The sequence below is a fragment of the Streptomyces sp. NPDC057002 genome (assembly GCF_042673825.1).
GTDB lineage: Bacteria > Actinomycetota > Actinomycetes > Streptomycetales > Streptomycetaceae > Streptomyces.
Genome location: NZ_JBHURZ010000009.1, coordinates 119,058 through 176,433, shown reverse-complemented (window position 1 = coordinate 176,433; position 57,376 = coordinate 119,058). Strand labels below are relative to the sequence as shown.

The 57,376-nt window shown below is 70.7% G+C and carries 53 protein-coding genes and 1 tRNA gene (1 of these 54 running past the window's edge); 44 read left to right on the top strand and 10 right to left on the bottom strand.

What is annotated here, in order from left to right:
• From ACFT32_RS36145 to ACFT32_RS36130, 4 genes are all read left to right on the top strand, one after another.
• Positions 1–143, top strand: the 3' portion of a protein-coding gene (locus ACFT32_RS36145; RefSeq protein ID WP_382497666.1) for a carbohydrate ABC transporter permease. 862 nt of this gene lie to the left of the window's left edge; 143 of the gene's 1,005 nt are visible here — the last part of the coding sequence; its start codon lies beyond the left edge, outside the window; its stop codon occupies positions 141–143.
• The gene (locus ACFT32_RS36140) at positions 143–1,006 is read left to right on the top strand and encodes a carbohydrate ABC transporter permease (protein WP_382497664.1); all 864 of its coding nucleotides are present in this window, start codon (positions 143–145) and stop codon (positions 1,004–1,006) included. Before ACFT32_RS36145 ends, ACFT32_RS36140 begins: the two co-directional genes overlap by 1 nt.
• A gap of 6 nt (positions 1,007–1,012) precedes the next feature.
• Positions 1,013–1,603, top strand: coding sequence for a hypothetical protein (locus ACFT32_RS36135; protein ID WP_382497662.1), 591 nt, complete (start codon positions 1,013–1,015; stop codon positions 1,601–1,603).
• Between the two features lie 125 nt (positions 1,604–1,728).
• Positions 1,729–4,470 (top strand): Tat pathway signal sequence domain protein, encoded by a 2,742-nt coding sequence (locus tag ACFT32_RS36130; RefSeq protein ID WP_382497661.1) that lies wholly within the window; start codon positions 1,729–1,731, stop codon positions 4,468–4,470.
• 7 nt (positions 4,471–4,477) lie between these two features.
• Here the strand turns inward: ACFT32_RS36130 and ACFT32_RS36125 are convergent, their stop codons facing one another.
• Complete coding sequence (locus ACFT32_RS36125; protein ID WP_382497659.1) at positions 4,478–6,886, bottom strand: SCO7613 C-terminal domain-containing membrane protein; 2,409 nt, start codon at positions 6,884–6,886, stop codon at positions 4,478–4,480.
• Positions 6,887–6,948: 62 nt separating this feature from the next.
• Here ACFT32_RS36125 and ACFT32_RS36120 point away from each other — a divergent pair, with 62 nt between their 5' ends.
• The gene (locus tag ACFT32_RS36120; protein ID WP_382497657.1) at positions 6,949–7,395 is read left to right on the top strand and encodes an SRPBCC family protein; all 447 of its coding nucleotides are present in this window, start codon (positions 6,949–6,951) and stop codon (positions 7,393–7,395) included.
• 39 nt (positions 7,396–7,434) lie between these two features.
• Positions 7,435–7,506: transfer RNA gene (locus ACFT32_RS36115), tRNA-Val, on the top strand.
• Positions 7,507–7,572: 66 nt separating this feature from the next.
• Here the strand turns inward: ACFT32_RS36115 and ACFT32_RS36110 are convergent.
• Positions 7,573–8,301, bottom strand: coding sequence for a 3'-5' exonuclease (locus tag ACFT32_RS36110; protein ID WP_215122594.1), 729 nt, complete (start codon positions 8,299–8,301; stop codon positions 7,573–7,575).
• A 169-nt stretch (positions 8,302–8,470) separates the two neighbouring features.
• On the opposite strand from ACFT32_RS36110, the gene ACFT32_RS36105 reads away from it, so the two are divergent.
• The 4 genes from ACFT32_RS36105 to ACFT32_RS36090 all read left to right on the top strand — a co-directional run bounded on the left by ACFT32_RS36105 (position 8,471) and on the right by ACFT32_RS36090 (position 12,970).
• A complete protein-coding gene (locus ACFT32_RS36105; RefSeq protein WP_382497656.1) occupies positions 8,471–9,037 on the top strand; it encodes a DUF4365 domain-containing protein in 567 nt (188 codons plus the stop codon).
• Entirely contained in the window at positions 9,034–10,275 is a 1,242-nt protein-coding gene (locus ACFT32_RS36100) for a hypothetical protein (RefSeq protein ID WP_382497654.1), read from the top strand. The genes ACFT32_RS36105 and ACFT32_RS36100 overlap by 4 nt, the downstream gene beginning before the upstream one ends.
• Positions 10,276–10,366: 91 nt before the next feature.
• Positions 10,367–12,343, top strand: a complete 1,977-nt coding sequence (gene thrS, locus ACFT32_RS36095; protein ID WP_382497652.1) for a threonine--tRNA ligase — start codon at positions 10,367–10,369, stop codon at positions 12,341–12,343.
• Between the two features lie 66 nt (positions 12,344–12,409).
• A complete protein-coding gene (locus tag ACFT32_RS36090) occupies positions 12,410–12,970 on the top strand; it encodes an HIT family protein (RefSeq protein ID WP_382497650.1) in 561 nt (186 codons plus the stop codon).
• A 57-nt stretch (positions 12,971–13,027) separates the two neighbouring features.
• Here the strand turns inward: ACFT32_RS36090 and ACFT32_RS36085 are convergent, their stop codons facing one another.
• Both ACFT32_RS36085 and ACFT32_RS36080 read right to left on the bottom strand, forming a co-directional pair.
• Positions 13,028–14,695: a hypothetical protein gene (locus ACFT32_RS36085; protein ID WP_382497649.1), complete on the bottom strand. Its 1,668-nt coding sequence runs from the start codon at positions 14,693–14,695 to the stop codon at positions 13,028–13,030.
• Positions 14,696–14,866: 171 nt separating this feature from the next.
• The gene (locus tag ACFT32_RS36080) at positions 14,867–17,065 is read right to left on the bottom strand and encodes an elongation factor G-like protein EF-G2 (RefSeq protein WP_382497647.1); all 2,199 of its coding nucleotides are present in this window, start codon (positions 17,063–17,065) and stop codon (positions 14,867–14,869) included.
• Between the two features lie 216 nt (positions 17,066–17,281).
• Between ACFT32_RS36080 and pgsA the strand changes: the two genes are divergently transcribed.
• The 15 genes from pgsA (at position 17,282) to relA (ending at position 32,633) form a co-directional block, all read left to right on the top strand.
• Positions 17,282–18,031, top strand: a complete 750-nt coding sequence (gene pgsA, locus ACFT32_RS36075; RefSeq protein WP_382498120.1) for a phosphatidylinositol phosphate synthase — start codon at positions 17,282–17,284, stop codon at positions 18,029–18,031.
• Complete coding sequence (locus tag ACFT32_RS36070; protein ID WP_382497645.1) at positions 18,028–18,936, top strand: phosphatidylinositol mannoside acyltransferase; 909 nt, start codon at positions 18,028–18,030, stop codon at positions 18,934–18,936. Before pgsA ends, ACFT32_RS36070 begins: the two co-directional genes overlap by 4 nt.
• A complete protein-coding gene (locus ACFT32_RS36065) occupies positions 18,933–20,096 on the top strand; it encodes a glycosyltransferase family 4 protein (RefSeq protein WP_382497643.1) in 1,164 nt (387 codons plus the stop codon). The genes ACFT32_RS36070 and ACFT32_RS36065 overlap by 4 nt, the downstream gene beginning before the upstream one ends.
• Before the next feature lie 232 nt (positions 20,097–20,328).
• On the top strand, positions 20,329–20,874 hold the full coding sequence (locus tag ACFT32_RS36060; protein ID WP_382497642.1) for a hypothetical protein: 546 nt from the start codon (positions 20,329–20,331) through the stop codon (positions 20,872–20,874).
• 131 nt (positions 20,875–21,005) lie between these two features.
• Positions 21,006–21,911, top strand: coding sequence for a pyridoxal 5'-phosphate synthase lyase subunit PdxS (pdxS, locus tag ACFT32_RS36055; RefSeq protein WP_184597240.1), 906 nt, complete (start codon positions 21,006–21,008; stop codon positions 21,909–21,911).
• 13 nt (positions 21,912–21,924) lie between these two features.
• A complete protein-coding gene (gene pdxT, locus ACFT32_RS36050; RefSeq protein ID WP_193480226.1) occupies positions 21,925–22,533 on the top strand; it encodes a pyridoxal 5'-phosphate synthase glutaminase subunit PdxT in 609 nt (202 codons plus the stop codon).
• A gap of 48 nt (positions 22,534–22,581) precedes the next feature.
• Entirely contained in the window at positions 22,582–23,334 is a 753-nt protein-coding gene (locus ACFT32_RS36045; RefSeq protein WP_382497640.1) for a YebC/PmpR family DNA-binding transcriptional regulator, read from the top strand.
• Between the two features lie 118 nt (positions 23,335–23,452).
• Positions 23,453–23,983, top strand: coding sequence for a crossover junction endodeoxyribonuclease RuvC (gene ruvC, locus ACFT32_RS36040; RefSeq protein ID WP_382497639.1), 531 nt, complete (start codon positions 23,453–23,455; stop codon positions 23,981–23,983).
• Entirely contained in the window at positions 23,980–24,588 is a 609-nt protein-coding gene (gene ruvA / locus ACFT32_RS36035) for a Holliday junction branch migration protein RuvA (protein WP_382497637.1), read from the top strand. The genes ruvC and ruvA overlap by 4 nt, the downstream gene beginning before the upstream one ends.
• Before the next feature lie 23 nt (positions 24,589–24,611).
• On the top strand, positions 24,612–25,682 hold the full coding sequence (gene ruvB, locus ACFT32_RS36030) for a Holliday junction branch migration DNA helicase RuvB (RefSeq protein ID WP_382497635.1): 1,071 nt from the start codon (positions 24,612–24,614) through the stop codon (positions 25,680–25,682).
• 184 nt (positions 25,683–25,866) lie between these two features.
• Positions 25,867–26,382 (top strand): preprotein translocase subunit YajC, encoded by a 516-nt coding sequence (gene yajC / locus ACFT32_RS36025; RefSeq protein ID WP_382497634.1) that lies wholly within the window; start codon positions 25,867–25,869, stop codon positions 26,380–26,382.
• A 132-nt stretch (positions 26,383–26,514) separates the two neighbouring features.
• Positions 26,515–28,278, top strand: coding sequence for a protein translocase subunit SecD (gene secD, locus ACFT32_RS36020; protein WP_382497632.1), 1,764 nt, complete (start codon positions 26,515–26,517; stop codon positions 28,276–28,278).
• A gap of 1 nt (position 28,279) precedes the next feature.
• Entirely contained in the window at positions 28,280–29,389 is a 1,110-nt protein-coding gene (gene secF / locus ACFT32_RS36015; RefSeq protein WP_382497631.1) for a protein translocase subunit SecF, read from the top strand.
• Complete coding sequence (locus ACFT32_RS36010) at positions 29,386–29,925, top strand: adenine phosphoribosyltransferase (RefSeq protein WP_382497629.1); 540 nt, start codon at positions 29,386–29,388, stop codon at positions 29,923–29,925. The genes secF and ACFT32_RS36010 overlap by 4 nt, the downstream gene beginning before the upstream one ends.
• Before the next feature lie 194 nt (positions 29,926–30,119).
• Positions 30,120–32,633 (top strand): GTP pyrophosphokinase, encoded by a 2,514-nt coding sequence (gene relA / locus ACFT32_RS36005; protein ID WP_382497628.1) that lies wholly within the window; start codon positions 30,120–30,122, stop codon positions 32,631–32,633.
• A 72-nt stretch (positions 32,634–32,705) separates the two neighbouring features.
• Here the strand turns inward: relA and ACFT32_RS36000 are convergent, their stop codons facing one another.
• Both ACFT32_RS36000 and ACFT32_RS35995 read right to left on the bottom strand, forming a co-directional pair.
• Positions 32,706–33,935, bottom strand: a complete 1,230-nt coding sequence (locus ACFT32_RS36000; RefSeq protein ID WP_382497626.1) for a DUF349 domain-containing protein — start codon at positions 33,933–33,935, stop codon at positions 32,706–32,708.
• A gap of 135 nt (positions 33,936–34,070) precedes the next feature.
• A complete protein-coding gene (locus ACFT32_RS35995; protein WP_382497624.1) occupies positions 34,071–34,916 on the bottom strand; it encodes a peptidylprolyl isomerase in 846 nt (281 codons plus the stop codon).
• A gap of 167 nt (positions 34,917–35,083) precedes the next feature.
• On the opposite strand from ACFT32_RS35995, the gene ACFT32_RS35990 reads away from it, so the two are divergent.
• Positions 35,084–35,791, top strand: coding sequence for an MBL fold metallo-hydrolase (locus tag ACFT32_RS35990; protein ID WP_359896489.1), 708 nt, complete (start codon positions 35,084–35,086; stop codon positions 35,789–35,791).
• An 11-nt stretch (positions 35,792–35,802) separates the two neighbouring features.
• Positions 35,803–37,065, top strand: coding sequence for a histidine--tRNA ligase (gene hisS / locus ACFT32_RS35985; protein ID WP_382497622.1), 1,263 nt, complete (start codon positions 35,803–35,805; stop codon positions 37,063–37,065).
• Positions 37,066–37,103: 38 nt separating this feature from the next.
• On the opposite strand, the gene ACFT32_RS35980 is transcribed toward hisS, so the two are convergent.
• The 4 genes from ACFT32_RS35980 to ACFT32_RS35965 are packed head-to-tail and all read right to left on the bottom strand — an operon-like array spanning position 37,104 to position 40,628.
• A complete protein-coding gene (locus ACFT32_RS35980; protein WP_382497620.1) occupies positions 37,104–37,730 on the bottom strand; it encodes a response regulator in 627 nt (208 codons plus the stop codon).
• Entirely contained in the window at positions 37,727–38,923 is a 1,197-nt protein-coding gene (locus ACFT32_RS35975; protein ID WP_382497619.1) for a sensor histidine kinase, read from the bottom strand. The genes ACFT32_RS35980 and ACFT32_RS35975 overlap by 4 nt, the downstream gene beginning before the upstream one ends.
• A complete protein-coding gene (locus tag ACFT32_RS35970) occupies positions 38,920–39,765 on the bottom strand; it encodes an ABC transporter permease (protein ID WP_382497617.1) in 846 nt (281 codons plus the stop codon). Before ACFT32_RS35970 ends, ACFT32_RS35975 begins: the two co-directional genes overlap by 4 nt.
• Complete coding sequence (locus ACFT32_RS35965) at positions 39,762–40,628, bottom strand: ABC transporter ATP-binding protein (RefSeq protein ID WP_382497616.1); 867 nt, start codon at positions 40,626–40,628, stop codon at positions 39,762–39,764. Before ACFT32_RS35965 ends, ACFT32_RS35970 begins: the two co-directional genes overlap by 4 nt.
• A gap of 142 nt (positions 40,629–40,770) precedes the next feature.
• Here ACFT32_RS35965 and ACFT32_RS35960 point away from each other — a divergent pair, with 142 nt between their 5' ends.
• The 17 genes from ACFT32_RS35960 (at position 40,771) to nusB (ending at position 57,191) form a co-directional block, all read left to right on the top strand.
• Positions 40,771–41,427 (top strand): vitamin K epoxide reductase family protein, encoded by a 657-nt coding sequence (locus ACFT32_RS35960; RefSeq protein WP_382497614.1) that lies wholly within the window; start codon positions 40,771–40,773, stop codon positions 41,425–41,427.
• Between the two features lie 56 nt (positions 41,428–41,483).
• Positions 41,484–42,836 (top strand): replication-associated recombination protein A, encoded by a 1,353-nt coding sequence (locus tag ACFT32_RS35955; RefSeq protein WP_382497612.1) that lies wholly within the window; start codon positions 41,484–41,486, stop codon positions 42,834–42,836.
• A gap of 295 nt (positions 42,837–43,131) precedes the next feature.
• Complete coding sequence (gene rpsD / locus ACFT32_RS35950; protein WP_053668303.1) at positions 43,132–43,746, top strand: 30S ribosomal protein S4; 615 nt, start codon at positions 43,132–43,134, stop codon at positions 43,744–43,746.
• A 189-nt stretch (positions 43,747–43,935) separates the two neighbouring features.
• The gene (locus ACFT32_RS35945) at positions 43,936–44,376 is read left to right on the top strand and encodes a DUF948 domain-containing protein (protein ID WP_382497610.1); all 441 of its coding nucleotides are present in this window, start codon (positions 43,936–43,938) and stop codon (positions 44,374–44,376) included.
• 9 nt (positions 44,377–44,385) lie between these two features.
• Entirely contained in the window at positions 44,386–44,736 is a 351-nt protein-coding gene (locus ACFT32_RS35940; RefSeq protein WP_382497608.1) for a hypothetical protein, read from the top strand.
• Positions 44,736–47,408: an alanine--tRNA ligase gene (gene alaS / locus ACFT32_RS35935; RefSeq protein WP_382497606.1), complete on the top strand. Its 2,673-nt coding sequence runs from the start codon at positions 44,736–44,738 to the stop codon at positions 47,406–47,408. Before ACFT32_RS35940 ends, alaS begins: the two co-directional genes overlap by 1 nt.
• A 17-nt stretch (positions 47,409–47,425) precedes the next feature.
• Positions 47,426–47,890 (top strand): Holliday junction resolvase RuvX, encoded by a 465-nt coding sequence (ruvX, locus tag ACFT32_RS35930; protein ID WP_382497604.1) that lies wholly within the window; start codon positions 47,426–47,428, stop codon positions 47,888–47,890.
• 121 nt (positions 47,891–48,011) lie between these two features.
• Positions 48,012–49,724 carry an endolytic transglycosylase MltG gene (gene mltG / locus ACFT32_RS35925; RefSeq protein WP_382497602.1) on the top strand — a complete coding sequence of 571 codons (1,713 nt, stop codon included), beginning with the start codon at positions 48,012–48,014 and terminating at the stop codon, positions 49,722–49,724.
• Between the two features lie 10 nt (positions 49,725–49,734).
• Complete coding sequence (locus tag ACFT32_RS35920) at positions 49,735–50,562, top strand: shikimate dehydrogenase (protein ID WP_382497600.1); 828 nt, start codon at positions 49,735–49,737, stop codon at positions 50,560–50,562.
• Between the two features lie 50 nt (positions 50,563–50,612).
• A complete protein-coding gene (locus ACFT32_RS35915; protein WP_382497598.1) occupies positions 50,613–51,008 on the top strand; it encodes a hypothetical protein in 396 nt (131 codons plus the stop codon).
• A 139-nt stretch (positions 51,009–51,147) separates the two neighbouring features.
• A complete protein-coding gene (gene aroC, locus ACFT32_RS35910; protein WP_189726439.1) occupies positions 51,148–52,332 on the top strand; it encodes a chorismate synthase in 1,185 nt (394 codons plus the stop codon).
• 26 nt (positions 52,333–52,358) lie between these two features.
• A complete protein-coding gene (locus ACFT32_RS35905; RefSeq protein ID WP_382498118.1) occupies positions 52,359–52,841 on the top strand; it encodes a shikimate kinase in 483 nt (160 codons plus the stop codon).
• Positions 52,838–53,929 carry a 3-dehydroquinate synthase gene (aroB, locus tag ACFT32_RS35900; RefSeq protein WP_382497596.1) on the top strand — a complete coding sequence of 364 codons (1,092 nt, stop codon included), beginning with the start codon at positions 52,838–52,840 and terminating at the stop codon, positions 53,927–53,929. Before ACFT32_RS35905 ends, aroB begins: the two co-directional genes overlap by 4 nt.
• Before the next feature lie 164 nt (positions 53,930–54,093).
• The gene (locus tag ACFT32_RS35895) at positions 54,094–54,957 is read left to right on the top strand and encodes a Pro-rich N-terminal domain-containing protein (protein WP_382497594.1); all 864 of its coding nucleotides are present in this window, start codon (positions 54,094–54,096) and stop codon (positions 54,955–54,957) included.
• A 67-nt stretch (positions 54,958–55,024) separates the two neighbouring features.
• The gene (locus ACFT32_RS35890) at positions 55,025–56,134 is read left to right on the top strand and encodes a M24 family metallopeptidase (RefSeq protein WP_382497592.1); all 1,110 of its coding nucleotides are present in this window, start codon (positions 55,025–55,027) and stop codon (positions 56,132–56,134) included.
• Between the two features lie 53 nt (positions 56,135–56,187).
• On the top strand, positions 56,188–56,754 hold the full coding sequence (gene efp, locus ACFT32_RS35885) for an elongation factor P (protein WP_189726434.1): 567 nt from the start codon (positions 56,188–56,190) through the stop codon (positions 56,752–56,754).
• Between the two features lie 2 nt (positions 56,755–56,756).
• Positions 56,757–57,191, top strand: coding sequence for a transcription antitermination factor NusB (nusB, locus tag ACFT32_RS35880; protein WP_184597187.1), 435 nt, complete (start codon positions 56,757–56,759; stop codon positions 57,189–57,191).
• Positions 57,192–57,376 lie beyond the last annotated feature (185 nt).

Sequence of the window (57,376 nt, the reverse complement as noted above, 5' to 3'; positions counted from 1 at the left end):
ACCTCTACGTCCAGGGCTTCGAGAACAGCCGGATGGGCCTGGCCTCCGCCATGGCCTGGATGCTGCTCGTCGCGGTCGCCCTGGTGACGGCGGTGCTGTTCTGGTCCCAGAAGCGCTGGGTGCACTACGAGGAGGGCGCGTGATGAGCTCCACCGGACTCTCGGCTTCGCGTCACAAACTGCCCGGTTCCCTCGCCTGGCACCTGGGCTCCCTGGTGATCCTCGCGGTGATCCTCTACCCGGTGATCTGGGTCGTCGGCGGTTCGTTCAAGAAGAGCGAGGACGTCGTCGGCAGCCTGGATCTCTTCCCGGGCGATCCGGTCCTCTCCAACTACACCAGCCTCGCCGACGGCATCGCCGACATCCCGATCTCCACGTTCTTCTTCAACTCACTGTTCCTTGCCGTCGGTTCGGTGGTCGGGATCGTGGTGTCCTGCTCGCTGACGGCGTACGCCTTCGCGAGGATCAGGTTCGCGGGCCGCAATCTGCTGTTCGCGCTGATGATCGGCACGCTTCTGTTGCCGTACCACGTGCTGCTGATCCCGCAGTACGTGCTGTTCCGCAACATGGAGATGATCAACACCTACACCCCGCTGCTGCTCGGGAAGTACCTGGCCACCGAGGCGTTCTTCGTCTTCCTGATGGTGCAGTTCATGCGCAATCTGCCCAAGGAGCTCGACGAGGCGGCCAGGCTCGACGGCTGCGGGCATCTGCGGATCTACTGGTCGATCATGCTGCCGCTGTGCCGCCCGGCCCTGATCACCAGTGCGATCTTCACGTTCATCAACGCCTGGAACGACTTCATGGGGCCGCTGATCTACCTGAACGAGCCCGACAAGTACACGGTCTCGCTCGGCCTCAAGATGTTCGTCGACCAGGAAGGGCTGGCCAACTACGGAGGCATGATCGCCATGTCGCTCGTCGCGCTGCTGCCGGTTCTCGCCTTCTTCCTGGCCTTCCAGCGGTATCTGATCGACGGTATGGCCACGTCGGGTCTGAAGGGCTGACTGGGCATGGCCGGGACCCGAGTGAAGGCGCGGGGTGAGTCGGTGCTCGCCGAGCGGTTCGCGGTGTTCGCCGAGTGTCTGCTGACCGGGGTGTGGATCGCGGTGGCCTCGCTGGGGGTCGTGACCTATCCGGCCGCGTTCGCCGCGGGTGCGCGGCATCTGCGGCGCCGTACCGCGCACGAGGGCGGTGGGTGGCGGGAGTTCGTCGCCGACTTCCGGACGGCTCTGCGCGGCGGGTGGCTCGCCGGACTCGCCGGGTGGGCGGCGGTGGCCGCGGTCTGGGTGGACGTCCAGGCGGCCCGGGCGGGGATTCCCGGCGGGCCGCTCGTCGGAGCGGTCGGGGTCGTCGCACTGATCGCCTTCGTAGTGGCAGGGCTGCGTGCGGCGGCGGTCTGGGAGCCGGAGGGCCGGTGGCGGACGCTGCTCGCGCATTCCTGGCGGCGGACGGTTCTCGACCCGGCCGGGTCCTTTCTGATCATCGCCGGGCTGGCCGTGGTGGCTCTGTCCGCCTGGTTCGTCGCGCCGCTGGCGGTCCCGGTCCTCGGGGCCGTCGCGGCGGCGGCCGTCGCCGTGGAGGAGCGGTACCGGCACCGCTGACCGGCGGTGCCCTCAACCTCAGGTCGGCGCCCCGGGCGCCGCACCTCTCACTGTCATGCCCCTGACCAGCGCACGGAATTGCTTCCCGCACGGACAAGGAACGGACTAGGAAAGGCAGCATCTCAATGTCTCCCATCCCTCGCAGGTCCCTCCTCAAGGCGGCAGCCGTCGCCGGAGCCGCCGCCCAGTTCAGCTGGGCATTGGGGGTTCAGGACGCGCAGGCCGCACCCAGAGCCGAGCCCGCCGACGCCGACCCGGTCACCCTCGACTGGCTGGAGGACGGCGGACTCGGCGCGGCCCCCGGCTCCACCGTCGGCGTCCCCTGGCCGAAGGGCGCCTACGAGAAGGGGCAGACCTTCGCGCTGACGGACGCGGACGGCAAGGGCGTTCCCGTGCAGTCCTGGCCGATCGCCTACTGGCCCGACGGCTCCCTCAAGTGGACCGCGCACGCGGTCGGTTCGGGCAACGGCAAGCTCACCCTCGCCGCCGGCACCCCCGCCGCCCCCGAGAAGAAGGTCACCGTCGACAAGAGCGGCGGCACCATCGACATATCGACCGGCGTCATCACCGCCAAGATCGGCAAGTCCGGGTCCACCCTCGTCAAGTCGGTCACCCGCGGCTCGACGGAGATCGCGAAGAACGGCCGGCTCGTGCTGATCCGCCAGCCCGAGATCGAGGACGAGGACCAGGGCGCGGTCAAGACCGAGCGCTTCGACGGCGCCATATCCAAGGTCGAGGTCGAGCAGGAGGGCCCGGTCCGCGCGGTCGTCCGTATCGACGGCAAGCACCGCAAGGGCGGCCGCAGCTGGCTGCCCTTCTCGATCCGGCTCTACTTCTACGCGGGCGCCGACTCCTTCCGCATGGTCCACACCCTCACCTTCGACGGCACCCAGGAGCCCGCGAAGGCGAGCGGCGACTTCATCCGCGGACTCGGCGTGCGCTTCCAGGTGCCGATGCGGGACCAGGCCTACGACCGTCACATCCGCATCGGCGGCGACGGCACCGGCCTGCTCCGCGAGGCCGTCAAGGGCATCACCGGACTGCGCCGCGACCCCGGGGCGGCCGTCCGCACGGCCCAGTTCGAGGGCAAGAAGCTTCCCGACCCCGCCACCTGGGACCAGCGGGTCACCACCCGCCTCCAGTACATCCCCGAGTGGGGCGACTACACCCTCTCCCAGCTCTCCGCCGACGGCTTCACGGTCCGCAAGCGCACCAAGAAGGGCCACGGCTGGATCGGCGCGGGCGGCGGCCGGCGCGCCAGCGGCTTCGGGTACGTCGGCGGCGCGAGCGGCGGGTTCGCCTTCGGCCTCAGGGATTTCTGGGAGAAGTTCCCCGCCCAGCTCGACATCCGCGACGCCCAGACCGACACGGCCGAGGTCACCCTCTGGCTCTGGTCACCCGAGGCGCAGCCCATGGACCTGCGCTTTTACCACGACGGCATGGGCCAGGACACCTATCCGGAGCAGCTCGAAGGCCTCAACATCACCTATGAGGATTACGAACCGGAGTTCGGCACCCCCTACGGCATCGCCCGCACCAGCGAACTGCTCTTCTGGGCCCACGACTCCACCCCGAGCGCCGAGGCGACGGCCCGGCAGGTCGAGGCCGTACGCACTCCGCCACAGCTCGCCGCCCCGCCGAAGCAGCTCATCAAGGCGGGTGTCTTCGGCAAGCTGTTCTCCGCGCCGGACCGCTCCACCAGTGCCAAGGCGAAGATCGAGGACCACCTCGACTTCCTCTTCACCTACTACAAGGACCAGGTGGAGCAGCGCCGCTGGTACGGCTTCTGGGACTACGGCGACATCATGCACAGCTACGACCCGAGCCGTCACCAGTGGTGCTACGACGTCGGCGGCTACGCCTGGGACAACTCCGAGTTGTCGCCCGACCTGTGGCTCTGGTTCGCCTACATGCGCTCCGGCCGCGCCGACATCTTCCGCTTCGCCGAGGCCATGACCCGGCACACCGGCGAGGTCGACGTCTACCACCTGGGCAAATGGGCGGGCCTCGGCACCCGGCACGGTGTCCAGCACTACGCCGACAGCGCCAAGCAGCAGCGCATCGCCAACACCACCTATCGCCGCTACTACTACTTCCTCACGGCGGACGAACGCGTCGGCGACCTCATGCACGCCAACGTCGACTCCGACGAGACGTTCCTCGTGCTCGACCCCATCCGCAAGATCCGCACCGAGCCGTACACCCCCGACCGCAACGCCCTGTCCATCGGCTTCGGCACCGACTGGAGCGGACTGGTCTCGGCCTGGCTCACCGAGTGGGAGCGGCGTGGACCCAAGTGGGAGAAGGCCAAGGCCAGGGTCCTGTCCACGATGGAGACCATCGCCGCCCAGCCCAATGGCTTCGTCCAGGGCAACGCGCTCTACGACCTGGACACCGGGAAGTTCGCCATCGCGGCGGAGCCCAGGGTGGGAGTCTCGCATCTGTCGGCCATGTTCGGCCTGGTCGAGCTGTGCGCCGAGCTGATCGACCAGATCGACATGCCGAAGTTCAAGGAGGCATGGCTCGACTACTGCCGCTACTTCAACGCCACCAAGGCCGAGCAGAAGGCCCGCTACGGCTCCGACTTCGGTTCCCTGCTGCTCTTCCAGGGCCACTCCCGGCAGGACGCCTACGCCGCCGTCCAGGCGGGCGACGACAAGCTGGCCGCCCGGGCGTGGCGGCAGTTCTACAACAGCGCCGACACCTGGGACTACAAGGAGTCCACCGACTGGTCCACGAAGAAGATCGACGGCCCGACCGGCCTGGTCCCCGGCAGCGAGGCGGCCTGGGTGTCCACCAATGCCACGGCGCTGTACGGCCTGGCGGCGATCCAGAACCTGGCCTTGGTGGGCGACAAGATGCCTTGATCGGGGGCTAGTTCATCCTGCCCAGCACCTCCCGCACCCGTCGGACGTCCCTGATCCGCTGCTCGTACGTCGCCCCGAGTGCGAGCAGCAGGAGTCCGGCGAGGGCGGGGGGCGCCCAGCGGGGGAGCGCGCCCGTCACCTGCACGACGTACGGGGCGAGTTCGTGCAGCGTGACCAGGGCCAGCACGGAGCCGCCGAGCACCAGCGGCGCCTGGAGGTGGTGCCGCGCTCCCAGCAGAGTGATGAGCAGTGCCGCCGCACCCAGCAGCAGCGGTCGCGTCCAGTGCGGGTCGGCCCAGGCCGCGACGAGGCTCGGCAGAAGGGTGGCGGCGAGTCCGGGGCCGTACGCCGTCCAGGAGGACGCCCGCGGATCGCGGCGCCGGCGCAGCGCGCCGACGAGCAGCGCGGGCACGGTCACCGGGAGCGTGTAGGCCTCGGGTGTGCCGACGTCCCAGGCGGCCAGTCGTACCCAGGCGGCCAGCACGAACAGGGCCGTGGCCGCGTAGCCGACGGCACGGCGGCCGGGACGCAGCGCCGTGCCCGCGGCGATCACTCCGCACAGGGCCAGCACCAGGGCGAGCAGCGGCGGATCGGTGGCGGCGAGGCCCACGGCGAGCAGGCCGGTGACGGCTCCCACGATCTCGACCGGCAGAGTCGCCCGGTGCTCACCGAGCCGCGCCGCGAGCAGCGCTGCGGCCACGGGGACGGCCAGGACCAGCAGGGCGGTTCCGGCCGGCGGCCAGTCCGCGGCGGCACCGGTGGCCGAGGCCAGCGCGGCGGCGTACACGAGGGCGGCCGGAGCCGTGACGGGGGCGACGCCCGTCTGCCATGAGGCCGCGGCGAACACCGCCACCAGCAAGGACAGCACCACGAGGGTCGCGGTCTGGGAGGCGAGAGCGGCCAGGGCGAGGCTGACGGATGTGACCAGGGCGAGGACGAGAGCCGTGAGTCGCGCGGCCGGCACCGTGGCCCGGCACATGTACAGCGCGGTCGCCGTCATGACCCCCAGGACCGACATCCCAGCGATGTACGGAATCCCGAGGACCGCCGGAAGCATCAGCGCTGTCGCCCAGAGCAGGCCCAGCGCACCGAGCCGCGCCCGCGCACGCCAGGGCTCCGTACGGAGCGCCAGGGCGAGAACGGCCGCGACGGCGACCGACACGACGGGAGTCGCCGCCGAGTCCGCAGGCCAGGGCGCCTCGAGGGTCACCGCGGCGCGGGCGTCCGAAGGAGCACCGCTCCACACGCGGCCCACCCAGCCGGCCGGACCCAGCAGCACCACGGTGACGACGGGCAGCGTCCACAGCAGCGCCAGCGCCTGTACGACGCCGGAGGCCCAGGCGAACCCCCGCCGCAGCGCGTCGGGCAGCGGCCCGGCCCATACCGCCGCCAACAGGGCGATTCCGCAAACCAGATGGGCCGGAACCGCCCACTCCGACGGCAGTCCGGAGCGGGCGACCCCACCGAACGCACCCACGGTGAGCAGCCCCGAGGCGATGGCGAGACCGAGGGGGTGCCGTGTACCCGGGACTCGCCAGGCCGCGCCCAGCGCGATCGCCGCCGCGAGCAGGAGAAGCCCCCCGGCTCGCGCGGCGGCGCCCGGACCGTCCGCCGCCGCCGACAGCCAGCCCCCGGCCAGGACGCCCCAGCCGCCCATGCCGTACGCACCGACGACAGCGGCGATCCGCACCGCCCCGGCCGTCACCCGCAGCGCCGCCACCGTGTCGAGCCCGGCCGTCACCAGCAGCGCGGCCGTGATCATGTACGCACCCGCATCGGCGGCCAGGGCCCACAGCAGCAGCGGGAACTGGGCCGCGGCCAGGGCGGAGGGCAGGGGCAGCCGCAGGGCGGCCGTCGCCGGAAGCAGGCCGTACGCCGACCAGATCACCGCGAGCACCGCTGACGCGGCCGCGGCGTACCCGGTCCCGTCCGTACCGGTGAGGGCGGCCTCGTGCAGCGCGTACGCGTCCAGGACGGTCAGGGCGAGCCCGAGCCCCGCCACCGACTCGGCCGTCGACCGCAGCCCCCGCTTCAGCAGGAGCACGGGCCCGGCGAGCGCGGCCAGCGTGACCGCGCCGAGCACCAGCGCCCGCCCGGCGATCCCCATATGGCCCCAGCTGACCAGCGTGAACACCGCGGCCGCGAGCGTGAGCAGCACACCGCCGAGGACCAGGAGGACGTTCTGCACGTTGGGCGCGGCGGTCTCCGGGCGGGGCGGTGCCGTGGGTGACCAGGCCACCGGGAGCGGCTGCTGGGTCCGTTGCAGGGCCGCGACCAGCCAGGCGCGACGTGTCAGCAACTGGGCCCGGCGGGCGTCCAGTTGCCGGAGTTCGGCATCGAGGAGCCGCAACTCCTCGGCCGGGGGCGGAAGGTACGTCATGCCTGGCAGTGTGGTCCGCGTCACCTCGCACGGCATGAGTGCGGATACTCAGGCGCGTACTCAGACAAGCCCCCACCAGGAGTGGGCAGACTGCGGGCATGGACTGGAACCACTATCGCTTCCGCAGCCTGTGGCCCCTGACCGCGCCGCCCGTCACCGTGTACGAGGCGCTGGAACGGGCCGAGGACTACCCCCGCTGGTGGCGCCAGGTCCGGCAGGTGACCCGGCTCGACGAGACCACCGGCGTGATCCGGATCCGTTCCGTCCTGCCGTACGACATGACCTTCACGGCACGGGAGGTGCGGCGCGACCCCGCGGCCGGTGTGCTGGAGACCGCCCTGTCCGGGGACATCGAGGGCTGGGCACGCTGGACGGTCACGCCGCTCGGGCCGGGCAGTCTCGCGCGGTACGACCAGGTCGTGAGCGTGACCAAGCCGCTGCTGAGGAGGCTCGCCGTACCAGGGCGGCCCGTCTTCCGCGCCAACCACGCGCTGATGATGCGGTCCGGGCGGCGCGGACTCGTCAGGCACCTCGAAGCGGTTTGAAGGAAACGTGCCGGGGCCTGTATTGTTCAGTCCGTTCCCGGGCGATTAGCTCAGTGGGAGAGCGCTTCGTTCACACCGAAGAGGTCACTGGTTCGAACCCAGTATCGCCCACCGGAAACAGCCGGTCCGTCTCAGACGGACCGGTTTTTTCATGCCCGGATGCCCCGGACCAGATGCTCAGGCCGCCGCCGGCAGGTCCGGACGCAAGGGCCAGGCCGGGTCGACCGACTCCTCGACACCGCTGCGCGCGAACCACGCCTGGAGGCCCCGGGCCTGCGCCGCGTGCCACACCGCCTGCAAGGTGTGCAGCTCACCGGGGGCGAGCCGCTCCAGCCGGGACGCGAACCGGCGGCCCACCGCCCGGGTGACCTCCAGCGCCGCCACGGCATCGGCCGCCGCGTCGTGCGCGCCCTCCAGCGTGACGCCGTAGTGCGCGCACAGATCGGTCAGCGTGCGGCGGCCCTTGCGGTACCGGTCCAGGTGCTTGTCCAGGACCCTCGGGTCGAGCACGAGCAGCGGCGCCGGCTCGAACCAGCGGTCCAGGGCCGACGCGCGATGGCGGCGCAACTCCCGGTCCAGCAGGGTCAGATCGAACGGCGCGTTCATCACCACGACCGGGCGGCCGGCATGGGCCTGCTCGGCCAGCACCTCCGCTATCTCGTACATCACCGGCGCCGGCCACCGGCCGTTGCGCTGCAGGTGCTCCTCCGTCAGCCCGTGCACCGCCGTCGCCTCGGCGGGCACCGGCACACCCGGGTTCACCAGCCAGCGGCTGACCCGCGGCCGGACGCCCGGGGCGTCCTGGACGACGACGGCGGCCGACACGATCCGGTCGGTCTCGACGTCCACGCCCGTCGTCTCCGTGTCGAAGGCGGCCAGCGCCCCCTCGTACCAGCACGTCGTCATAGCCACACAACCCCTCGTTCACCTTCGGCAGTTGACGCACCGTCCGCTGCCCGATTCGGTGATACCCGGGCTGTTTGCGTACTACGCCGGAAGGAGACAACAGGAGTACGGGTCGTTGCAGTTCAGCGGCCCGCCACGGGGACTCACATGTTCTGGAAGGCTGTTGGCCATGGCCATTGCGCAGCCCGAACGGGGCGGGCTGCTGCCCGAGCGCACGGCTCCCTCCCGCGGCACCCTCGCCACCACCGCCTGCATGGAGACACTGCAGGTCGGCTATCTGCACGCCGTCGCGGCGGCCGCCGGCTGCTCGCTGTCCCAGCCGTTTCCCGACAACGGCATCGACTGGCACGTCAGCCACAGCGCCCCCGGGCACACGGTCGACGACGAGGTCACCATCAAGGTGCAGCTCAAGGCCACCTACCAGGTGCCGCCCAACCCGCCGGGCCGCACCTTCTCCTTCACGCTCGACAACGCCCACCTGGCGAAACTCGCCCGCACACCCGTCTCGGTGCACAAGATCCTGGTGGTGATGCTGGTGCCGCGCTCCCAGGACGACTGGCTGCGCGCCGGCCACGACCGGCTCGACCTCAGGCACTGCTGCTACTGGACCAACCTCGCCGGCCAGCCCATCACCGGCCGCACCCGCACCACCGTGCGCATACCGACCGCACGCATCTTCGACGACCGGGCCCTGTGCGAGATCATGACGCGGGTCGGGACGGGAGGGAAACCGTGACGCACCGCCCGACCGAGGAGCCACTGAGGGCCGTGCGGCCCCACCCCGTCGACTCCTGGAGCGGCCCCCCGCCCGAGCCCCGCGAGGTCGACCCGGCCGTGCTGAGCGCCCTGCTGCGCCGGCACGGCTGGCTGCGGCGCGGCGGCGCCCCCGGACGCTACGGCCGCTGGACCCCGCCCGGCCCCGGCGGCAGCGGCACGAGCCTGCTGGTGCCGGAGAGCCGCGCCTTCCCCGACAGCGACGACCTCCTCGGCGAGGCCCTGCTCGCCCTGTCCCGCAGCGGCTCGCCCTCCGCCCGCGAGGTCCTCGTCTCCCTCGCCGTGCCCAGTGACGAGATCCGCTGGTGGCACGACGTCCCCGCCGGGCCCGCCGGTGCGGCGCCCTGGATCGTCGAGGACCGGCTGCGCACCGCGGCCCGCCGGATGCTGCTCGCGGCGGCACTCTCCGCACGCGCGCGTGCCGGCTATCACGGCGCCCGCCACCGCCGCTCCGCCGCCGCGTCCCTGGAGAACGTCCTCGTCGGCTCCGCCGCCGACGGCCGGCTCACCGCCTTCGTCCCCGTCGCCGGCGGCCGCCCCGTGGCCGTACGCCTCCACCAGGCGCTGTACGCCGCCCGCGAGGCCATCGACTACCAGCGCGCCACGGGCGGCATGGACGCCTTCGACGCCGCGGTCGAGGCAGGGGTGAGCCACGAGCTCACCGAGGCCCTCGTCGCCCTGGTCCGGGGCACCGAGGGCGCCCGGATCGCCGTCGAGTGGGCCCCGGCGGCCGGAGTGCCCGAGGGCTGCGCCCCCTCCGCCGAGCCCGTCGAGTTCTCGCCCGGCGACCTGCCGGTCCTGCGCGAGGCGGGCGCCCGCTATCTGCGCGAGGAACCCGCCGTGCCGGTGCGGATCACCGGAGCCGTGGTGCGGCTGCGCCGGTCGGGGCCGCGCGGCGAGGGCACCGTCCGGCTGCGGGTCCTGGCCGGGGCCGAGATCCCGAACGTCCGGATCACCCTGGACGAGGAGGGCTACCGGATCGCCGGGCACGCCCACCTCGTCGGACTGCCGGTGCGGGTACAGGGCCGGCTGGAGAGCCGGGGCGGCTTCCGGCGCCTCACCGGCGCCCACGGCGTCGTACCGGTGCAGGTCGACGACGCCGAACGGGACAGGCTGATGAAGGCCCTGCAGGAGAACGCCGGGATGGCGGCCTTCTTCGAGGAGGCCTGCGGAGGCGATCGCGGGGACTGCGAGGACTGACTTCGCGGTCGGCGGCCCGGGGTCGGTACGATCCATACTCGTGCGCGCTCCCGTACGGCGCCGCAGCCCCACCTTCAGTCAGGAGAGACCGGTGTCAGACGTCCGTGTGATCATCCAGCGCGATTCCGAGCGGGAAGAACGCGTGGTGACGACGGGCACTACGGCCGCCGAGCTCTTCGCCGGCGAGCGCTCGATCATCGCCGCGCGCGTGGCCGGCGAGCTCAAGGACCTGTCGTACGCCCTGTCCGAGGGCGACGAGGTCGAGGGCGTCGAGATCTCCTCCGAGGACGGCCTGAACATCCTGCGCCACTCCACCGCGCACGTCATGGCGCAGGCCGTGCAGGAGCTCTTCCCCGAGGCCAAGCTCGGCATCGGCCCGCCCGTCAAGGACGGCTTCTACTACGACTTCGACGTCGAGAAGCCGTTCACGCCCGAGGATCTCAAGGCCATCGAGAAGAAGATGCAGGAGATCCAGAAGCGCGGCCAGAAGTTCGCCCGCCGCGCGATCACCGACGAGGCCGCCCGCGAGGAGCTGGCCGACGAGCCGTACAAGCTGGAGCTGATCGGCCTCAAGGGCTCGGCCTCCTCCGACGACGGCGCGGACGTCGAGGTCGGCGCCGGCGAGCTGACGATCTACGACAACCTGGACGCCAAGACCGGCGAGCTGTGCTGGAAGGACCTCTGCCGCGGTCCCCACCTGCCCTCCACCCGGAACATCCCGGCGTTCAAGCTGATGCGCAACGCTGCCGCCTACTGGCGCGGCAGCGAGAAGAACCCCATGCTCCAGCGCATCTACGGCACCGCGTGGCCCACCAAGGACGAGCTGAAGCAGCACCTGGAGTTCCTCGCCGAGGCCGAGAAGCGCGACCACCGCAAGCTCGGCAGCGAGCTGGACCTGTTCTCCGTCCCGGAGCAGATCGGCTCCGGCCTCGCCGTCTTCCACCCCAAGGGCGGCATCATCCGCCGGGTCATGGAGGACTACTCGCGGCGCCGCCACGAGGAAGAGGGCTACGAGTTCGTCTACACCCCGCACGCCACCAAGGGGAAGCTCTTCGAGACCTCGGGCCACCTGGACTGGTACGCCGACGGCATGTACCCGCCCATGCAGCTCGACGAGGGCGTGGACTACTACCTCAAGCCCATGAACTGCCCGATGCACAACCTGATCTTCGACGCGCGCGGACGGTCCTACCGTGAACTGCCGATGCGCCTCTTCGAGTTCGGGACCGTGTACCGCTACGAGAAGTCGGGCGTCGTGCACGGCCTGACCCGGGCCCGCGGCTTCACCCAGGACGACGCGCACATCTACTGCACCCGTGAGCAGATGTCGGAGGAGCTCGACAAGACGCTCACCTTCGTCCTCGGCCTGCTGCGCGACTACGGCCTGACCGACTTCTACCTGGAGCTCTCCACCAAGGACCCGGAGAAGTTCGTCGGCTCGGACGAGGCCTGGGAGGAGGCCACGGAGACGCTGCGCCAGGTCGCCGAGAAGCAGGGCCTGCCCCTCGTGCCCGACCCGGGCGGCGCCGCCTTCTACGGCCCGAAGATCTCCGTCCAGACCAAGGACGCCATCGGCCGTACCTGGCAGATGTCGACGATCCAGCTCGACTTCAACCTGCCGGAGCGCTTCGACCTGGAGTACACGGGCGCGGACGGCGCCAAGCAGCGCCCCGTCATGATCCACCGCGCGCTGTTCGGCTCGATCGAGCGCTTCTTCGCGGTGCTCCTGGAGCACTACGCGGGCGCCTTCCCGGCGTGGCTGGCCCCGGTCCAGGCGGTCGGCATCCCGATCGGCGACGCGCACGTCGAGTACCTGGAGAAGTTCGCTGCGGCGGCCAAGCGGCAGGGCCTGCGCGTCGAGGTCGACTCCTCCTCCGACCGGATGCAGAAGAAGATCCGCAACGCCCAGAAGCAGAAGGTGCCCTTCATGGTCATCGCGGGCGACGAGGACATGTCCCACGGGTCCGTGTCCTTCCGCTACCGCGACGGTTCCCAGGAGAACGGCATCCCCTTCGACGAGGCCATCGCGAAGATCCAGAAGGTGGTCGACGAGCGGGCGCAGGTCTGATCACACGGCCCACGGGCCCCCGGGGAGATCCCGGGGGCCTTTGCCGTCCCCCCAGCTCTACGCCATATGCTGCACTGCATGACGAGTGAGCCGGAGCAGCAGCTGGGAGTGGGGACGCAGGACGCGTTCCAGCGTCTGTGGACGCCCCATCGGATGGCCTACATCCAGGGCGAGAACAAGCCGACCGGCCCGGGCTCGGGCGACGGCTGTCCCTTCTGCTCGATCCCGGCAAAGTCCGACGAGGACGGCCTGGTCGTCAAGCGCGGCGAGCAGGTCTACGCCGTGCTCAACCTCTACCCGTACAACGGCGGGCACCTGATGACCGTGCCCTACCGGCACGTCGCCGACTACACGGACCTCACAGCGGGGGAGACCGCCGAACTCGGCGAACTCACCAAGCAGGCGATGACCGCCCTGCGCACGGCCTCCGGCGCGCACGGCTTCAACATCGGTATGAACCAGGGCACGGTGGCGGGCGCGGGCATCGCGGCCCACCTGCACCAGCACATCGTCCCGCGCTGGGGCGGGGACACCAACTTCATGCCGGTGGTGGGACATACGCGGGTGCTGCCGCAGTTGCTGGCGGACACGAGGAAGATGCTGGCGGAGGCCTGGCCGACGAGCTGAGTCCGGCGGGGCCGGCTTTTTTCGACACCGGCCCCTTCCGCCCGCCGCTCACGAGTCCTACGCGTCGTACACGTCGGCCTTCTTCGGCGAAGCCTCCTGCACGGCCCCACTGAGCGCCGCCGACCTGGACCCGAACTTCTCCACATTCACCCCGTTCTCCCGCAGCACCTTCAGGGCCGCCGCATGCACCACACGCAGCACAGGCGTAGCCGCCCGCAACGCGTCGTCCGCCATGAAGCGGTGCCGCCACGGCTGGTCGGCCCACGCATGCCGCAGACCGAACGGCTCCGGGAGCGTCAGACTGCCGCCGAGCCAGTTCAGCAGCGGCGGGTACCAGGTCAGCGGGGCGCGCGCGGCCAGCCGTACCACCTCGTCGGCGTCGATCAAGGGGAGCTTCACGGTGCGGGTCTCCCAGAACTTCAGGGCCTTCTGCACCGCCTTCTCCTTGGCCGCCGGCTTCTCGTTGAACAGGGGGTTCACCGGCCCCAGGGCGTGTCCGGTGACCTCGATGCGGAGGGTGTCGTGCAGCACGGTCACCGTGATCAGCATCGTGATCACCAGATGGCCGTCCCAGAGGGTCCACTGCACACCGAGGTAGTGCCGGTCGCCGCTGCCGAACTGCTGCTTGTTGCAGATGTCCTGTATCGCGTGCGTCCGGACCGTGTACGCGTCGACGTCCGTGCCGCTCGGCCGGGACACATCCGTCGCCTTCTCGCCGATCGGCGTGACGATCCAGTGCGTGATGGACGGCTTGGGGAAGCCGCCGGTGTTGATGGACGTGCGCTCCAGCATGCCCAGGCCGCCCTGGATCGCCACGATGACGTCCCAGCTGCGGAAGGGGTGGAATTCCTTGTCCGGATCGGCGGAGACCAGCTCCTCGGCCAGCTGCCAGCTGCCCCACCGTGTGCCCATGCCGAGTATGCCCTTGGGGCCGGCGTAGAAGACCGAGTTGGACCGCTGCTCGGCGCCGAGACGGGCCAGCTCCTTGCGCACCTGCTCGGCCGCGTCGCCCGGGTTGCCCGGAACGGCCTCCGGGATCTTGGCGCCCACGCCGCCGCCCGACAGCAGGCTCGACCAGCGCTCCCGCAGGTCACGGGCGGTTCGCTCGCAGATCTGCTTGGCCCAGAACCAGCCGACGACGGGCATGATGACCGCCGCGCGCGCGTACCAGGCCCAGAATCCCGTGAAGGGCATCTTGATCAGGAACAGCACGGCGAGCGCGCCCACCGCGACCAGCAGGGTCGTGGCGAGGGCGCCGGCCCGCTTGTCCTCGCGCTTGGCCATGGTGGTGCGCAGCGTGAACACCAGCAGCCACACCAGGAAGCCCGGCAGGAAGAGCACGCCGCAGAGGACCGTGATCGCCGAGAGCCAGTTGTCGCGGTCGCGGCGGATGCGATGCGCCGCCAGGCAGTGCTCCACGACGACCTGGGGTTCGATGCCGAAGGACTGGATGACGGGGTTGCGCCCGGCACCCAGCATCCGGTCGATGATGGCGCGGGAGAAGGCCTCGCCGAACCTTGGACGGAGGATCTTCGCCCAGGGGCGCGGCGGTTTCACCTTCGACTGGTGCCACTCGTTGTCGGCTTTGAGGATCGTGGTGACCTCGTCGTCCCGGTACGCCGCCGCGGCCAGCGCGTAGGTCGCCGCCGTCTGCCCAGCCGAACCCGCCAGAGGCACCTGGGCCCCTGGGCTGAAGTCGAATCCGTCTGTCACTGCCGCCCCCATCGCTGCCGCATCCGCATCTGCGGCCTTCCCGACTTCCGCGCTCCGCACACCTGTTGATCAGGTCATCAGCGTATCCGCACGCAATGACATCCGTCGGCGGGCGGTTGTCAAGCCGCCCGCCGACGCGGAGGGAAGCCCTCACGAGGGCCACTTGGTGGCGCCGGGCGCGAACTACGAGGCCTCGCGCGCCTCCTCACGCACCCGATCCGCGACCTGTGGCGGCATGGGCTCGTGCCGTGCGTACCGGCGGCTGAACCGCGCCGTGCCGTGCGACAGCGACCGCAGGTCGACCGAGTACCGGCCGATCTCGATCTCGGGCACCTCGGCCCGGATCACCGTGCGACCGCCGGGCGTCTGCTCGGTGCCGAGCACCCGGCCCCGCCGCCCCGACAGATCGCTCATCACCGCGCCCACGAAGTCGTCGCCGACCAGCACCGACACCTCGGCCACCGGCTCCAGCAGATGGATCCGCGCGTCGGACGCCGCCTCCCGCAGCGCGAGCGCCCCGGCCGTCTGGAACGCGGCGTCGGAGGAGTCCACCGAGTGCGCCTTGCCGTCCAGGAGGGTCACGCGTACGTCGATGAGCGGATGCCCGGCGGCAACCCCCTTGGCGGCCTGGGCCCGTACACCCTTCTCCACCGACGGGATGAACTGCCGCGGCACCGCGCCGCCGACGACCTTGTCCACGAACTCGATGCCGGAGCCGCCCGGCAGCGGCTCGACCTCGATCTCGCAGATGGCGAACTGACCGTGCCCGCCCGACTGCTTCACGTGCCGGCCGCGTCCGCCCGACTTGATCGCGAAGGTCTCCCGCAGGGACACCTTGTGCGGCACGACGTCGACCTGGACGCCGTAGCGGCTGCGCAGCCGCTCCAGGGCCACGTCGGCGTGCGCCTCGCCCAGGCACCACAGGACCACCTGGTGGGTGTCCTGGTTCTGTTCGAGCCGCATCGTCGGGTCCTCGGCCACCAGCCGGGACAGGCCCTGCGAGAGCTTGTCCTCGTCCGGCTTGCTGTGCGCCTGGATGGCCAGCGGCAGCAGCGGGTCGGGCATCTGCCACGGCTCCATGAGCAGCGGGTCTTCCTTGGCGGACAGGGTGTCACCGGTCTCGGCGCGGCTCAGCTTGGCCACGCACGCCAGGTCGCCCGCGATGACGTGCGACACCGGGCGCTGCTGCTTGCCGAACGGCGTGGACAGGGCGCCGATCCGCTCGTCGACGTCGTGGTCCTCGTGCCCGCGGTCGGCCAGCCCGTGCCCGGAGACGTGGACCGTCTGGTCGGCACGCAGGGTGCCGGAGAACAGGCGGATCAGCGACAGCCGGCCGACGTACGGGTCGGAGGAGGTCTTCACGACCTCCGCGACCAGCGGCGCGTCCGGGTCGCAGGGCCTGAGCTCGCGCGGCTTGCCGTCGATCGTGGTCACCCGCACCGTCTCGTGCTCCAGCGGCGTCGGGAAGCCCCGTGTGATCAGCTCCAGCACCTCCACCGTGCCGAGCCCCTGCCGGGCGCCGTCGGACGCGGGGGCGGCGGCCAGGACGGGGAAGAAGACCCCGCGCGCGACGGCCCGCTCCAGGTCCTCGATCAGCGTCCCGACGTCGATCTGTTCCCCGCCGAGATAGCGGTCCATGAGGGTCTCGTCCTCGCTCTCCGAGATGATCCCCTCGATCAGCCGGTTGCGGGCCTCCTCGATCAGCGGCAGCTCGTCCTCGCCCGGCTCCGACTCCTTGCGCTCGCCGGTCGAGTAGTCGAACAGCTTCTGCGACAGCAGCCCGATCAGGCCGGTCACGGGCGCGTGCCCGTCGGGCGCCTGCGGGCCGTGCAGCGGCAGGTAGAGCGGCAGGACAGCGTCGGGGTCGTCCGCGCCGAAGGCCTCCGCGCAGGTCCGCGTCATGTCCTCGAAGTCGGCGCGCGCCGCCTCCAGGTGCGTGACGACGATGGCCCGGGGCATGCCCACGGCCGCGCACTCCTCCCACACCATGCGGGTCGAGCCGTCCACGCCGTCCGAGGCCGAGACGACGAAGAGGGCCGCGTCCGCCGCTCGCAGACCGGCCCTGAGTTCACCGACGAAGTCGGCGTATCCGGGGGTGTCGAGAACATTGACCTTGATGCCGTCCCATGCGACGGGCACCAGGGAGAGCTGCACCGAGCGCTGCTGCCGGTGCTCGATGTCGTCGTAGTCGGAGACGGTGCCGCCGTCCTCCACACGGCCCGCCCGGTTCACCGCCCCCGCTGTGAGCGCGAGGGCTTCCACCAAGGTGGTCTTGCCCGATCCGGAGTGGCCGACCAGCACCACATTCCGTACGGACTGAGGGTGGTCGGCCGCTTGTGCCCTGCCGGCGGCCCCAGGGTGTGTCTGTCCTTTGTCGCCCATGATCCTGCCTCCCGTGCACGGTGAGGTCACTGTGGGCGCGGACACGCGGCTCCGCGTGCATGGCGGCTCCGGCGACGCCCGCGGTTATTCGAGCTTTCCACTCCCGTCACGGTGCGTCCATACGAAGGACGCGATCGCGCCGCCCACCAGCGGCGCGCCGGATCCACCGCGGGGGTCCGGGTGCCCGCCCCTCAGCCACGTGCGCGCGTGACTACGATGGGCCAGCCGGTGGCCAGCAGGGGCCATGCGGCGACACCGACCCTCGGGAAGGCCATGCTGAACAAGTACGCGCGTGCATTCTTCACGCGTGTCCTCACACCGTTCGCCGCGTTTCTCATCCGGCTGGGCGTCAGCCCCGACGCCGTCACGCTCATCGGCACCGCCGGTGTGGTCGCGGGCGCGCTGGTCTTCTACCCCATGGGCGAGTTCTTCTGGGGCACGGTCGTGATCACACTCTTCGTGTTCTCCGACCTCGTCGACGGAAACATGGCCCGCCAGCTCGGCCGCTCCAGCCGCTGGGGCGCCTTCCTGGACTCCACGCTCGACCGGGTCGCCGACGGCGCGATCTTCGCCGGCTTCATCCTCTGGTACGCCGGGGGCGGCGACGACCTCGTCCTGTGCGCCGTCTCGATCTTCTGCCTGGCCAGCGGCCAGGTGGTGTCGTACACCAAGGCGCGCGGGGAGTCGATCGGGCTGCCGGTCGCCGTCAACGGGCTGGTCGAGCGGGCCGAGCGGCTGGTGATCTCGCTGGTCGCGGCCGGGCTCGCGGGCCTGCACGCGTTCGGTGTGCCCGGCATCCAGTACCTGCTGCCCGTCGCCCTGTGGATCGTCGCCGTGGGCAGCCTCGTCACGCTGATCCAGCGGGTCGTCACGGTCCGCCGGGAGTCCGCCGAGGCCGAGGCTGCCGCGCGGGACAATGAGGGCGAGCAGCACAACGCCTCTCACGGGAGCGAGGCGGCCACGTGAGCGCACAGGACCGGGTGACGGACGCGCTGTACGGCCTCGGCTGGAGCACCGTCAGGAAGCTCCCCGAGCCGGTCGCCGCACGGCTCGGGCAGACCATCGCCGATCTCGCGTGGAAACAGCGCGGCAAGGGCGTCCAGCGCCTGGAGAGCAACTACGCGCGCGTGGTGCCCGACGCCGGCCCCGAGCGGCTGGCCGAGCTCTCCCGCGCGGGCATGCGCTCCTACCTGCGCTACTGGATGGAGTCCTTCCGGCTCCCCGCCTGGAGCAAGGAGCGGATCAAGGGCGGCTTCGACCCCAAGGACCTGCACTACCTCACCGAGGGCATGGCCGCCGGCAAGGGCGTGATACTCGCCCTGCCGCACCTTGGCAACTGGGATCTCGCCGGCGCCTGGGTCACCACCGAGCTGGGCATCCCGTTCACGACCGTCGCCGAGCGCCTGAAGCCGGAGACGCTGTACGACCGGTTCGTCGCGTACCGCGAGAGCCTCGGCATGGAGGTCCTGCCGCACAGCGGCGGCACCGCCTTCGGCACCCTGGCCCGGCGGCTGCGCGACGGCGGTCTGGTCTGCCTGGTCGCCGACCGCGACCTCTCCGCCTCCGGGGTCGAGGTCGACTTCTTCGGCGACACCGCCCGGATGCCGGCCGGACCCGCCTTGCTCGCCCAGCAGACGGGCGCCCTGCTGCTCCCCGTCACGCTCTGGTACGACGACTCGCCCGTGATGCGGGGCCGCCTCCACCCGCCCGTCGAGGTGCCCGAGTCAGGCACGCGCGCCGAGAAGACGTCTGTGATGGCACAGGCGCTGGCCGACGCCTTCGCCTCGGGGATCGCCGACCATCCGGAGGACTGGCACATGCTGCAGCGCCTGTGGCTCGCTGACCTCGATCCAGCGAAGGGATCCACGTGAGGATCGGCATCGTCTGCCCGTACTCCTGGGACGTACCGGGCGGCGTCCAGTTCCACATCCGTGACCTGGCCGAATACTTCATCCGCCTCGGCCACGAGGTGTCCGTCCTCGCCCCGGCGGACGACGACACTCCGCTGCCGCCGTACGTCGTCTCGGCCGGGCGGGCGGTGCCGGTGCCGTACAACGGCTCGGTGGCCCGGCTGAACTTCGGCTTCCTCTCGGCGGCCCGGGTGCGCCGGTGGCTGCACGACGGCGCGTTCGACGTCATCCACATCCACGAGCCGACCTCGCCCTCGCTGGGCCTGCTGACCTGCTGGGCGGCGCAGGGCCCGATCGTCGCCACGTTCCACACGTCCAACCCGCGCTCCCGGGCCATGATCGCCGCGTACTCGATCCTCCAGGCGGCTCTGGAGAAGATCAGCGCACGGATCGCGGTGAGCGAGTACGCCCGGCGCACCCTCGTGGAGCACCTCGGCGGGGACGCGGTGGTGATCCCGAACGGTGTCGATGTCGACTTCTTCGCCGAGGCCGAGCCCAAGGCCGAGTGGCAGGGCGACACGATCGGCTTCGTCGGGCGCATCGACGAGCCCCGCAAGGGCCTGCCGGTGCTCATGAAGGCCCTGCCGAAGATCCTCGCCGCCCGCCCGCAGACCCGGCTGCTGGTCGCGGGGCGCGGCGACGAGGTGGAGGCAGTGGAGACTCTGCCGGCCGAGCTGCGCTCCCGCGTGGAGTTCCTCGGCATGGTCAGCGACGAGGACAAGGCGCGTTTCCTGCGCAGCGTCGACCTGTACGTCGCGCCCAACACCGGTGGCGAGAGCTTCGGCATCATCCTGGTCGAGGCCATGTCCGCCGGTGCCCCCGTCCTCGCCTCCGACCTGGACGCCTTCGCGCAGGTCCTGGACCGGGGGGCGGCCGGGGAGCTGTTCCCGAACGAGGACGCCGACGCCCTCGCCGACGCGGCCGTCCGGCTGCTGGCGGACCCGGAGCGCCGCGCGGAGCTGCGCGAGCGGGGGAGCGCCCATGTGCGGCGCTTCGACTGGTCGACCGTCGGCGCGGACATCCTGTCCGTCTACGAGACGGTGACGGCGGGCGCGGCGGCGGTGGCCGAGGACGACCGGGTGACGGGGCTGCGGGCCAGACTGGGGTTCGCCCGGGACTGAGGCCGGACGGACGGATTCCGCCCGCAGACCGACACCGCGGCGGCCTCGTGCGCCGCGGTGTCGGTCGCCGGAGCCCGGCCCTGCCGACCCGGAGGGCCAGGCCGATCCGGAGCCCGCCACTGCCGACCCGGAGGGCCAGGCCGATCCGGAGCCCGCCCCGGCCGAGCCGAAGGGCGGCTCCGCCGGGGCGGGGTGAACCGGGAGGCCGGCCGGGCCGCTAGCCTTGCCGCCCGTGACCACCACTCTCATCTGGATCGCCGTCGCCCTGGTCGCGATCGGGCTGTATCTCAGCTGGACCGCCGGCCGGCTCGACCGTCTCCACGCCCGGATCGACGCCGCCCGGGCCGCCCTGGACGCGCAGCTGCTGCGCCGGGCCTCGGTGGCGCAGGAACTCGCGACCTCGGGAGTCCTGGACCCGGCCGCCTCGATCGTGCTCTACGAGGCCGCGCACGCCGCCCGCCAGGCGGAGGAGGAACAGCGGGAGGTCGCCGAGAGCGAGCTGAGCCAGGCGCTGCGAGCTGTCTTCGCGGAGGCCCAGCAACTGGAGGCCGTGCGGGAGGCACCCGGGGGAGAGGAGGCCGCGACCGAGCTCGTACAGGCGGTGCGGCGCGTCCCCATGGCCCGCCGGTTCCACAACGATGCCGTACGCGCGGCTCGGGCGCTGCGCCGCCATCGCAAGGTCCGCTGGTTCCGCCTCGCGGGCCACGCGCCGTTCCCGATGGCCTTCGAGATGGACGACGAACCACCGGCCGCGCTGGCCGACCGCGCGGGCTCCTGACGGCGGGACATCCCCGCCGCCGCAGTGCGAAAACGATCCACCGGCTTCTCATTGGCCCTTGCTGTGGCCTGGTCCCCTCACGTTTCCTCGGTGCTGCACAAAACCCCTCTTTCCCAGCAGTGAGGTCACCCGTGTCCATCTCCGAAAACCAGGCTCCCGAGACCGGCACCGCCCGTGTGAAGCGCGGCATGGCCGAGCAGCTCAAGGGCGGCGTCATCATGGACGTCGTCACGCCGGAGCAGGCGAAGATCGCCGAGGACGCGGGCGCCGTCGCCGTCATGGCCCTGGAGCGGGTCCCGGCCGACATCCGCAAGGACGGCGGCGTGGCCCGTATGTCCGACCCGGACATGATCGAGGGCATCATCGACGCCGTCTCCATCCCGGTCATGGCCAAGTCCCGCATCGGCCACTTCGTCGAGGCCCAGGTGCTGCAGTCCCTCGGCGTCGACTACATCGACGAGTCCGAGGTCCTCACCCCGGCCGACGAGGTCAACCACAGCGACAAGTTCGCCTTCACCACCCCCTTCGTCTGCGGCGCCACCAACCTGGGCGAGGCCCTGCGCCGCATCGCCGAGGGTGCCGCGATGATCCGCTCCAAGGGCGAGGCCGGCACCGGCAACGTCGTCGAGGCCGTCCGCCACCTGCGCCAGATCAAGAACGAGATCGCCCGCCTGCGCGGCTACGACAACAACGAGCTGTACGCCGCCGCCAAGGACCTGCGTGCTCCGTACGAGCTGGTCAAGGAGGTCTCCGAGCTGGGCAAGCTGCCGGTCGTGCTGTTCTCCGCCGGCGGTGTCGCCACCCCGGCCGATGCGGCCCTGATGCGCCAGCTCGGCGCCGAGGGCGTCTTCGTCGGCTCCGGCATCTTCAAGTCCGGCGACCCGGCCAAGCGCGCCGCCGCCATCGTGAAGGCCACCACCTTCTACGACGACCCGAAGATCGTCGCCGACGCGTCCCGCAACCTCGGCGAGGCCATGGTCGGCATCAACTGCGACACCCTCCCCGAGACCGAGCGCTACGCCAACCGCGGCTGGTAAGGCACAGGAACCCATGAGCGACACCCCCGTCATAGGCGTCCTGGCCCTCCAGGGCGACGTACGGGAGCACCTCGTCGCCCTGGCCGCGGCCGATGCCGTGGCCAGGCCGGTGCGGCGCCCCGAAGAGCTCGCCGAGGTGGACGGCCTCGTCATCCCCGGCGGCGAGTCCACCACCATCTCGAAGCTGGCCGTCCTGTTCGGCCTGATGGACCCGCTCCGCGCCCGCGTGCGGGACGGCCTGCCCGTCTACGGCACCTGCGCCGGCATGATCATGCTCGCCGACAAGATCCTCGACCCGCGTTCGGGCCAGGAGACCATCGGCGGCATCGACATGATCGTGCGCCGCAACGCCTTCGGCCGGCAGAACGAGTCCTTCGAGGCGGCCGTCGACGTCGAGGGCGTCGAGGGCGCCCCGGTGGAGGGCGTTTTCATCCGCGCCCCCTGGGTCGAGTCCGTCGGCGCCGCGGCCGAGGTGCTCGCCGAGCACGACGGCCATATCGTCGCGGTCCGCCAGGGCGTGGCCCTGGCCACGTCGTTCCACCCGGAACTGACCGGCGACCACCGTGTGCACGGCCTGTTCGTGGACATGGTGCGCGCGAACCGTACAGCCGAGTCCTTGTAGGATTCCTGCGTTCGTTGCTGAGATGGGTTACGCGAAGGAGACAGGCAGATGTCCGGCCACTCTAAATGGGCCACGACTAAGCACAAGAAGGCCGTGATCGATGCCAAGCGCGGCAAGCTCTTCGCGAAGCTGATCAAGAACATCGAGGTCGCGGCGCGCATGGGCGGCGTCGACATCGAGGGCAATCCGACGCTGTACGACGCCATCCAGAAGGCGAAGAAGCAGTCGGTCCCGAACAAGAACATCGACTCCGCGGTCAAGCGCGGCGGTGGCCTCGAGGCCGGCGGCGCCGACTACGAGACGATCATGTACGAGGGCTACGGCCCGAACGGCGTCGCGGTGCTCATCGAGTGCCTCACCGACAACCGCAACCGCGCCGCCTCGGACGTCCGCGTCGCCATGACCCGCAACGGCGGCTCCATGGCCGACCCGGGCTCGGTGTCGTACATGTTCAGCCGCAAGGGCGTCGTCATCGTCCCCAAGGGCGAGCTGTCCGAGGACGACGTCCTCACCGCCGTCCTGGACGCCGGCGCCGAGGAGGTCAACGACCTCGGTGAGTCCTTCGAGGTCATCAGCGAGGCCACCGACCTGGTCGCGGTCCGCACCGCCCTCCAGGAAGCCGGCATCGACTACGACTCCGCCGACTCCAGCTTCGTGCCGTCCGTCCAGGTCGAGCTGGACGAGGAAGGCGCCAAGAAGATCTTCAAGCTGATCGACGCGCTCGAGGACAGCGACGACGTGCAGAACGTCTTCGCCAACTTCGACGTCAGCGACGAGATCATGGAGAAGGTCGACGCGTAACGCTGCCGCGAACCGAGCGGACGACGGCGGGCCGGTGGGACACACCCCACCGGCCCGCCGCCGTTGTCGGTGGCAGCAGATAGCCTGCACAAACAGGCGATCGAACTGAGGGGGCGGGGTGCGGGTACTCGGGGTGGATCCGGGACTGACGCGATGCGGTGTCGGGGTCGTCGAGGGCGTCGCGGGGCGGCCGTTGACGATGCTCGGCGTCGGCGTCGTACGCACGCCCGCGGACGCCGAGTTGGGAGCGCGGCTGGTCGCCGTCGAGCAGGGCATCGAGCAGTGGCTGGACGAGTGCCAGCCCGAATTCGTCGCCGTGGAGCGGGTGTTCAGCCAGCACAACGTGCGTACGGTCATGGGCACCGCCCAGGCCAGCGCCGTCGCCACGCTCTGCGCCGCCCGCCGCGGCATCCCCGTCGCCCTGCACACTCCGAGCGAGGTCAAGGCCGCCGTCACCGGCTCGGGCCGCGCCGACAAGGCACAGGTCGGCGCCATGGTCACCCGCCTGCTGCGGCTCAGCGCCCCGCCCAAGCCGGCCGACGCCGCCGACGCCCTCGCGCTCGCCATCTGCCACATCTGGCGCGCCCCCGCGCAGAACCGACTCCAGCAGGCCGTCGCCCTGCACACTTCGAAAGGCCGTACGGCATGATCGCCTTCGTCAGCGGCCCGGTCGCCGCCCTCGCCCCCGACTCCGCGGTGGTCGAGGTGGGCGGGATCGGCATCGCGGTCCAGTGCACGCCCAACACACTCTCCGGGCTCCGCATGGGACAGCAGACCAAGCTCGCCACCTCCCTCGTCGTCCGCGAGGACTCGCTGACCCTGTACGGCTTCGCCGACGACGACGAGCGCCAGACCTTCGAGCTGCTCCAGACCGCGAGCGGCGTCGGCCCGCGCCTGGCCCAGGCGATGCTCGCGGTGCACTCGCCCGACGCCCTGCGCAGAGCCGTCGCGACGGCCGACGAGAAGGCGCTCACCGCCGTACCCGGCATCGGCAGGAAGGGTGCCCAGAAGCTGCTCCTGGAACTGAAGGACCGGCTCGGCGAACCGCTCGGCGCCCCGGCTGTCGGTACGCCCGTCAGCGCCGGCGGCTGGCGCGACCAGCTGCACGCGGCCCTGATCGGCCTCGGGTACGCGACCCGGGAGGCCGACGAGGCCGTGACCGCCGTGGCTCCGCAGGCCGAGGCCGCCGAGGGCGCTCCGCAGGTCGGCCAGTTGCTGAAGGCCGCCCTCCAGACCCTGAACCGCGCCCGCTGAACCCCCACACACCGAGGCACATCATGAACTGGGACGACACCACCGACGCCCCCGCCGCCGAGCGGCTCGTCGGCGCGGCAGCCGACGGTGAGGACCAGGCCGTCGAGGCCGCCCTGCGCCCCAAGGACCTGGACGAGTTCATCGGCCAGGAGAAGGTCCGCGAACAGCTCGACCTCGTCCTGCGCGCCGCACGCGCGCGTGGCGCCACCGCCGACCATGTGCTGCTCTCCGGCGCCCCCGGCCTCGGCAAGACCACCCTGTCGATGATCATCGCGGCCGAGATGGGCGCCCCCATCCGCATCACCTCGGGCCCGGCCATCCAGCACGCGGGCGACCTCGCGGCGATCCTCTCCTCCCTCCAGGAGGGCGAGGTCCTCTTCCTCGACGAGATCCACCGCATGTCCCGGCCCGCCGAGGAGATGCTGTACATGGCGATGGAGGACTTCCGCGTCGACGTCATCGTCGGCAAGGGCCCGGGAGCCACCGCCATCCCCCTGGAGCTGCCCCCGTTCACCCTGGTCGGCGCCACCACGCGCGCGGGACTGCTGCCGCCCCCGCTGCGCGACCGCTTCGGCTTCACCGCGCACATGGAGTTCTACGAACCGGCCGAACTGGAGCGGGTCATCCACCGCTCGGCGAGTCTCCTGGAGGTCGAGGTCGAGCCGGAGGGCGCCGCCGAGATCGCCGGCCGCTCCCGCGGCACCCCCCGCATCGCCAACCGCCTGCTGCGCCGCGTCCGGGACTACGCCCAGGTCAAGGCCGACGGGCTGATCACCAAGGACATCGCGGCGGCCGCCCTCGCCGTCTACGAGGTGGACGAGCGCGGCCTCGACCGCCTCGACCGCGGTGTGCTGGAAGCCCTGCTCAAGCTGTTCGGCGGCGGCCCGGTCGGCCTGTCCACGCTCGCTGTCGCGGTGGGGGAGGAGCGTGAGACGGTGGAAGAGGTCGCCGAGCCCTTCCTGGTACGGGAGGGCCTGCTGGCCCGCACCCCGCGCGGCCGGGTCGCCACGCCTGCCGCATGGGCGCATCTCGGCCTCACCCCGCCCCGCTCCCAGACCGGTGGAAACGGACAACAGGACCTGTTCGGGGCGTGACGGCGCCGTCACCGTTCCGAGACGGCGAGGCCAGTGGCCGCGGCAGGAACCCCGGTGCCATGCTGAGCGTTGTTCCATGCGCGCGGACTCGCTTAGACTCCGCCGATGCCGTCTTTGTCGGCGGCGTACATACCCCCAACCATCTGGCCGCTCACAGCGCGGTCGTGTGAAGGAAGTACCGACCGTGAGTCTCCTGACCCTCCTCCCGTTCATTGTGCTCATCGGGGCCATGTTCCTCATGACCCGGTCGGCCAAGAAGAAGCAGCAGCAGGCCGTGGACATGCGGAACCAGATGCAGCCCGGCAGCGGCGTCCGCACCATCGGGGGCATCTACGCCACGGTCAAGGAAGTGAACGAGGACACCGTCCTCGTCGACGCCGGCCCGGGCGTCGAGCTCCTCTTCGCCAAGAACGCCATCGGTGCCGTGCTCAGCGACGACGAGTACAACCGCGTCGTCCACGGCGTCGAGCACGACCTGAAGTCCGACGCCGACATCGTCCCGGACGACGCCTCCTCCCTCACCGAGACCGACGACTCCGCCGCCGACGCCGGCGATGACGACAAGGCCGTCGACCTCGGCAAGAAGGACGCGGCCGACGAGCCGGCCGGCGACGACGCCCAGGCCGATGACACCCCGGCCGCCGAGGCGAAGACGGACGCAGAGCCGAAGAAGACCGACGGCGACTCCGAGCCGAAGTAGTCGTTTCCCGGGGTGCGCGGGTCCGGCCCGCGCGCCCCGGGACACGCCCAGCTCGCACGGAGTCCCGACACCATGTCATGGCCGCCCGTCCGCCGATCCGGAGCGAGGTGGCCCGAGAGGGAGTACGAGAAGGTGGCCACACCTAAAAAGGGCCGGAGCGCGAGCACCCAGAGCAAGCCGGGTCGCTCGCTGGTCCTGATTCTGATCGCCCTCGTGGCGCTCACCGGTGGGATGTTCGCTTCGGGGCACACGAAACCACGTCTCGGCATCGACCTGGCCGGCGGCACGAGCATCACGCTCCGCGCGGTCCCCGAAGCCGGCAACGAGGCGGCCATCAACAAGACCAACATGGACACCGCCGTCTCCATCATGGAACGACGTGTCAACGGTCTTGGCGTCTCGGAGTCCGAGGTCCAGACGCAGGGCCGGGAAAACATCATCGTCAACATCCCCAAGGGGACGAACTCCGAGCAGGCCCGCAAGCAGGTCGGCACCACCGCCAAGCTCTACTTCCGCCCCGTCCTCGCCACCGAGGTCGCCGGCGGCAAGGGCACGGCCAGCCCCTCCCCGAGCCCCACCGGCAGCCCCTCGGACAAGCCGTCCGGCAAGGCCACCGACAAGCCCGAGGCCACCGACAAGGACTCCGCCTCCCCGTCGCCCACCACGCAGGGCCGCGCGGTCACCGACGCGCTGAAGGCCGACGCCACACCGTCGGCGAGCGCCTCGGACGACAAGGCCAAGGCCAGCCCCTCCCCGTCGGCGAGCGGCGGCTCCGCCGAGGCCGAGGCGAGCGCGCTGCAGGCGAAGTACGCCAAGCTCGACTGCACCAACGAGAAGACCCGCTCCACCGTGGGCGACGGCGTCAAGGCCTCCGAGATGACCCTGGCCTGCGGCAAGAACTCGCAGGGCCAGTGGCAGAAGTACATCCTCGGCCCCGCCGAGGTCGACGGCACGGACGTGGACAAGGCCCAGGCCGTCCTGAACACACAGACCGGTGCGGGCTGGACGGTCACGATGGACTTCACGGACGGCGGCGCCAAGAAGTTCGCGAACATCACCGGCAAGCTGGCGCAGAACCAGTCGCCGCAGAACCAGTTCGCGATCGTCCTGGACGGCGACGTGGTCTCCGACCCGTACGTCCGGCAGGCCCTGACCGGCGGCAACGCCGAGATCTCCGGCAACTTCAACCAGCAGTCCGCCCAGGACCTCTCCAACATGCTGTCCTACGGCGCGCTGCCGCTGACCTTCAAGGTCGACAGCATGACGACCGTGACCGCGGCGCTGGGTGGTGACCAGCTGCAGGCCGGGCTGATCGCCGGCGCCATCGGTCTCGCGCTGGTCGTCATCTACCTGCTGGCGTACTACCGCGGCCTGTCGTTCATCGCGCTCCTCTCGCTGCTGGTCTCCGCGGCCCTCACCTACACGCTCATGGCCCTGCTCGGCCCGGCCATCGGCTTCGCGCTGAACCTGCCGGCCGTGTGCGGCGCCATCGTCGCCATCGGCATCACCGCGGACTCGTTCATCGTGTACTTCGAACGCGTCCGTGACGAGATCCGCGAGGGCCGCTCCCTGCGCCCCGCCGTCGAGCGGGCCTGGCCGCGCGCCCGGCGCACCATCCTGGTCTCCGACTTCGTGTCGTTCCTCGCCGCCGCGGTGCTGTTCGCCGTCACCGTCGGCAAGGTCCAGGGCTTCGCGTTCACGCTCGGCCTGACCACCCTGCTCGACGTGGTCGTCGTGTTCCTCTTCACCAAGCCGCTGCTGACACTGATGGCCCGCCGCCCGTTCTTCGCGAACGGCCACAAGTGGTCCGGCCTCGACCCGAAGAGCCTGGGCGCCCAGCCGCCGCTGCGCCGTACCCGCCGCCCCGCCGGCCCTGTCGACCCGAAGGAGGCCTGAGATGTCGAAACTCGGCAACCTCGGCGCCCGACTCCACCGCGGCGAGGTCGGCTACGACTTCGTCAAAAACCGCAAGATCTGGTACGGCGTCTCGATCCTGATCACCATCCTGGCCATCGCCGGCCTGGCGGTGCGCGGCCTGAACATGGGCATCGAGTTCCAGGGCGGCGCGGTCTTCAACACCCCGAAGAACACCAGCGCCTCGGTGTCCCAGGCCGAGCGGTACGCGGAGGAGGCCTCCGGCCACGACGCGATCGTCCAGAAGCTCGGCGACGGCAGCATGCGCATCCAGGTCGCCGGAATCGACACCGGCGCGGCGAACGACATCAAGAACACGCTCGCCGACGACCTCAAGATCGACTCGGAGCAGATCAACGCCGAGCTGGTCGGCCCCAGCTGGGGTGAGCAGATCGCCAACAAGGCCTGGCAGGGCCTCGGCATCTTCCTGATCCTCGTGGTGATCTATCTGGCGATCGCCTTCGAGTGGCGCATGGCCATCGCCGCCTTCGTCGCACTGATCCACGACATCACCATCACGGTCGGTATCTACGCCCTCGTCGGCTTCGAGGTCACGCCCGGCACGGTGATCGGTCTGCTCACGATCCTCGGCTACTCGCTCTACGACACGGTCGTGGTCTTCGACAGCCTCAAGGAACAGACCAAGGACATCACCAAGCAGACCCGCTGGACCTACAGCGACGTCGCCAACCGCTCGATCAACAGCACCCTGGTCCGCTCGATCAACACCACGGTGGTCGCGCTGCTGCCGGTCGCGGGCCTGCTGTTCATCGGTGGCGGTGTCCTCGGCGCCGGCATGCTCAACGACATCTCGCTGTCGCTGTTCGTCGGTCTCGCCGCCGGTGCGTACTCCTCGATCTTCATCGCCACGCCGCTCGTCGCCGACCTCAAGGAGCGCGAGCCGCAGATGAAGGCCCTGAAGAAGCGCGTCCTGGCCAAGCGGGCCGCCAAGGGTGAGACCCCCCAGGCGGAGACCGGGGACGAGTCCTACGCCGACGAGCCCGAGGACGTCGCTCCGGCCGTCGTCGGCCCGCGCAACCAGCCGGCGTCCCGCAACCGCGGCCGGGGCCGCCCCTCGGGGAAGCGCCGATGACCGACATCAAGGAACTGCTGCTCAGCCGCATCAGGGACGTGGCCGACTATCCGGAGCCGGGCGTGATGTTCAAGGACATCACCCCGCTCCTGGCGGACCCGGCGGCGTTCACCGCGCTCACCGACGCTCTCGCCGAGATCGCCGTGGAGGCCGGTGCCACCAAGATCGTCGGCCTCGAGGCCCGCGGCTTCATCCTCGGCGCCCCGGTCGCCGTCCGCGCCGGCCTCGGCTTCATCCCCGTACGCAAGGCGGGCAAGCTCCCCGGAGCCACCCTCGGCCAGGCCTACGACCTGGAGTACGGCTCGGCCGAGATCGAGGTGCACGCCGAGGACCTGGTCGCCGACGACCGCGTCCTGATCGTCGACGACGTCCTCGCCACCGGCGGCACCGCCGAGGCCTCGGTCCAGCTCATCCGCCGGGCCGGAGCCGAGGTCGCCGGTCTCGCCGTCCTCATGGAGCTCGGATTCCTCAGCGGCCGGGCCCGTCTGGAGCCGGCTCTGCGCGGAGCCCCGCTGAAGGCGCTGCTCACGGTCTGACCAGCCCACAGCGGCCCGGTGGACACCGGCACGACACCGCGGAGGCGGGCCCGGAGGAATCCGGTGCCCGCCTCTCACGTTCCCTGGGTAGACGGTCCTCACATTGGCCTGAAGGCGATCCCGGGGCACAGGATCGCTACCATGGGGTCTCCGGAGCCTGACCGGGGGACCCGGAACGCGCACGAGGAGCCCTCTTGTCAGACGAGGCCCAGCACCTGACCGCCGCCAAGCCCGAGTCCGCCTCGGCAGCGGCCAAGCCCGCGCCGAACGCGCCGCACGCGAAGAACGACACCCGCGGGCCGGTCGAGCACGCCCAGTCGGCGCCCGTCGACAAGACCGCCGAGCAGTCGCGCCCCAAGCCGGCCCCTCCCGCGGTGCGCCAGGCCGGCGGCCAGCCCGCCCGCACCGGCTCCTCCAACCGCGTCCGTGCCCGCCTCGCCCGCCTCGGCGTCCAGCGCGCCAACCCGTACAACCCCGTGCTGGAGCCCTTGCTGCGCATAGTGCGCAGCAACGACCCGAAGATCGAGACGGCGACGCTCCGCCAGATCGAGAAGGCCTACCAGGTCGCCGAGCGCTGGCACCGCGGCCAGAAGCGCAAGAGCGGCGACCCCTACATCACGCACCCCCTCGCCGTGACCACGATCCTCGCCGAGCTGGGCATGGATCCGGCCACGCTGATGGCCGGCCTGCTGCACGACACGGTCGAGGACACCGAGTACGGCCTGGACGACCTGCGCCGTGACTTCGGCGACGTCGTCACCCTCCTCGTCGACGGCGTCACCAAGCTGGACAAGGTCAAGTTCGGCGAGGCGGCCCAGGCCGAGACCGTGCGCAAGATGGTCGTCGCCATGGCCAAGGACCCGCGCGTCCTGGTCATCAAGCTCGCCGACCGCCTGCACAACATGCGCACCATGCGCTACCTCAAGCGCGAGAAGCAGGAGAAGAAGGCGCGCGAGACCCTGGAGATCTACGCGCCGCTCGCCCATCGCCTCGGCATGAACACCATCAAGTGGGAGCTGGAGGATCTCGCCTTCGCGATCCTCTACCCCAAGATGTACGACGAGATCGTACGGCTGGTGGCCGAGCGGGCACCGAAGCGTGACGAATACCTGGCCATAGTCACCGACGAGGTCCAGCAGGACCTGCGGGCGGCCCGCATCAAGGCGACCGTCACCGGCCGCCCCAAGCACTACTACAGCGTCTACCAGAAGATGATCGTCCGCGGCCGTGACTTCGCGGAGATCTACGACCTGGTGGGCATCCGCGTCCTCGTGGACACGGTCCGCGACTGCTACGCGGCCCTCGGCACGGTGCACGCGCGATGGAACCCGGTCCCCGGCCGGTTCAAGGACTACATCGCGATGCCCAAGTTCAACATGTACCAGTCGCTGCACACGACGGTCATCGGCCCCGGCGGCAAGCCCGTCGAACTGCAGATCCGCACCTTCGACATGCACCGCCGCGCCGAGTACGGCATCGCCGCGCACTGGAAGTACAAGCAGGAGGCCGTCGCCGGCGCCTCGAAGGTGCGCACGGACGCACCCAAGTCCTCCGGCAAGGACAAGGACGCCATCAACGACATGGCGTGGCTGCGGCAGCTCCTGGACTGGCAGAAGGAGACCGAGGACCCGGGCGAGTTCCTGGAGTCCCTGCGCTTCGACCTCTCCCGCAACGAGGTCTTCGTCTTCACCCCCAAGGGCGACGTCATAGCGCTCCCGGCCAGTGCCACCCCGGTGGACTTCGCGTACGCCGTCCACACCGAGGTCGGCCACCGCACCATCGGTGCCCGGGTGAACGGCCGCCTGGTGCCCCTCGAGTCCACCCTCGACAACGGCGACCTGGTCGAGGTCTTCACCTCCAAGGCGTCCGGCGCCGGCCCCTCCCGCGACTGGCTCGGCTTCGTCAAGTCACCGCGCGCCCGCAACAAGATCCGGGCCTGGTTCTCCAAGGAGCGCCGCGACGAGGCGATCGAGCAGGGCAAGGACGCCATCGTCCGCGCGATGCGCAAGCAGAACCTGCCGATCCAGCGCATCCTGACCGGCGACTCCCTGGTGACCCTCGCGCACGAGATGCGCTACGCCGACATCTCCGCGCTGTACGCGGCGATCGGCGAGGGCCATGTCTCCGCGCAGAACATCGTGCAGAAGCTCGTCCAGGCCCTCGGCGGCGAGGAGGCCGCCACCGAGGAGATCGACGAGTCGGTCCCGCCGGCCCGCGGACGCAGCCGCAAACGCCGCTCCAGCGCCGACCCGGGCGTCGTCGTGAAGGGCGTCGATGACGTGTGGGTCAAGCTGGCCCGCTGCTGTACGCCCGTCCCCGGCGACCCCATCATCGGCTTCGTGACCCGCGGTAGTGGTGTATCGGTTCACCGCAACGACTGCGTGAACGTGGAGTCACTGTCCCGCGAGCCCGAGCGCATCCTCGAGGTGGAGTGGGCGCCCACCCAGTCCTCGGTCTTCCTGGTCGCCATCCAGGTCGAGGCCCTGGACCGCTCCCGGCTGCTGTCGGACGTCACCCGCGTGCTGTCCGACCAGCACGTCAACATCCTCTCCGCGGCCGTCCAGACCTCCCGCGACCGCGTCGCCACCTCCCGCTTCACCTTCGAGATGGGCGACCCGAAGCATCTCGGCCATGTGCTGAAGGCGGTCCGGGGGGTGGAGGGCGTCTACGACGTGTACCGGGTGACGTCGGCGCGCAGCAGGTCGTGACGACCACGCGAAAGAGCACGTGAAAGAGGGCCCCGTACGGCAGGTACGGGGCCCTCTTCCGCGACCGGCTGATCAGCCTCCGAACTCCTGCAGGCCCTTCTGCGCCTGGTCCAGCAGCGCCTGGCGGCCCTCGAGCTCACGCTCGAGCTTGTCGGCCTTGGCGTTGTTGCCCTGCGCACGGGCCTGCTCGATCTGACCCCGCAGCTTGTCCACGGCGGCCTGGAGCTGGCCGGTCAGACCCTCGGCACGCGCGCGTGCCTCCGGGTTCGTACGGCGCCACTCGGCCTCCTCGGACTCCTGGAGGGCCCGCTCGACGGCGTGCATCCGGCCCTCGACCTTCGGCCGCGCGTCGCGCGGCACATGGCCGATGGCCTCCCAGCGCTCGTTGACGGAACGGAACGCGGCCCGGGCCGCCTTCAGGTCCGTGATCGGCAGGAGCTTCTCGGCCTCCTCGGCCAGCTCCTCCTTGAGCTTCAGGTTCTCCGCCTGCTCGGCGTCCCGCTCGGCGAAGACCGAGCTGCGGGCCGCGAAGAAGACGTCCTGGGCGCCGCGGAAGCGGTTCCACAGATCGTCCTCGTGCTCACGCTGCGCACGGCCGGCGGCCTTCCACTCGGCCATCAGCTCGCGATAGCGGGCCGCCGTCACACCCCAGTCCGTCGAGTTCGACAGCGCCTCGGCCTCGGAGACCAGCCGTTCCTTGGTCCGCCGCGCCTCCTCGCGCTGGGCGTCCAGCTGCGCGAAGTGCTGCTTGCGCCGCTTGGAGAACGCCGACCGCGCGTGCGAGAACCGGTGCCACAGGTCGTCGTCGGACTTGCGGTCCAGCCGCGGCAGGCCCTTCCAGGTGTCCACCAGGGCCCGCAGCCGCTCACCGGCCGCCCGCCACTGGTCGGACTGCGACAGCTCCTCCGCCTCGGCGACCAGCGCCTCCTTGGACTTGCGCGCCTCGTCGGACTGCCTCGCCCGCTGCGCCTTGCGCTCCTCGCGGCGCGCCTCCACCTGTTCCACGAGCTTGTCCAGCCGGACCCGCAGGGCATCCAGGTCGCCCACCACGTGGTGCGCGTCGACCTGCTCCCGGATGTGGTCGATGGCGACCTGAGCGTCCTTCGCCGACAGGTCGGTGGTCTTCACTCGCTTCTCGAGGAGGCCGATCTCGACAACCAGGCCCTCGTACTTGCGCTCGAAATAGGCCAGCGCCTCCTCGGGGGAGCCTGCCTGCCAGGAACCGACGACCTGCTCGCCCTCGGCCGTACGCACGTACACGGTCCCCGTCTCGTCGACGCGGCCCCACGGGTCGCTGCTCACAGCGCCTCCTCCACATGATGCCTGCGAGGGGCCTCAGCACCCCCGGGCATCGTCCACAGTTTCGTCACGGCCAACATAGGCGACCGGCGGGGGGCGTGTCCGCATCCCGCGCGACCGAAATTTCGCAGTTGGGGGTCAGGATTCGCTGATCGTGGCCTTGTTGATCACGACCGTCGCATTGGGCGCCGTGTTGCCCGTCTGAGGGTCGGGGGCCTGCGCCCCGGCCTTGGCGATCTTCGTCAGGACCTTCATGCCCGCCTCGGACACCGTACCGAACGGTGTGTAGTCGGGCGGAAGCTGACTGTCCTGGTAGACGAGGAAGAACTGGCTGCCGCCGCTGTCCCGCCCCTGCTTCGTCTGGGCGTTGTACTGGTTCGCCATCGCGACCGTGCCCGCCGGGTACACCCCGCCCTTGAGGCTCTTGTCCTTGAGGTTCTCGTCCGGGATCGTGTAGCCCGGTCCGCCCATGCCGGTGCCCTGCGGGTCACCGCACTGCAGGACGTAGATGTTCTGGCTGGTGAGCCGGTGGCACTTGCTGTGGTCCAAGTACCCCTTGCCGAGAAGGTAGTTGAACGAGTTGACGGTGTGCGGCGCCGCCGACGCCTTCAGCGCGACGTCTATCTCACCGCACGTCGTGTCCAGCTTCATCGTGTACTTCGCCGACTCGTCGATCGACAGCGCCGGTTCCTTCTTCCAGGTCTCCGACTTGACCTTGCCCGCGGCGGGCTTCTCGCACGGGTCCGGGGCCTTGCTGGGAGTGGCGCTCGGCGTGACGTCCGCGTTCGCGTTCTCCGTCTTGCCGTCGTCCTCGAACGGCTTGGTCAGGAAGACCGTCACGGAGAGCACCACGACCACGCCGAGAACCGAGGCGATCACGGAGTTGCGGATACGGGCCTTGCGTCGAGCGTCCGTGCGTCGCTGCTGCTGCCGCAAGAACTTCTCCCGGGCGAGCTGACGCCGCCGCTGTTCCTGGCTGACCACCGGGTTCTCTCCTCATGGGTCTCGAACGTCGACCGGTACGCGTGCGTCCTGTGTGCCGACCGCCTGCGTGTGCCCCGTACCGTATATGGGTTCGCTGAGGAATCGGCAGCGCCGGTAGGCTCTGTCACCAGCCACAGCCTCCCGTATCGACACAACGAAGGACGATCGTGCTCATTGCCGGGTTCCCCGCCGGGGCCTGGGGGACGAACTGCTACCTCGTCGCCCCCGCCGCCGGTGAGGAGTGCGTGATCATCGACCCCGGCCATCAGGCCGCCGACGGCGTCGAGGAAGCGATCAGAAAACATCGGCTCAAGCCCGTCGCCGTCGTCCTCACCCACGGCCACATCGACCACGTGGCCTCGGTCGTCCCGGTGTGCGGCGCGCACGACGTGCCGGCCTGGATCCACCCCGACGACCGGTACATGATGAACGACCCCGAGAAGGGGATCGGCCGTTCCATCGGGATGCCGCTCCTGGGTGAACTGACCGTGGGGGAGCCGGACGACGTCAAGGAGCTGGCCGACGGGGCGAAGCTGGAGCTGGCGGGCCTGGAGCTGTCCGTCGCGCACGCGCCCGGCCATACCAAGGGGTCGGTGACCTTCGGCATGCCCGAGGCGGCGGACATCCCGCCGATCCTGTTCTCGGGCGACCTGCTGTTCGCCGGCTCCATCGGACGCACCGACCTGCCCGGCGGTGACATGGCCGAGATGCTCGACTCGCTGGGCCGCGTGTGCCTGCCGCTCGACGACTCGACCGTGGTGCTGTCCGGCCACGGCCCCCAGACGACCATCGGCCAGGAGCGCGCCACCAATCCGTATCTGCGGCAGGTGGCGGCCGGCCAGGGAGCCCACGACGCTCCCCGACGAGGAATGTGACGAGACCCTCCGTGAGCACCTTCAAGGCCCCCAAGGGCACGTACGACCTGATCCCGCCGGACTCCGCGAAGTACCTGGCGGTCCGTGAGGCGATCGCCGCCCCGCTGCGGGACTCCGGCTACGGCTACATCGAGACGCCCGGCTTCGAGAACGTCGAGCTCTTCGCACGCGGTGTCGGCGAGTCGACGGACATCGTCACGAAGGAGATGTACGCCTTCGAGACCAAGGGCGGTGACAGGCTGGCCCTGCGCCCCGAGGGCACGGCGTCCGTCCTCCGAGCCGCGCTGGAGGCCAACCTGCACAAGGCGGGCAACCTCCCGGTCAAGCTCTGGTATTCCGGCTCGTACTACCGCTACGAGCGTCCCCAGAAGGGCCGTTACCGCCACTTCTCGCAGGTCGGTGCCGAGGCGATCGGCGCGGAGGACCCGGCGCTGGACGCCGAGCTGATCATCCTGGCCGACCAGGCGTACCGCTCGCTGGGCCTGAGCGACTTCCGGATCCTGCTCAACAGCCTGGGCGACAAGGAGTGCCGCCCGGTGTACCGGACGGCACTGCAGGACTTCCTGCGCGGCCTGGAGCTGGACGAGGACACCCTGCGCCGGGCGGAGATCAACCCGCTGCGCGTCCTGGACGACAAGCGTGAGTCGGTCCAGAAGCAGCTGGGGGACGCCCCGCTGCTGCGCGACTACCTCTGCGACGCGTGCAAGGCGTACCACGAGGAGGTCCGCGAGCTGATCACGGCCGCGGGCGTCGCCTTCGAGGACGATGTGAAGCTGGTCCGCGGCCTGGACTACTACACCCGCACCACCTTCGAGTTCGTCCACGACGGTCTGGGCTCCCAGTCAGCGGTGGGCGGCGGCGGCCGCTACGACGGCCTGTCCGAGATGATCGGCGGCCCGGCCCTGCCGTCCGTCGGCTGGGCCCTCGGCGTCGACCGCACGGTCCTCGCCCTGGAGGCGGAGGGCATCGAGCTCGAACTCCCCGCCACCACCAGCGTGTTCGCCGTCCCGCTCGGCGAGGAGGCCCGCCGGGTCCTGTTCGCCAAGGTCACGGAACTCCGCAAGAACGGCATCGCCGCGGACTTCTCCTACGGCGCCAAGGGCCTCAAGGGCGCCATGAAGAACGCCAACCGCAGCGGCGCCCGTTACACGGTCGTCGCCGGCGAGCGCGACCTCGCCGAGGGCGTCGTCCAGCTCAAGGACATGGAGTCGGGCGAGCAGACGGCGGTGGGCGTGAACGAGATCGTGGCGGAGCTGGAGGCCCGGCTGGGCTGACGTGAGCGCGAAGGCGCCGGAGACACCCGGCGCCTTCCTCACTGCTCCAGCAGCCCGTACCGCATCGCGCTGGTGACGGCGGCCGTCCGGTCGTCCACCCCCAGCTTGCCGAAGATCCGCAGCAGGTAGGTCTTCACCGTCGACTCCCCGATGAACAGATGCCGTCCGATTTCCGCGTTCGTGCAGCCCTCGGCGACCAGGCGCAGTACGGCCGTCTCGCGCTCCGAGAGCCGGGGCCGGTCCGGCTTGGCCCGCAGCCGGTCCACCAGCCGGGCCGCGACGGACGGGGCCAGTACCGTCTCGCCGCGTGCCGCCGCCCGTACGGCCTCGGCGAGTTCGGCACGCGGCAGGTCCTTCAGCAGATAGCCCGCGGCCCCGGCCTCCACCGCCCGCAGGATGTCCCGGTCGGTCTCGTACGTCGTCAGCACGACCACCCGGCACGGCAGGCCTGCCCGCGTCATCCGCACGATGGAATCCACACCGCCGCCACCGGGCATCCGCAGATCCATCAGCACGATGTCCGGCCGCAACTCCGCCGCCAGCGCCTCCGCCTGCGGACCGCTGGACGCGTCGGCGACGACCTCCAGGTCCGACTCGGCACTGAGCATCGCCCGCAGCCCCTCCCGTACGACGGGATGGTCGTCGGCCAGGATGATCCGGATCACGGCATCTCCCTCCGCACGACCGGCAGTCGGACGGTCACGGCCGTGCCCTCACCCGGGGCACTGCGCACCTCCGCGGTCCCGCCCACCTCTACGGCCCGGGCCCGCAGCCCCGCGAGACCGTATCCGCCGCGGACCGCTGCCGGGTCGAAACCGCAGCCGTCGTCCCGCACGGACACCATGAGCGACTCGTCCCCGTACGCCAGCGACACGCCGACCTTCACCGAACTCCCGGCGTGCTTACGGGCGTTGGCCAGCGCCTCCTGGCAGGCGCGCAGGGCGACCACCTCGGGTCCGGCGGGCAGCGTCCGCACCGGCCCGGTCACCTCCAGCCTCGCGTCATGGCGGGCCGCGAGCCGGTGCAGCGCGTCCGGCAGGGTCGCGCCGTCCAGGTCGACGGGAGCGCCCCCGGCGACCAGGGCCCGGGCCTCGGCGAGGTTCTGCCGGGCCGTGTCGTCCATCAGCCGCAGATGACGCCGCGCCGCGGGCACGTCGTGATCCAGCTCCGCCTCGACCGCCTGGATCAGCATCACCAGACTCGTGAACCCCTGCGCGAGCGTGTCGTGGATCTCCCGGGCCAGCCGCTCCCGCTCGGCCAGCGCCCCGTGGGCCTCGGACAGCCGGCCGACCTCGTGCCGGCTGGCGTCCAGCTCCGCGATCAACTCGGCCCGCTCCTGGCTCTGCTCGATGATCCGGATCGTCCAGCTGCCGAGCGCCACCGAGAACACCAGGGTGACCAGGCAGAAGAGCACATTGAAGACCACATCCCGGGCGTCGGGGCGCCACAGCAGCGCCCAGCCCACCACGGGCACGAGGTTGATCACGGCCACGGCGACCAGCGCCGACCGCGACCGCAGCGTCATGAAGCACTGCGGGATCAGCGCGAAGGCCAGCAGCCGCGTCTCACCGGCGAGGACGGCCGACGGCAGGAACAGCGCCAGCGCCGCCGTCAGATAGCCGATGGTCCGCCGCTGGTCGGGCGGGTCGCCCTGGATCAGCCGGCGCCCGACCCCCACGTACAGCGGGACCAGCGGGACGAGCAGCGCCGCGGCGATCGCGCGGACCGGCCAGCCGGGATGCTCCGCGGCCAGCACATAGGCCACGGTGACGACCCAGATGAGCGCGAAGTACGTGTCCCAGAGCCGGAACGAGCGCTCCCAGGTGTAGGCGCTGCCGGCATCCGCCGTATCGCTCATCCCTCGCGCCGGTCCTTCCAGCGGAACGTCAGCAGGCACAGCGCCAATCCTCCGACGCACCACGCGGCGAGCACCAGAGCCACGCGTCCCAGCTCCCAGCTCCCCGCCTGCTCCAGCACCTGCGCCGACTCCGGCAGGAACACCCCGCGCAGCCCCTGGCACATCCACTTGAGCGGGAACAGCGCCCCGATCGTCAGCATCCAGTCCGGGATGGTGCCGATGGCGATGTACACCCCGGAGATGAACTGCAGCACCAGGAACGGCAGCACGACCACGGAACTGGCGCTGGTCGCGGACTTCGGCACGGAACTGATCGCGATGCCGAGCAGGGCGCACGCCGTGATGCCGAGCACGAAGATCCACGCCAGGTCGAACCAGCGGCCCGCGTCCGAGGGCAGGTCCACGTCGTACAGGGTGGTACCGACGGCGAGCAGGATCACCGTCTCCAGCAGACCGGTGAAAAGAACCAGCCAGATCTTGCCGAGGAAGTACGCCGTGGGCGGCATCGGCGTACCGCGCAGCCGGCGCAGCACCTTGTCCTGCCGCTCGACGGCGATCGAGATGCCGAGCGCCTGGAAACTCGTCGACATGATGCCGGCGGCCATCATCGCCGGGACGTACAACTGCGAGGCGGTGATGCCCGCGCCCTCCACGTCGTCCTTGAAGATCGACGCGAACAGGAACAGGAAGACGACCGGGAAGGCGAAGGTGAACACCACCTGGTCGCGCTGCCGGAAGAACTGCCTGATCTCCAGCGCGCCCCGCCCCAGCCCGAGCCCCCAGGCCCCGGGCAGCCGCTCGCCACCGACGTCACCGCGCTTCCGTACGACGGTCGCGGTCATCGCGGGTCCTCCTGACCGGTGAGCCGGAGATAGACATCCTCCAGCGTGGGCCGGCTCACCGTCAGCCCCGGGATCTCGCCGTCGAAGCGGTGCAGGAGCCCGGCGATCGTCCGGGTCGGCGTCTCGGTGCGCGCGACGCGCGGCGAGCCGTCCGGCTCCGTCCACCCGACCACGGCCTCCGTGCCGAACCGTTCCCGCAGCGCCCCGGGCTCGCCCTCGGCGACGATCCGGCCCTCGGCGACGATGGCCAGCCGGTGCGCGAGGGCCTCCGCCTCCTCCAGGTAGTGCGTGGTCAGCAGGATCGTCGTGCCGTCGTCGGCCAGGGCGCGGATCAGCGACCAGAACTGCCGCCGGGCAGCCGGGTCGAACCCGGTCGTCGGCTCGTCCAGGAGCAGCAGGTCCGGGCCGCCGATCACGCCGAGCGCCACGTCAAGGCGCCGCCGCTGACCGCCCGACAGCGCCTTGATCCGGCTCTCCGCCTTCGCCTCCAGACCGACCAGGCCGATGACCTCCCCGGGGTCGCGCGGCCGGGGGTAGTAGCGGGCGAAGTGCCCTACGGTCTCCCGGACCGTCAACTCGGCGGGCGCGGATTCGTCCTGCCAGACGATTCCGACGCGTGAGCGCCACGCGCGCGTGGCGGTCGCCGGGTCCGACCCGAGCACGGACACCTCGCCCGCGTCCCGGGTCCGGTTGCCCTGGAGGATCTCCACCGTGGTGCTCTTGCCCGCGCCGTTCGGGCCGAGCAGGCCGAACACCTCGCCGCGCCGGATGCCGAGATCGACGCCGTCGACGGCGGTCACGTCCCCGTAGCGCTTGCGCAGCCCTCGCACGTCCACGGCGAGGTCGTACCCGTGTGCTGTCATGCGACGATCGTCGGCCGGAACCGAACGTTCAGGGCCGACCGTGCGGCCATGCTTATGTCCACTGAACGGTGGACAGAGGCCCGTGTGCGGCACAATGGCCATGCCCGAAGATGGTCAGGCCTCAAGCGACGGAATCGGCGTGATGAGCAAGACGACAGTCAAGGACGTCTCCATGGAGCCCGAGACGGAGCGCGCCGAGACCGCGCCCCGCACCGAGGGCGGCAGCCGGGCCCTCGCCCTGCTGCTGGTGATCACCGGCGCGGCCGGACTGCTCGCCGCCTGGGTCATCACGATCGACAAGTTCAAGCTCCTCGAGGCCAAGGTCGAGGGCAAGACGTTCACGCCCGGCTGCAGCCTCAACCCCGTCGTCTCCTGCGGCAGCGTCATGGAGAGCAAGCAGGCCGCCGTCTTCGGCTTCCCGAACCCGATGCTCGGCCTCGTCTGCTACGGCATCGTCATCGCCGTCGGCATCAGCCTCCTGGCCCGCGCCCGCTACCCGCGCTGGTACTGGCTCACCTTCAACGCCGGCTGCCTGTTCGGCGTCGTCTTCTGCGCCTGGCTGACGTTCCAGTCCCTGTACCGGATCAACGCACTGTGCCTGTGGTGCTCCCTGGCCTGGGTCGCGACGATCCTCATGTTCTGGTACGTGACGTCGTTCAACATCCGCAAGGGCTTCCTCCCGGCCCCGAACTGGCTCAAGAGCTTCTTCGGCGAGTTCACCTGGGTCCTGCCCGTGCTGCACATCGGGATCATCGGCATGCTGATCCTGACCCGCTGGTGGGACTTCTGGACCAGCTGACCCGGCCGGTCCGGGGCCCCGCGGGATTGTCAGTGCCGTGACTTAGGGTTTCTGACGTGGAGCCCGACCTGTTCACCGCCGCAGCAGAAGAACGCCAGGAGAAGGAACCGTCCAGCAGCCCCCTGGCGGTCCGGATGCGCCCGCGCACCCTCGACGAGGTCGTGGGACAGCAGCATCTGCTCAAGCCGGGCTCGCCCCTGCGCAGACTGGTCGGCGAGGCCTCCGGCCCCGCCGGCGCCTCCTCCGTGATCCTCTGGGGCCCGCCCGGCACCGGCAAGACCACCCTGGCGTACGTCGTCTCCAAGGCCACAGACGCCCGCTTCGTCGAACTGTCGGCGATCACCGCGGGCGTCAAGGAGGTCCGCGCGGTCATCGACGGCGCCCGCCGCGCCTCCGGCGGCTACGGCAAGGAGACCGTCCTCTTCCTCGACGAGATCCACCGCTTCAGCAAGGCCCAGCAGGACTCCCTGCTCCCGGCCGTCGAGAACCGCTGGGTGACGCTGATCGCGGCGACGACGGAGAACCCGTACTTCTCGGTGATCTCGCCCCTGCTGTCCCGCTCGCTGCTGCTCACCCTCGAACCGCTCACGGACGACGACATCAAGGGCCTCGTCCAGCGCGCTCTCACCGACGAGCGCGGCCTCACGGGCGCCGTCGCCCTTCCCGAGGAGACCGAGAGCCACCTCCTGCGCATCGCCGGCGGCGACGCCCGCCGCGCCCTCACCGCCCTGGAGGCGGCCGCCGGAGCCGCCCTCGACAAGGGCGAGACGGAGATCGGCCTGACCACCCTGGAGGAGACGGTCGACCGGGCCGCCGTGAAGTACGACCGCGACGGCGACCAGCACTACGACGTCGCAAGCGCCCTGATCAAGTCCATCCGCGGCTCCGACGTCGATGCCGCCCTGCACTATCTGGCCCGGATGATCGAGGCCGGCGAGGACCCCCGCTTCATCGCCCGCCGCCTGATGATCTCCGCAAGCGAGGACATCGGCCTGGCCGATCCGAACGCCCTGCCGATCGCGGTCGCCGCCGCCCAGGCCGTCGCCATGATCGGCTTCCCCGAGGCCGCCCTCACCCTCAGCCACGCCACGATCGCGCTGGCCCTGGCGCCCAAGTCCAACGCCGCGACCACCGCGATCGGCGCCGCCCTGGAGGACGTACGCAAGGGGCTGGCCGGGTCCGTGCCCGCGCATCTGCGCGACAGCCACTACAAGGGCGCGACCAAGATCGGCCACGGCCAGGGCTATGTCTACCCGCACGACCTGACCGAGGGCATCGCCGCCCAGCAGTACGCCCCGGACGCGCTCAAGAACCGCGAGTACTACACACCGACCCGGCACGGCGCGGAGGCCCGCTACGCGGACGCGGTCGAATGGACCCGGAAGAACCTCGGTCGAAAGCGGTCCTGAGCACCCTGTAAACTCGGTCGGAGTGCCGCGTCCCGTGCAGTCAGAACGGGACAGTCGGCCGGAGCCGATCCTCGGACCGGCTCCAGGAGCGTCGCGCACCGTCGAACGGTGTCGCGGGCAGCCCACCACCACCCGTCCCGCGACGGGACCGGCCGGTGGGCCACTCGCGTGCTGCACGTATGTGCCCAGACCAGGGGAGCGGCTGCCCACCCCGTCCACGGACGAGGCGGGTTTCCCCGGCTGCGGATGCGACCTCCCACAACCCTGACAAGCCGAAACCAGGAAAAGAGAAACAGTGGCGAACCAGTCCCGCCCCAAGGTCAAGAAGTCGCGTGCCCTCGGCATCGCGCTGACCCCGAAGGCCGTCAAGTACTTCGAGGCCCGTCCCTACCCCCCGGGTGAGCACGGCCGCGGCCGCAAGCAGAACTCGGACTACAAGGTCCGTCTGCTCGAGAAGCAGCGTCTGCGCGCGCAGTACGACGTGTCCGAGCGCCAGCTCGTCCGCGCCTACGACCGCGCCTCCAAGGTCCAGGGCAAGACCGGTGAGGCCCTGATCATCGAGCTCGAGCGCCGTCTCGACGCGCTGGTCCTGCGTTCGGGCATCGCCCGCACGATCTACCAGGCCCGCCAGATGGTCGTCCACGGCCACATCGCGGTCAACGGCAAGAAGGTCGACAAGCCCTCCTTCCGTGTCCGTCCGGACGACGTCGTGCAGGTGCGCGAGCGCTCCAAGGAGAAGACGCTCTTCACGATCGCCCGTGAGGGTGGCTTCGCCCCCGACGGCGAGACCCCGCGCTACCTCCAGGTGAACCTCAAGGCCCTGGCGTTCCGCCTGGACCGTGAGCCGAACCGCAAGGAGATCCCGGTGATCTGCGACGAGCAGCTCGTCGTCGAGTACTACGCCCGCTGATCCTCGGCAGGCACGCGGTACAACAGCCCGCCGTCTCCCCGTCCCTTCCGGTCGGGCGAGGCGGCGGGCTTTCGCGAATCCGCCGTCGCCGGGCGGCAATCCGGTACGGAGCCGCACCCCCGGCGCGATAGGCTCGGGGCACGACTTTCTCGTATGCAGGCAGATGTTCAGGCACGTTTCAGGGAGCGGGTGCACACAGTGTCCGGTGGAGAGGTGGCCGGAATCCTGGTGGCCGTCTTCTGGGCGATCCTGGTCTCCTTCCTCGCCGTCGCGCTGGCGAGGCTGGCCCAGACGCTCAGGGCGACCACCAAGCTCGTGGCGGATGTGACCGACCAGGCCGTCCCGCTGCTGGCCGACGCCTCCTCGGCGGTGCGCTCCGCGCAGACCCAGATCGACCGGGTCGACTCGATCGCCTCCGACGTCCAGGAGGTGACGTCGAACGCCTCCGCGCTGTCGACCACCGTCGCCTCCACCTTCGGTGGCCCCCTGGTCAAGGTCGCCGCCTTCGGCTACGGCGTGCGCCGGGCCCTCGGCGGCCGCAAGGAGGACGTGCCCGCCAAGGCGTCCAGGCGTACCGTGATCGTGGGCCGCACGGTCTCTCGACGCGGCGCCCGAGGGAAGAGGGACTGAGAGCAAGCGATGTTCCGCCGTACCTTCTGGTTCACCACGGGCGTCGCCGCCGGCGTGTGGGCCACCACCAAGGTCAACCGCAAGCTGAAGCAGCTGACGCCCGAGAGCCTCGCCAGAACCGCGGGAAACAAGGCGATCGAGGCCGGCCACCGGCTCAAGGACCGCGCGGTCGACTTCGCGCTCGACGTCCGGGACAACATGGCCCAGCGGGAGGAAGAGCTGGGGGACGTCCTCGGCATCAACAGCGACCCCGAACTCCCCGCACCCCGGCGGTACACCGCCATCGAGAACCGCAGCAACCCGAAGTACGTCGACAGCGACAGGACGACGTACTCGTACAACCGGAATGAGGACCACTGATGGAGTCGGCTGAGATTCGCCGCCGCTGGTTGAGCTTCTTCGAGGAGCGCGGTCACACCGTCGTCCCTTCGGCGTCGCTCATCGCGGACGACCCGACTCTGCTCCTCGTCCCGGCCGGCATGGTGCCCTTCAAGCCCTACTTCCTGGGTGAGGTCAAGCCGCCCTTCGACCGCGCCACGAGCGTGCAGAAGTGCGTGCGCACGCCGGACATCGAAGAGGTCGGCAAGACCACCCGGCACGGCACGTTCTTCCAGATGTGCGGCAACTTCTCCTTCGGCGACTACTTCAAGGAAGGCGCCATCAAGTACGCCTGGGAGCTGCTCACCAGCCCCCAGGACAAGGGTGGTTACGCCCTGGAGCCGGAGAAGCTCTGGATCACCGTCTACAAGGACGACGACGAGGCCGAGCGCATCTGGCACGACGTCGTCGGCGTGCCGAAGGAGCGCATCCAGCGCCTCGGCATGAAGGACAACTACTGGTCCATGGGCGTCCCCGGACCCTGCGGCCCCTGTTCCGAGATCAACTACGACCGCGGCCCCGACTTCGGCGTCGAGGGCGGCCCCGCCGTCAACGACGAGCGGTACGTGGAGATCTGGAACCTCGTCTTCATGCAGTACGAGCGAGGCGAGGGCATCGGCAAGGACAACTTCGAGATCCTCGGCGACCTCCCCAGCCAGAACATCGACACGGGCCTCGGCCTCGAGCGACTCGCCATGATTCTGCAGGGCGTGCAGAACATGTACGAGATCGACACCTCCATGGCCGTCATCAAGAAGGCCACCGAGCTGACGGGTGTGGCCTACGGCGACGCCCATCACTCGGACGTCTCCCTGCGCGTGGTCACCGACCACATGCGCACCTCCGTGATGCTCATCGGCGACGGCGTGACCCCCGGCAACGAAGGCCGCGGTTACGTCCTGCGCCGCATCATGCGCCGCGCCATCCGCAACATGCGCCTGCTCGGTGCCACCGGTCCGGTCGTCAAGGACCTGATCGACACCGTGATCGGCATGATGGGCCAGCAGTACCCCGAGCTCATCACGGACCGCGAGCGCATCGAGAAGGTCGCCCTCGCCGAGGAGAACGCCTTCCTCAAGACGCTGAAGGCCGGCACCAACATCCTCGACACGGCCGTCACCGACACCAAGGCCTCCGGCGGCACCGTCCTGGCCGGCGACAAGGCCTTCCTGCTCCACGACACCTGGGGCTTCCCGATCGACCTCACCCTGGAGATGGCCGCCGAGCAGGGCCTCTCCGTGGACGAGGACGGCTTCCGCCGCCTGATGAAGGAGCAGCGGGAGCGCGCCAAGGCCGACGCCCAGGCCAAGAAGACCGGCCACGCCGGCACCGGCGCCTACCGCGAGATCGCCGACCAGGCCGGTGCCACCGACTTCATCGGCTACACCGCCACCGAGGGCGAGTCGAGGATCGTCGGCATCCTCGTCGACGGCGCCTCCTCCCCGGCCGCCACCGAGGGCGACGAGGTCGAGATCGTCCTCGACCGCACCCCGTTCTACGCCGAGGGCGGCGGCCAGATCGGCGACACCGGCCGGATCAAGGTCGACACCGGCGCCGTCATCGAGATCCGCGACTGCCAGAAGCCGGTCCCGGGCGTGTACGTTCACAAGGGCGTCGTCCAGGTCGGCGAGGTCACCGTCGGCGCCACGGCCCATGCCTCGATCGACTCCCGTCGCCGCACGGCCATCGCCCGCGCCCACTCGGCCACCCACCTCACCCACCAGGCGCTGCGCGACGCCCTCGGCCCGACGGCCGCCCAGGCCGGTTCCGAGAACCAGCCCGGCCGCTTCCGCTTCGACTTCGGCTCGCCGTCCGCCGTTCCCACGGCCGTGATGACCGACGTCGAGCAGCGGATCAACGAGGTCCTCTCCCGCGATCTGGACGTGCGCGCCGACGTCATGGGCATCGACGAGGCCAAGAAGGCCGGTGCCATCGCCGAGTTCGGCGAGAAGTACGGCGACCGTGTGCGCGTCGTGACCATCGGCGACTTCTCCAAGGAGCTGTGCGGCGGCACGCATGTGCACAACACCGCCCAGCTGGGCCTGGTGAAGCTGCTCGGCGAATCCTCCATCGGTTCGGGTGTCCGGCGCATCGAGGCCCTGGTGGGTGTCGACGCCTACAACTTCCTCGCCCGTGAGCACACGGTCGTCGCCCAGCTCCAGGAGCTGATCAAGGGCCGTCCCGAGGAACTCCCGGAGAAGGTCTCCGCCATGCTCGGCAAGCTGAAGGACGCCGAGAAGGAGATCGAGAAGTTCCGCGCCGAGAAGGTCCTCCAGGCCGCCGCCGGTCTCGCCGGGTCCGCCAAGGACGTCAGCGGAATTGCTGTCGTGACCGGTCAGGTCCCGGACGGCACGACCGCCGACGACCTGCGCAAGCTCGTGCTCGACGTGCGCGGACGCATCCAGGGCGGACGGGCCGCCGTGGTGGCCCTGTTCACGGTGGCGAACGGCAAGCCGCTGACGGTCATCGCCACCAACGAGGCCGCCCGCGAGCGCGGCCTCAAGGCCGGCGACCTGGTCCGTACGGCCGCCAAGACGCTCGGCGGCGGCGGTGGCGGCAAGCCGGACGTCGCCCAGGGCGGCGGCCAGAACCCGGCTGCCGTCGGGGAGGCCGTCGACGCCGTCGAGCGCCTGGTCGCCGAGACGGCCAAGTAAGAAACGGGTCAGGAAAGATGCGCAGAGGACGTCGACTCGCTATCGACGTCGGGGACGCCCGTATCGGGGTCGCCTCGTGCGACCCCGACGGGATCCTCGCCACCCCGGTGGAGACGGTCCCGGGGCGTGACATCCCCGCAGCTCAGCGGCGGTTGAAGCAACTCGTCGAGGAGTACGAACCGCTCGAGGTCGTCGTCGGACTCCCGCGCTCCCTCAAGGGGGGCGAGGGCCCGGCCGCGGTCAAGGTTCGTGCCTTCGTCCAGGAACTGGCCCGCATGATCGCCCCGGTTCCGGTCAGACTCATTGACGAACGCATGACCACGGTGACGGCCAGTCAGGGACTGCGCGCTTCCGGTGTGAAGTCCAAGAAGGGCCGTTCCGTGATCGACCAGGCAGCTGCGGTGGTCATCCTCCAGCAGGCGCTTGAATCCGAACGGGTGTCAGGTAAAGCACCCGGCGAAGGCGTCGAAGTGGTCATCTGATCGCGATACGGTAACGTTCCGCGCGATGCGCCGGTGTTCGAACAGCTGACGCACCAGAGAGAGGCGGACGGGAGCCCGGCCGGAAGCCGAGCGACCGCCGCCTCGCGGCTCTAGGGGATCGATGACTGAGTATGGCCGGGGCCAAGGCTCCGAACCGTGGCATCCGGAGGACCCGTTGTACGGGGACGGCGGATGGGGAGGACAGCAGGCCCAGCCGGGTCAGCAGTCCCCCTACGGCGGCCAGCCGCAGCACTATCCAGAGCAGCCGCAGCAGTCGCAGTACGGCGACTGGGGCACCGGTGAGCAGGCCGGATACGGTCAGGCGCAGCAGCACTACCAGTACGACCAGCAGTACGCGGCCCAGAGCCACGGGCATCAGCAGTACCCCGGGCAGGGGGACCACGGTCACCCGCAGGACCAGGGGTACCACCAGCAGCAGTACGACAACGGCGGCTGGGCCACCGGCCCTCACCAGCAGGTCTCGTATCCGGGCGACCCCGCCGACCCGTACGGGCAGCAGCAGGCCGGCGCCTACGGCGGAGGCCAGTCCGACTACTACGGCACACCCGACGCGTATCCGCCGCCGGAGCCCCCCGGCCGGCGCCGGGCCGAGCCGCCGCCGGAGCCCGAGACCGACTGGGACCCAGGCCCCGACCAGGGCGAGCACGCCTTCTTCGCGGGCGGCGACGACGATGACGACGAGCCGGGGGACCGACGCCGACGCGACGAGCAGCGGGGACGCGGCGGCAAACCCAAGAAGCGCCGCAACGGCATGGCCTGCCTGGTGGTCGTCCTCATCCTCGGCGGAGGCGTGGCAGGCGCCGGCTGGTTCGGCTACCAGTTCTACCAGGATCGTTTCGGCGACGCCCCGGACTTCGCGGGCGACGGCAGCGGGAAACAGGTCACCGTCGAGATCCCCAGGGGAGCGGGTGGCTACGAGATCGGGCAGGCGCTGAAGGAAGCCGGCGTCGTCAAGAGCGTCGACGCCTTCGTCACGGCTCAGGCCAACAACCCCGACGGCCAGAAGATCCAGGACGGCGTGTACACGCTGCAGAAGCAAATGTCGGCCGACAGTGCGGTCGAACTGATGCTCAGCCCGGAGAGCCGCGACAACCTGATCATCGCCGAGGGCAAGCGCAACGCCGACATCTACCGGCTGATCGACAAGCGGCTGGAGGTCAAGGACGGCACCACCGCCGCGATCGCCAAGAAGGACTACAAGAAGCTCGGCCTGCCCGCCTGGGCGCTGAACCACCCGAACGTCAAGGACCCGCTGGAAGGGTTCCTCTACCCCTCCAGCTACGGCATCGCCAAGGGGCAGAAGCCCGAGGGCGTGCTGAAGCAGATGGTGACACGGGCCACCGAGACCTACGAGACGCTCGGGGTGGAGAAGAAGGCCACGAGCCTCGGACTCGAAGACCCCTGGCAGCTGATCACCGTCGCGAGCATGGTCCAGGCCGAGGGCACCAGCCACGCCGACTTCCGCAAGATGGCCGAGGTCGTCTACAACCGGATGAAGCCCGGGAACCCGCAGACCAACGGCTTGCTGGAGTTCGACTCCACGTACAACTACATCAAGAACCAGAGCAAGATCGACCTGAGCCTGAGCGAGCTGCGGAGCTACGACAACCCGTACAACACGTACTTCCACAAGGGGCTGACGCCCGGGCCGATCGACAATCCCGGCGAGGACGCGATCAAGGGCGCCCTCAACCCGACCGACGACGGCTGGTACTACTTCATCTCGCTGGACGGCAAGACCAGTGAGTTCACCAAGACCAACGCCGAGCACCAGAAGCTGGTCGACAAGTTCAACGCCTCGCGGAACAACTGAGGAAGACCTGATGGCCGCACCACGCCGGGCCGCCGTACTCGGCTCCCCGATCGCCCACTCGCTCTCCCCGGTCCTGCATCGCACGGCCTACGAGGAGTTGGGGCTGAGCGGCTGGACGTACGACAGGTTCGAGGTCGACGAGGCCGCCCTGCCCGGGTTCTTCGAGACGCTCGGTGCCGAGTGGGCGGGGCTCTCGCTGACCATGCCGCTGAAGCGGGCCGTGATCCCGCTGCTCGACGCAATCAGCGAGACCGCGGCCTCGGTCGACGCGGTCAACACGGTGGTCTGCGCCCCGGACGGCCGCCGGACCGGCGACAACACCGACATCCCCGGCATGGTCGCGGCTTTGCGCGAGCACGGCATCGACAAGGTCGAGGCCGCCGCGGTCCTGGGCGCGGGTGCCACCGCCTCCTCCGCGCTGGCCGCGCTGTCGCGGATCTGCCCCGGCGAGATCGCCGTGTACGTCCGCAGCGAGGCCCGGGCCGCCGAGATGCGGCAGTGGGCCGAGCGGCTGGAGGTCCCGGTCCGCATCGCCGACTGGGCGGACGCCGAGCAGGCCCTGCGCGCCCCGCTGGTGATCAGCACCACGCCGGCCGGTGTCACCGACGCCCTCGCCCGGTCCGTTCCGGAGCGGCCGGCGGCCCTCTTCGACGTCCTCTACGACCCCTGGCCGACGGCCCTCGCCGCCCGCTGGTCGGCGTACGGCGGCGCGGTCGTCAGCGGCCTCGACCTGCTGGTCCACCAGGCCGTGCTGCAGGTCGAGCAGATGACGGGGCAGGCCCCGGCCCCCCTGGACGCCATGCGAAATGCGGGCGAACGCGCACTCGCGGCCCGCTAGGATCCGCTCTCGGTTCCGCAGGGGGCGGAACAGGGGAGGGGATACGAACCATGGCCACCGGCATGCCTCAGGCGTCCGTGAAGTCCCAGATATTCGAGTCCCTGCTGGGGTTCCTGCCCGACTGGGTACAGATCACGGTGCTCGCCCTGATCGTGCTCGCGGTCCTCGCTTCCTGGGCGGTCAAGATCAAGCGCAAGATCGCCCACCGGCGGGCCGAGCGGGGCGGGCAGCCCGTCCACGCGGCGGCCCGGTACGGGCAGGGGCGCGGAGCGGACTACCTGGGGGAGTACGCACCTTCCCAGCCATCGCAGCAGGGCAGCGGGGCCGACCATCTGGGCGCCTACGCACCGGGGCAGACGCCGCCCGCGCAGCAGCCGAGCGGCGCGGACTTCCTCGGCGCGTACGCGCCGCAGCGGCAGACGGGCGGCCCGGCCTCGTCCGCCTGATGGACCGGCGGCCGGGTCCGCACTCCGGACGTGGGAGGATCGTAGGTGGCGGACCGGGGCCGCGCACCCGGTCAGGCCGTCGCGTACGAGATGACGCGCGTACGCAGGGCAGTACGGGCGCGAGCACTGAGGAGCACCGTTGAGCAGGTTGCGCTGGCTGACCGCGGGGGAGTCCCACGGTCCCGCACTCGTCGCGACGCTGGAGGGTCTTCCCGCCGGCGTGCCGATCACCACGGACATGGTGGCGGACCATCTCGCGAGGCGCCGCCTGGGCTATGGGCGCGGCGCCCGGATGAAGTTCGAGCGCGACGAGATCACCTTCCTCGGCGGCGTCCGGCACGGCCTCACCCTCGGCTCCCCGGTCGCGATCATGGTGGGCAACACCGAGTGGCCGAAGTGGGAACAGGTCATGGCGGCCGACCCGGTCGACCCGGAGATCCTCGACGGTCTCGCCCGCAACGCCCCGCTGACCCGCCCGCGGCCCGGCCACGCCGACCTCGCCGGGATGCAGAAGTACGGCTTCGACGAGGCCCGGCCGATCCTGGAGCGCGCCTCGGCGCGTGAGACCGCGGCCCGGGTGGCCCTCGGCGCGGTCGCCCGGTCGTACCTGAAGGAGACGGCCGGCATCGAGATCGTCTCCCATGTGGTGGAGCTTGCGGCCGCGAAGGCGCCTTACGGCGTGTACCCGACGCCGGCGGACGTGGAGAAGCTGGACGCGGACCCGGTGCGCTGCCTGGACGCCGACGCGTCGAAGGCGATGGTCGCCGAGATCGACCAGGCCCACAAGGACGGCGACACCCTCGGCGGTGTGGTCGAGGTGCTGGCCTACGACGTGCCCGTCGGCCTCGGCTCGCACGTGCACTGGGACCGGCGTCTCGACGCCCGGCTGGCCGCCGCCCTCATGGGCATCCAGGCGATCAAGGGCGTGGAGGTCGGCGACGGCTTCGACCTGGCGCGGGTGCCCGGCTCCAAGGCCCACGACGAGATCGTGACGACCGACGAGGGCATCCGGCGCACCTCCGGCCGCTCCGGCGGCACCGAGGGCGGGCTGACCACCGGTGAGCTGCTGCGGGTGCGGGCGGCCATGAAGCCGATCGCGACCGTCCCGCGGGCGCTCAAGACCGTGGACGTCGTCACCGGCGAGGCGACCGCCGCCCACCACCAGCGCTCCGACGTGTGCGCCGTGCCGGCGGCCGGCATCGTCGCCGAGGCGATGGTCGCCCTCGTCCTCGCGGACGCGGTCGCCGAGAAGTTCGGCGGCGACAGCGTGGCCGAGACCGGCCGCAACGTCCGGTCCTACCTCGACAACCTGGCCATCCGGTGACCCCGCTGATCGTGCTGGTCGGTCCGATGGGCGTGGGCAAGTCCACCGTCGGGCAGCTGCTGGCCGAGCGGCTCGGGGCCGGATACCGGGACACCGACGACGACATCGTCGCCGCGCAGGGCCGGACGATCGCCGAGATCTTCGTCGAGGAGGGCGAGACCGCCTTCCGCGCGATCGAGAAGCAGGCCGTGCGGGAGGCCCTGGCCGGGCACGACGGCGTGCTGGCCCTGGGCGGCGGCGCCGTCCTCGACCAGGACACCCGCGAGCTGCTCGCCGGGCAGCGGGTCGTGTACCTGTCGATGGACGTCGAGGAGGCGGTCAAGCGCACCGGCCTCAACGCGGCCCGGCCGCTGCTCGCCATCAACCCGCGCAAGCAGTGGCGCGAGCTGATGGAGGCCCGTCGGCACCTGTACGAGGAGGTCGCCACGGCCGTCGTCGCCACCGATGGCCGTACGGCCGAAGAGGTCACCGAAGTCGCCCTGGACGCAGTGGAGTTGAAGGAAGCATGAGCGAGGCAGTGACGCGGATCCAGATCGGCGGCACGGCGGGCACCGAGCCCTACGAGGTCCTGGTGGGCCGGCAACTCCTGGGCGAACTGGCCGGGTTGATCGGCGGCAGGGCCAAGCGGGTCGCGATCGTCCACCCCGAGGCCCTGGCCGAGACGGGTGACGCGCTGCGCGCCGACCTGGCCGAGCAGGGCTACGAAGTGGTCGCCATCCAGGTGCCCAACGCGGAGGAGGCCAAGACCGCCGAGGTCGCCGCCTACTGCTGGAAGGCGCTGGGCCAGTCCGGGTTCACGCGCACGGACGTCATCGTCGGCGTCGGCGGCGGCGCGACCACCGACCTGGCCGGATTCGTGGCCGCCACCTGGCTGCGCGGGGTGCGCTGGATCGCGATCCCGACCACCGTGCTGGCCATGGTCGACGCGGCCGTCGGCGGCAAGACCGGCATCAACACCGCCGAGGGCAAGAACCTGGTGGGCGCCTTCCACCCGCCCGCCGGTGTGCTCTGCGACCTCGCCGCGCTGGACGGCCTCCCGGTCAACGACTACGTCTCCGGGCTCGCGGAGGTCATCAAGGCCGGTTTCATCGCCGACCCGGTGATCCTGGACCTCATCGAGTCCGACCCCGAGGCCGCCCGCACCCCGGCCGGCCCGCACACCGCCGAGCTCATCGAGCGCTCCATCCGGGTCAAGGCCGACGTGGTGTCGTCCGACCTGAAGGAGTCGGGCCTGCGCGAGATCCTCAACTACGGCCACACACTCGGCCACGCCATCGAGAAGAACGAGCGCTACAAGTGGCGCCACGGCGCTGCCGTCTCCGTGGGGATGCACTTCGCCGCCGAACTCGGCCGCCTGGCGGGCCGGTTGGACGACGCCACGGCCGACCGCCACCGCACCGTCCTCGAAGCGGTCGGCCTGCCGCTGTACTACCGCCACGACCAGTGGCCCAAGCTGCTGGAGACCATGAAGGTCGACAAGAAGTCCCGCGGCGACCTGCTGCGGTTCATCGTCCTCGACGGTCTGGCCAAGCCCACCGTCCTGGAGGGACCCGACCCTGCCGTGCTGCTCGCCGCGTACGGCGAAGTGGGGCAGTAAGTCCTCCCGCGCTCCTTACGTCCGAAACAGCCTTACGGCGCCGGGCACTTCGGGCCGCCCCCGGCCGTTCACACAACGATCGCCGGGGGCGGTACCGTTCGGTAGCAGCGGGTTCCGCCCCCGCAGTCAGCGCCCATCGCCTGTACGAGACGGAGTGGCACCGGATGCAGCACGCAGTGGGTTCTCCGCTGCCGCCGCCCCACCAGCCGGGGCAGGGACCGGCCGCCGGCTGGTCGCCGGCCGCACACCACCCGGGTTCGCACCCCCCGGGCGCACACCAGGGCTCCGCCCCCGTGCCCCCGCCGCCCCCGGCACCGGGATACCCCGCTCCACCGCCCGGACCGGCCGCACCCCCGCCTCAGGTCCCCGCTCCCGCCGCGCCGGACACCACCGGTCATGTGCCGCTGCCGCCGGGCGGTCCGGTCGCCATGCCCAGCGCGCCGCCCGCCGCGGCGGGCCCCGACCTGACGGGCACGACGCTCGCGGTGCTGCTCATCGGCCCCGCGGGCGCCGGAAAGACCAGCGTCGCCAAGTACTGGGCGGACCATCGCCGGATCCCCACGGCCCACATCAGCCTCGACGACGTACGCGAATGGGTCCGCTCGGGCTTCGCCGACCCCCAGTCCGGGTGGAACGACAACTCGGAAGCCCAGTACCGCCTCGCCCGCCGCACCTGCGGCTTCGCCGCGCGGAACTTCCTGGCCAACGGCATCTCCTGCATCCTCGACGACGCGGTCTTCCCCGACCGGCCCGTCGTCGGCCTCGGCGGCTGGAAGCGACACGTCGGGCCGGGCCTGCTGCCGGTCGTCCTGCTGCCGGGCCTGGAGATCGTCCTGGAGCGCAACGCCGAACGCTCCGGCAACCGCCGCCTCAGCGACGACGAGGTCGCCCGCATCCACGGCCGCATGGCCGGCTGGTACGGCTCGGGCCTCCCGATCATCGACAACTCCCAGCTCGACATCCCGCAGACGGCCCAGGTCCTGAACGACGTCCTGTCCCGCTCCATCGCCAGCCCGCCCCAGTGGTAGCCGCCCCGCTGCCCCACTCGGCCTCTCCCGAACGGCGCCGAACCCGCGAAGCTCATACGCTCGGGTCATGTCAGAGGTGTACGCGGCCCGCCGGACGCGTCTGAGGGAATACTGCAACGCGGGCGGCAGCGCGGCGGCGCTGGTCTCCCGCCCCGCCAACGTGCGCTATCTCGCGGGCCCCGCCCCGAACGGCGCCGTTCTGCTGCTGGGCAAGACCGAGGACCTCCTGGTGTGTGCCGGCCCGATCGAAGGCCGCTCCACGCAGGAACGCCCCGACGAGGCCCTGCGCGTCCAGAATCTCCCCGGATCCGGCGGCGGCGACCCGGCCGTCGCGGCCGCCGGCCTCGCCGCGGGCCAGGGCGCCGACTCGCTCGCCGTGGAGGAGCACCACCTCACCGTGGCCCGGCACCGCGCCCTCGGCTCGGTCGCCCCCCGGCTGCGCCTGGCGGGCCTCGGCTGCGCCGTCGAGCAGCTCAGGGTGGTGAAGGACGAGGAGGAGATCTCCTGCCTGCGCATCGGCGCCGAGATCGCCGACCAGGCCCTCGGTGAACTGCTGGAGTCCATCCTCGTCGGCCGGACCGAGCGCCATCTCGCCCTGGAGCTCGAAAGACGCCTCGTCGACCACGGGGCCGACGGACCGGCCTTCCCGACCTCCGTCGCCACCGGGCCCAACGCCGGCCGCCCCGGCCACCGGCCCACCGACCGCCGTGTGGAGGAGGGCGATTTCCTCTCCGTCTGCCTCGGCGCGACCTATCGCGGCTACCGCTGCGAGATCGGCCGTACGTTCGTCATCGGCACGGCTCCCGCGGACTGGCAGATCGAGCTGTACGACCTGGTCTTCGCCGCCCAGCGCGCCGGACGTGAGAGCCTGGTACCCGGCGCCGCCTGCCGGGACGTCGACCGGGCCGCACGCCAGGTGCTGGACTCCGCGGGGTACACGGAGGGCCTCACGGCCCTGACCGGACACGGGGTCGGGCTCGAAATCGACGAGGACCCTCAATTGAGTCCCGCGGCCATGGGTAAACTGGACGCTTGCGTGCCGGTCACCGTCGAACCGGGGGTCCACCTCCCGGGCCGGGGTGGTGTCCGGATCGATGACACGCTCGTCGTCCGCCCCGAGGCGGACGGCGGACCCGAGCTACTCACCATCACGACCAAGGAGCTGCTCGCCCTGTAGGTAGGCAGGTGCGTGCCCCAGGGTCGTACGTCAGTCCAGGAGATTCCGCAACCGTGGCTTCCACGAACGACCTCAAGAACGGCATGGTGCTCAAGCTCGAAGGCGGCCAGCTCTGGTCCGTCGTCGAGTTCCAGCACGTCAAGCCCGGCAAGGGCCCGGCCTTCGTGCGCACCAAGCTCAAGAACGTGCTCTCCGGCAAGGTCGTCGACAAGACCTTCAACGCCGGCGTCAAGGTCGAAACGGCCACCGTCGACAAGCGGGACATGCAGTTCTCCTACATGGACGGCGAGTACTTCGTCTTCATGGACATGGAGACCTACGACCAGCTGCACGTCGACCGCAAGTCCGTGGGCGATGCCGCCAACTTCCTGATCGAGGGCTTCACCGCCACCGTCGCGCAGCACGAGGGCGAGGTGCTCTTCGTCGAGCTGCCCGCCGCCGTCGAGCTCGTCATCCAGGAGACCGAGCCGGGCGTCCAGGGCGACCGCTCCACGGGCGGCACCAAGCCCGCCACGCTGGAGACCGGCCACCAGATCCAGGTGCCGCTCTTCATCACCACCGGTGAGAAGATCAAGGTCGACACCCGCTCCAGCGACTACCTCGGCCGGGTGAACAGCTAACCGTGGCTGCCCGCAACACGGCCCGCAAGCGCGCCTTCCAGATCCTCTTCGAGGGGGACCAGCGCGGCGCCGAGGTCCTGACGGTCCTCGCCGACTGGGTCCGGCTCTCCCGGGCCGACACCCGGCAGCCGCCGGTGAGCGAGTACACGATGGAGCTGGTCGAGGGCTACGCGCAGCGCGCGAAGCGCATCGACGAGCTGATCGCCCAGTACTCGGTCGGCTGGACGCTCGACCGGATGCCGGTCGTCGACCGCAACATCCTGCGGCTCGGCGCCTACGAGCTGATCTGGGTCGACGAGACCCCGGACGCCGTCGTCCTGGACGAGATGGTGCAGCTGGCCAAGGAGTTCTCCACGGACGAGTCGCCCTCGTTCGTGAACGGCCTGCTCGGTCGGCTGAAGGACCTCAAGCCCTCGCTCCGCCGCGACGAGGACTGAGACAGACGGAATGCCGGAGGGCCCGCAGCAAGCTCGCTGCGGGCCCTCCGGCATTCCCTTCTGCGACCGGGGCCCTCAGGCCCCCAGAACGCCGCCGGGGGGGGCGGGCCCCAAAGGGTGGGGGCGCCCCCGCCGCCCCGTTGAGCGCAGGGCCCGGGGGGGGTCAGGGGGCGTCGTTGGCGGCG

What these genes read in the sequence shown, in the direction of transcription:
- ACFT32_RS36140 (WP_382497664.1), top strand. Translation starts at nt 143, where the DNA reads ATGAGCTCCACCGGACTCTCGGCTTCGCGTCACAAACTGCCCGGTTCC.
- ACFT32_RS36135 (WP_382497662.1), top strand. Translation starts at nt 1,013, where the DNA reads ATGGCCGGGACCCGAGTGAAGGCGCGGGGTGAGTCGGTGCTCGCCGAG.
- ACFT32_RS36130 (WP_382497661.1), top strand. Translation starts at nt 1,729, where the DNA reads ATGTCTCCCATCCCTCGCAGGTCCCTCCTCAAGGCGGCAGCCGTCGCC.
- ACFT32_RS36125 (WP_382497659.1), bottom strand. Translation starts at nt 6,886, where the DNA reads ATGCCGTGCGAGGTGACGCGGACCACACTGCCAGGCATGACGTACCTT.
- ACFT32_RS36120 (WP_382497657.1), top strand. Translation starts at nt 6,949, where the DNA reads ATGGACTGGAACCACTATCGCTTCCGCAGCCTGTGGCCCCTGACCGCG.
- ACFT32_RS36110 (WP_215122594.1), bottom strand. Translation starts at nt 8,301, where the DNA reads ATGACGACGTGCTGGTACGAGGGGGCGCTGGCCGCCTTCGACACGGAG.
- ACFT32_RS36105 (WP_382497656.1), top strand. Translation starts at nt 8,471, where the DNA reads ATGGCCATTGCGCAGCCCGAACGGGGCGGGCTGCTGCCCGAGCGCACG.
- ACFT32_RS36090 (WP_382497650.1), top strand. Translation starts at nt 12,410, where the DNA reads ATGCTGCACTGCATGACGAGTGAGCCGGAGCAGCAGCTGGGAGTGGGG.
- ACFT32_RS36085 (WP_382497649.1), bottom strand. Translation starts at nt 14,695, where the DNA reads ATGGGGGCGGCAGTGACAGACGGATTCGACTTCAGCCCAGGGGCCCAG.
- ACFT32_RS36080 (WP_382497647.1), bottom strand. Translation starts at nt 17,065, where the DNA reads ATGGGCGACAAAGGACAGACACACCCTGGGGCCGCCGGCAGGGCACAA.
- pgsA (WP_382498120.1), top strand. Translation starts at nt 17,282, where the DNA reads ATGGGCCAGCCGGTGGCCAGCAGGGGCCATGCGGCGACACCGACCCTC.
- pdxT (WP_193480226.1), top strand. Translation starts at nt 21,925, where the DNA reads ATGAGCGACACCCCCGTCATAGGCGTCCTGGCCCTCCAGGGCGACGTA.
- ACFT32_RS36045 (WP_382497640.1), top strand. Translation starts at nt 22,582, where the DNA reads ATGTCCGGCCACTCTAAATGGGCCACGACTAAGCACAAGAAGGCCGTG.
- ruvA (WP_382497637.1), top strand. Translation starts at nt 23,980, where the DNA reads ATGATCGCCTTCGTCAGCGGCCCGGTCGCCGCCCTCGCCCCCGACTCC.
- ruvB (WP_382497635.1), top strand. Translation starts at nt 24,612, where the DNA reads ATGAACTGGGACGACACCACCGACGCCCCCGCCGCCGAGCGGCTCGTC.
- secF (WP_382497631.1), top strand. Translation starts at nt 28,280, where the DNA reads ATGTCGAAACTCGGCAACCTCGGCGCCCGACTCCACCGCGGCGAGGTC.
- ACFT32_RS36010 (WP_382497629.1), top strand. Translation starts at nt 29,386, where the DNA reads ATGACCGACATCAAGGAACTGCTGCTCAGCCGCATCAGGGACGTGGCC.
- ACFT32_RS35975 (WP_382497619.1), bottom strand. Translation starts at nt 38,923, where the DNA reads ATGAGCGATACGGCGGATGCCGGCAGCGCCTACACCTGGGAGCGCTCG.
- ACFT32_RS35970 (WP_382497617.1), bottom strand. Translation starts at nt 39,765, where the DNA reads ATGACCGCGACCGTCGTACGGAAGCGCGGTGACGTCGGTGGCGAGCGG.
- ACFT32_RS35965 (WP_382497616.1), bottom strand. Translation starts at nt 40,628, where the DNA reads ATGACAGCACACGGGTACGACCTCGCCGTGGACGTGCGAGGGCTGCGC.
- ACFT32_RS35960 (WP_382497614.1), top strand. Translation starts at nt 40,771, where the DNA reads ATGAGCAAGACGACAGTCAAGGACGTCTCCATGGAGCCCGAGACGGAG.
- ACFT32_RS35940 (WP_382497608.1), top strand. Translation starts at nt 44,386, where the DNA reads ATGTTCCGCCGTACCTTCTGGTTCACCACGGGCGTCGCCGCCGGCGTG.
- alaS (WP_382497606.1), top strand. Translation starts at nt 44,736, where the DNA reads ATGGAGTCGGCTGAGATTCGCCGCCGCTGGTTGAGCTTCTTCGAGGAG.
- ruvX (WP_382497604.1), top strand. Translation starts at nt 47,426, where the DNA reads ATGCGCAGAGGACGTCGACTCGCTATCGACGTCGGGGACGCCCGTATC.
- mltG (WP_382497602.1), top strand. Translation starts at nt 48,012, where the DNA reads ATGACTGAGTATGGCCGGGGCCAAGGCTCCGAACCGTGGCATCCGGAG.
- ACFT32_RS35920 (WP_382497600.1), top strand. Translation starts at nt 49,735, where the DNA reads ATGGCCGCACCACGCCGGGCCGCCGTACTCGGCTCCCCGATCGCCCAC.
- ACFT32_RS35915 (WP_382497598.1), top strand. Translation starts at nt 50,613, where the DNA reads ATGGCCACCGGCATGCCTCAGGCGTCCGTGAAGTCCCAGATATTCGAG.
- ACFT32_RS35905 (WP_382498118.1), top strand. Translation starts at nt 52,359, where the DNA reads ATGGGCGTGGGCAAGTCCACCGTCGGGCAGCTGCTGGCCGAGCGGCTC.
- aroB (WP_382497596.1), top strand. Translation starts at nt 52,838, where the DNA reads ATGAGCGAGGCAGTGACGCGGATCCAGATCGGCGGCACGGCGGGCACC.
- ACFT32_RS35895 (WP_382497594.1), top strand. Translation starts at nt 54,094, where the DNA reads ATGCAGCACGCAGTGGGTTCTCCGCTGCCGCCGCCCCACCAGCCGGGG.
- ACFT32_RS35890 (WP_382497592.1), top strand. Translation starts at nt 55,025, where the DNA reads ATGTCAGAGGTGTACGCGGCCCGCCGGACGCGTCTGAGGGAATACTGC.